The organism is Sphingomonas mangrovi (assembly GCF_047975845.1).
GTDB lineage: Bacteria > Pseudomonadota > Alphaproteobacteria > Sphingomonadales > Sphingomonadaceae > Sphingomonas.
On record NZ_JBIUCZ010000023.1, the window covers coordinates 1 to 56,614 of the forward strand.

The 56,614-nt window shown below is 63.6% G+C and carries 53 protein-coding genes and 5 pseudogenes (1 of these 58 cut by a window edge); 34 read left to right on the top strand and 24 right to left on the bottom strand.

The window, feature by feature from the left end; genetic code table 11:
- The 8 genes from ACBY01_RS11665 to ACBY01_RS11700 all read left to right on the top strand — a co-directional run.
- Positions 1-1,265, top strand: a 1,265-nt coding sequence (locus ACBY01_RS11665) for a hypothetical protein (RefSeq protein WP_416461031.1), incomplete at its 5' end; no start/stop codon positions are given.
- On the top strand, positions 1,262-2,512 hold the full coding sequence (locus ACBY01_RS11670) for a lipopolysaccharide biosynthesis protein (RefSeq protein ID WP_416461032.1): 1,251 nt from the start codon (positions 1,262-1,264) through the stop codon (positions 2,510-2,512). The genes ACBY01_RS11665 and ACBY01_RS11670, both read left to right, overlap by 4 nt.
- Complete coding sequence (locus ACBY01_RS11675; protein WP_416461033.1) at positions 2,509-3,171, top strand: acyltransferase; 663 nt, start codon at positions 2,509-2,511, stop codon at positions 3,169-3,171. Before ACBY01_RS11670 ends, ACBY01_RS11675 begins: the two co-directional genes overlap by 4 nt.
- Positions 3,158-4,285, top strand: coding sequence for an NAD-dependent epimerase/dehydratase family protein (locus ACBY01_RS11680; protein ID WP_416461035.1), 1,128 nt, complete (start codon positions 3,158-3,160; stop codon positions 4,283-4,285). Before ACBY01_RS11675 ends, ACBY01_RS11680 begins: the two co-directional genes overlap by 14 nt.
- On the top strand, positions 4,282-5,298 hold the full coding sequence (locus ACBY01_RS11685) for a WaaS/CpsH family glycosyltransferase (RefSeq protein WP_416461037.1): 1,017 nt from the start codon (positions 4,282-4,284) through the stop codon (positions 5,296-5,298). The genes ACBY01_RS11680 and ACBY01_RS11685 overlap by 4 nt, the downstream gene beginning before the upstream one ends.
- A gap of 108 nt (positions 5,299-5,406) precedes the next feature.
- Complete coding sequence (locus tag ACBY01_RS11690) at positions 5,407-6,588, top strand: hypothetical protein (RefSeq protein WP_416461038.1); 1,182 nt, start codon at positions 5,407-5,409, stop codon at positions 6,586-6,588.
- The gene (locus tag ACBY01_RS11695) at positions 6,585-7,490 is read left to right on the top strand and encodes a glycosyltransferase family 2 protein (RefSeq protein ID WP_416461039.1); all 906 of its coding nucleotides are present in this window, start codon (positions 6,585-6,587) and stop codon (positions 7,488-7,490) included. Before ACBY01_RS11690 ends, ACBY01_RS11695 begins: the two co-directional genes overlap by 4 nt.
- Positions 7,491-7,497: 7 nt before the next feature.
- Entirely contained in the window at positions 7,498-8,292 is a 795-nt protein-coding gene (locus ACBY01_RS11700) for a glycosyltransferase (protein ID WP_416461040.1), read from the top strand.
- A gap of 10 nt (positions 8,293-8,302) precedes the next feature.
- On the opposite strand, the gene ACBY01_RS11705 is transcribed toward ACBY01_RS11700, so the two are convergent.
- Positions 8,303-9,604: a sugar transferase gene (locus tag ACBY01_RS11705; protein ID WP_416461041.1), complete on the bottom strand. Its 1,302-nt coding sequence runs from the start codon at positions 9,602-9,604 to the stop codon at positions 8,303-8,305.
- 170 nt (positions 9,605-9,774) lie between these two features.
- Here ACBY01_RS11705 and ACBY01_RS11710 point away from each other — a divergent pair, with 170 nt between their 5' ends.
- The 5 genes from ACBY01_RS11710 (at position 9,775) to ACBY01_RS11730 (ending at position 15,762) form a co-directional block, all read left to right on the top strand.
- A complete protein-coding gene (locus tag ACBY01_RS11710; RefSeq protein ID WP_416461042.1) occupies positions 9,775-11,148 on the top strand; it encodes an O-antigen ligase family protein in 1,374 nt (457 codons plus the stop codon).
- Between the two features lie 61 nt (positions 11,149-11,209).
- Positions 11,210-11,926, top strand: coding sequence for a polysaccharide biosynthesis/export family protein (locus ACBY01_RS11715; RefSeq protein ID WP_416461043.1), 717 nt, complete (start codon positions 11,210-11,212; stop codon positions 11,924-11,926).
- 10 nt (positions 11,927-11,936) lie between these two features.
- Positions 11,937-14,156: a GumC family protein gene (locus ACBY01_RS11720; RefSeq protein WP_416461044.1), complete on the top strand. Its 2,220-nt coding sequence runs from the start codon at positions 11,937-11,939 to the stop codon at positions 14,154-14,156.
- Between the two features lie 52 nt (positions 14,157-14,208).
- Positions 14,209-15,390 carry a hypothetical protein gene (locus ACBY01_RS11725; protein WP_416461045.1) on the top strand — a complete coding sequence of 394 codons (1,182 nt, stop codon included), beginning with the start codon at positions 14,209-14,211 and terminating at the stop codon, positions 15,388-15,390.
- 51 nt (positions 15,391-15,441) lie between these two features.
- Entirely contained in the window at positions 15,442-15,762 is a 321-nt protein-coding gene (locus ACBY01_RS11730; protein ID WP_416461046.1) for a hypothetical protein, read from the top strand.
- Between the two features lie 57 nt (positions 15,763-15,819).
- On the opposite strand, the pseudogene ACBY01_RS11735 reads toward ACBY01_RS11730, so the two are convergent.
- Positions 15,820-16,430: pseudogene (locus ACBY01_RS11735) on the bottom strand (integrase core domain-containing protein); the annotation flags it as partial.
- Between the two features lie 49 nt (positions 16,431-16,479).
- Between ACBY01_RS11735 and ACBY01_RS11740 the strand changes: the two are divergent.
- Positions 16,480-16,635, top strand: a pseudogene (locus tag ACBY01_RS11740) (transposase); the annotation flags it as partial.
- 28 nt (positions 16,636-16,663) lie between these two features.
- On the opposite strand, the pseudogene ACBY01_RS11745 reads toward ACBY01_RS11740, so the two are convergent.
- Positions 16,664-17,785, bottom strand: a pseudogene (locus ACBY01_RS11745) (IS3 family transposase).
- A 62-nt stretch (positions 17,786-17,847) separates the two neighbouring features.
- Positions 17,848-18,471, bottom strand: a pseudogene (locus ACBY01_RS11750) (DUF4158 domain-containing protein); the annotation flags it as partial.
- A 129-nt stretch (positions 18,472-18,600) separates the two neighbouring features.
- Between ACBY01_RS11750 and ACBY01_RS11755 the strand changes: the two are divergent.
- Positions 18,601-19,233, top strand: a complete 633-nt coding sequence (locus ACBY01_RS11755) for a recombinase family protein (protein ID WP_416461047.1) — start codon at positions 18,601-18,603, stop codon at positions 19,231-19,233.
- A 5-nt stretch (positions 19,234-19,238) separates the two neighbouring features.
- Here ACBY01_RS11755 and ACBY01_RS11760 read toward each other — a convergent pair whose 3' ends face one another.
- The 7 genes from ACBY01_RS11760 to ACBY01_RS11790 form a co-directional block, all read right to left on the bottom strand.
- A complete protein-coding gene (locus tag ACBY01_RS11760; RefSeq protein WP_416461095.1) occupies positions 19,239-19,634 on the bottom strand; it encodes an alpha/beta hydrolase in 396 nt (131 codons plus the stop codon).
- Positions 19,580-20,338: an alpha/beta fold hydrolase gene (locus ACBY01_RS11765; protein ID WP_416461048.1), complete on the bottom strand. Its 759-nt coding sequence runs from the start codon at positions 20,336-20,338 to the stop codon at positions 19,580-19,582. The genes ACBY01_RS11760 and ACBY01_RS11765 overlap by 55 nt, the downstream gene beginning before the upstream one ends.
- A gap of 20 nt (positions 20,339-20,358) precedes the next feature.
- Positions 20,359-20,652, bottom strand: a complete 294-nt coding sequence (locus ACBY01_RS11770; RefSeq protein WP_416461050.1) for a ribbon-helix-helix domain-containing protein — start codon at positions 20,650-20,652, stop codon at positions 20,359-20,361.
- Positions 20,649-21,305 carry a ParA family partition ATPase gene (gene parA, locus ACBY01_RS11775; RefSeq protein ID WP_416461093.1) on the bottom strand — a complete coding sequence of 219 codons (657 nt, stop codon included), beginning with the start codon at positions 21,303-21,305 and terminating at the stop codon, positions 20,649-20,651. Before parA ends, ACBY01_RS11770 begins: the two co-directional genes overlap by 4 nt.
- Before the next feature lie 327 nt (positions 21,306-21,632).
- The gene (locus ACBY01_RS11780; RefSeq protein ID WP_416461051.1) at positions 21,633-22,454 is read right to left on the bottom strand and encodes a helix-turn-helix domain-containing protein; all 822 of its coding nucleotides are present in this window, start codon (positions 22,452-22,454) and stop codon (positions 21,633-21,635) included.
- A 393-nt stretch (positions 22,455-22,847) separates the two neighbouring features.
- Positions 22,848-23,798: a replication initiator protein A gene (locus ACBY01_RS11785; protein WP_416461052.1), complete on the bottom strand. Its 951-nt coding sequence runs from the start codon at positions 23,796-23,798 to the stop codon at positions 22,848-22,850.
- Between the two features lie 250 nt (positions 23,799-24,048).
- Complete coding sequence (locus ACBY01_RS11790) at positions 24,049-24,486, bottom strand: hypothetical protein (RefSeq protein WP_416461053.1); 438 nt, start codon at positions 24,484-24,486, stop codon at positions 24,049-24,051.
- A gap of 330 nt (positions 24,487-24,816) precedes the next feature.
- Here ACBY01_RS11790 and ACBY01_RS11795 point away from each other — a divergent pair, with 330 nt between their 5' ends.
- Complete coding sequence (locus tag ACBY01_RS11795; RefSeq protein WP_416461054.1) at positions 24,817-25,992, top strand: PQQ-dependent sugar dehydrogenase; 1,176 nt, start codon at positions 24,817-24,819, stop codon at positions 25,990-25,992.
- A 53-nt stretch (positions 25,993-26,045) separates the two neighbouring features.
- Here the strand turns inward: ACBY01_RS11795 and ACBY01_RS11800 are convergent, their stop codons facing one another.
- Both ACBY01_RS11800 and ACBY01_RS11805 read right to left on the bottom strand, forming a co-directional pair.
- Positions 26,046-26,528, bottom strand: a complete 483-nt coding sequence (locus ACBY01_RS11800; RefSeq protein ID WP_416461055.1) for a hypothetical protein — start codon at positions 26,526-26,528, stop codon at positions 26,046-26,048.
- A 115-nt stretch (positions 26,529-26,643) separates the two neighbouring features.
- On the bottom strand, positions 26,644-27,027 hold the full coding sequence (locus ACBY01_RS11805; protein ID WP_416461056.1) for a hypothetical protein: 384 nt from the start codon (positions 27,025-27,027) through the stop codon (positions 26,644-26,646).
- 514 nt (positions 27,028-27,541) lie between these two features.
- Here ACBY01_RS11805 and ACBY01_RS11810 point away from each other — a divergent pair.
- On the top strand, positions 27,542-27,931 hold the full coding sequence (locus tag ACBY01_RS11810) for a hypothetical protein (protein ID WP_416461058.1): 390 nt from the start codon (positions 27,542-27,544) through the stop codon (positions 27,929-27,931).
- Here the strand turns inward: ACBY01_RS11810 and ACBY01_RS11815 are convergent.
- Complete coding sequence (locus ACBY01_RS11815) at positions 27,928-28,293, bottom strand: hypothetical protein (RefSeq protein ID WP_416461059.1); 366 nt, start codon at positions 28,291-28,293, stop codon at positions 27,928-27,930. The genes ACBY01_RS11810 and ACBY01_RS11815 overlap by 4 nt on opposite strands.
- A 283-nt stretch (positions 28,294-28,576) precedes the next feature.
- Here ACBY01_RS11815 and ACBY01_RS11820 point away from each other — a divergent pair, with 283 nt between their 5' ends.
- From ACBY01_RS11820 to ACBY01_RS11835, 4 genes are all read left to right on the top strand, one after another.
- Positions 28,577-28,870 (top strand): helix-turn-helix domain-containing protein, encoded by a 294-nt coding sequence (locus ACBY01_RS11820; RefSeq protein ID WP_416461061.1) that lies wholly within the window; start codon positions 28,577-28,579, stop codon positions 28,868-28,870.
- 380 nt (positions 28,871-29,250) lie between these two features.
- Entirely contained in the window at positions 29,251-29,673 is a 423-nt protein-coding gene (locus ACBY01_RS11825) for a DcrB-related protein (RefSeq protein ID WP_416461062.1), read from the top strand.
- Positions 29,670-34,052, top strand: coding sequence for an RHS repeat-associated core domain-containing protein (locus ACBY01_RS11830; protein ID WP_416461063.1), 4,383 nt, complete (start codon positions 29,670-29,672; stop codon positions 34,050-34,052). The genes ACBY01_RS11825 and ACBY01_RS11830 overlap by 4 nt, the downstream gene beginning before the upstream one ends.
- Positions 34,053-34,646: a hypothetical protein gene (locus ACBY01_RS11835; protein ID WP_416461065.1), complete on the top strand. Its 594-nt coding sequence runs from the start codon at positions 34,053-34,055 to the stop codon at positions 34,644-34,646.
- Between the two features lie 20 nt (positions 34,647-34,666).
- Here the strand turns inward: ACBY01_RS11835 and ACBY01_RS11840 are convergent, their stop codons facing one another.
- Positions 34,667-36,292, bottom strand: coding sequence for an alpha-D-glucose phosphate-specific phosphoglucomutase (locus tag ACBY01_RS11840; RefSeq protein ID WP_416461067.1), 1,626 nt, complete (start codon positions 36,290-36,292; stop codon positions 34,667-34,669).
- A gap of 297 nt (positions 36,293-36,589) precedes the next feature.
- Here ACBY01_RS11840 and ACBY01_RS11845 point away from each other — a divergent pair, with 297 nt between their 5' ends.
- The 6 genes from ACBY01_RS11845 (at position 36,590) to ACBY01_RS11870 (ending at position 42,405) form a co-directional block, all read left to right on the top strand.
- Positions 36,590-36,871, top strand: a complete 282-nt coding sequence (locus ACBY01_RS11845; protein ID WP_416461068.1) for a WGR domain-containing protein — start codon at positions 36,590-36,592, stop codon at positions 36,869-36,871.
- Positions 36,872-37,132: 261 nt separating this feature from the next.
- Entirely contained in the window at positions 37,133-40,519 is a 3,387-nt protein-coding gene (locus ACBY01_RS11850; RefSeq protein WP_416461069.1) for a S8 family serine peptidase, read from the top strand.
- 104 nt (positions 40,520-40,623) lie between these two features.
- Complete coding sequence (locus ACBY01_RS11855) at positions 40,624-41,049, top strand: hypothetical protein (RefSeq protein WP_416461070.1); 426 nt, start codon at positions 40,624-40,626, stop codon at positions 41,047-41,049.
- 121 nt (positions 41,050-41,170) lie between these two features.
- On the top strand, positions 41,171-41,761 hold the full coding sequence (locus ACBY01_RS11860; protein WP_416461071.1) for a hypothetical protein: 591 nt from the start codon (positions 41,171-41,173) through the stop codon (positions 41,759-41,761).
- Positions 41,762-41,876: 115 nt separating this feature from the next.
- Positions 41,877-42,122: a type II toxin-antitoxin system ParD family antitoxin gene (locus ACBY01_RS11865; RefSeq protein WP_416461072.1), complete on the top strand. Its 246-nt coding sequence runs from the start codon at positions 41,877-41,879 to the stop codon at positions 42,120-42,122.
- Positions 42,115-42,405, top strand: a complete 291-nt coding sequence (locus ACBY01_RS11870) for a type II toxin-antitoxin system RelE/ParE family toxin (protein ID WP_416461073.1) — start codon at positions 42,115-42,117, stop codon at positions 42,403-42,405. The genes ACBY01_RS11865 and ACBY01_RS11870 overlap by 8 nt, the downstream gene beginning before the upstream one ends.
- Here ACBY01_RS11870 and ACBY01_RS11875 read toward each other — a convergent pair.
- From ACBY01_RS11875 to ACBY01_RS11915, 9 genes and pseudogenes are all read right to left on the bottom strand, one after another.
- On the bottom strand, positions 42,375-42,527 hold the full coding sequence (locus tag ACBY01_RS11875) for a PIN domain-containing protein (protein WP_416461075.1): 153 nt from the start codon (positions 42,525-42,527) through the stop codon (positions 42,375-42,377). The two genes, ACBY01_RS11870 and ACBY01_RS11875, sit on opposite strands and share 31 nt — an antisense overlap.
- The gene (locus ACBY01_RS11880; protein ID WP_416461076.1) at positions 42,524-42,733 is read right to left on the bottom strand and encodes an AbrB family transcriptional regulator; all 210 of its coding nucleotides are present in this window, start codon (positions 42,731-42,733) and stop codon (positions 42,524-42,526) included. The genes ACBY01_RS11875 and ACBY01_RS11880 overlap by 4 nt, the downstream gene beginning before the upstream one ends.
- Positions 42,734-43,182: 449 nt before the next feature.
- Positions 43,183-44,271 carry an ADP-ribosylglycohydrolase family protein gene (locus ACBY01_RS11885; protein WP_416461077.1) on the bottom strand — a complete coding sequence of 363 codons (1,089 nt, stop codon included), beginning with the start codon at positions 44,269-44,271 and terminating at the stop codon, positions 43,183-43,185.
- 152 nt (positions 44,272-44,423) lie between these two features.
- Positions 44,424-45,181 (bottom strand): annotated as a pseudogene (locus ACBY01_RS11890) (IS5 family transposase).
- Between the two features lie 70 nt (positions 45,182-45,251).
- Positions 45,252-46,121 carry a glucose-1-phosphate thymidylyltransferase RfbA gene (gene rfbA / locus ACBY01_RS11895; RefSeq protein ID WP_416461078.1) on the bottom strand — a complete coding sequence of 290 codons (870 nt, stop codon included), beginning with the start codon at positions 46,119-46,121 and terminating at the stop codon, positions 45,252-45,254.
- On the bottom strand, positions 46,118-47,014 hold the full coding sequence (rfbD, locus tag ACBY01_RS11900; protein ID WP_416461079.1) for a dTDP-4-dehydrorhamnose reductase: 897 nt from the start codon (positions 47,012-47,014) through the stop codon (positions 46,118-46,120). Before rfbD ends, rfbA begins: the two co-directional genes overlap by 4 nt.
- 54 nt (positions 47,015-47,068) lie before the next feature.
- Positions 47,069-48,121, bottom strand: a complete 1,053-nt coding sequence (rfbB, locus tag ACBY01_RS11905; RefSeq protein WP_416461080.1) for a dTDP-glucose 4,6-dehydratase — start codon at positions 48,119-48,121, stop codon at positions 47,069-47,071.
- A 10-nt stretch (positions 48,122-48,131) separates the two neighbouring features.
- Positions 48,132-48,695: a dTDP-4-dehydrorhamnose 3,5-epimerase gene (rfbC, locus tag ACBY01_RS11910; protein ID WP_416461081.1), complete on the bottom strand. Its 564-nt coding sequence runs from the start codon at positions 48,693-48,695 to the stop codon at positions 48,132-48,134.
- Positions 48,696-48,772: 77 nt separating this feature from the next.
- Positions 48,773-50,416, bottom strand: coding sequence for a glycosyl hydrolase family 28-related protein (locus tag ACBY01_RS11915; RefSeq protein ID WP_416461082.1), 1,644 nt, complete (start codon positions 50,414-50,416; stop codon positions 48,773-48,775).
- 175 nt (positions 50,417-50,591) lie between these two features.
- Here ACBY01_RS11915 and ACBY01_RS11920 point away from each other — a divergent pair, with 175 nt between their 5' ends.
- The 7 genes in view from ACBY01_RS11920 to ACBY01_RS11950 are tightly spaced (at most 10 nt apart) and all read left to right on the top strand, a layout consistent with a single transcriptional unit that may run on beyond the window.
- The gene (locus tag ACBY01_RS11920; RefSeq protein ID WP_416461083.1) at positions 50,592-51,602 is read left to right on the top strand and encodes an NAD-dependent 4,6-dehydratase LegB; all 1,011 of its coding nucleotides are present in this window, start codon (positions 50,592-50,594) and stop codon (positions 51,600-51,602) included.
- Positions 51,603-51,612: 10 nt separating this feature from the next.
- Positions 51,613-52,803 carry a LegC family aminotransferase gene (locus ACBY01_RS11925; RefSeq protein ID WP_416461084.1) on the top strand — a complete coding sequence of 397 codons (1,191 nt, stop codon included), beginning with the start codon at positions 51,613-51,615 and terminating at the stop codon, positions 52,801-52,803.
- A gap of 3 nt (positions 52,804-52,806) precedes the next feature.
- On the top strand, positions 52,807-53,472 hold the full coding sequence (locus ACBY01_RS11930) for an acylneuraminate cytidylyltransferase family protein (RefSeq protein WP_416461085.1): 666 nt from the start codon (positions 52,807-52,809) through the stop codon (positions 53,470-53,472).
- Positions 53,469-54,104, top strand: coding sequence for a PglD-related sugar-binding protein (locus ACBY01_RS11935; RefSeq protein ID WP_416461086.1), 636 nt, complete (start codon positions 53,469-53,471; stop codon positions 54,102-54,104). Before ACBY01_RS11930 ends, ACBY01_RS11935 begins: the two co-directional genes overlap by 4 nt.
- Positions 54,101-55,108 carry an N-acetylneuraminate synthase gene (neuB, locus tag ACBY01_RS11940; protein WP_416461087.1) on the top strand — a complete coding sequence of 336 codons (1,008 nt, stop codon included), beginning with the start codon at positions 54,101-54,103 and terminating at the stop codon, positions 55,106-55,108. The genes ACBY01_RS11935 and neuB overlap by 4 nt, the downstream gene beginning before the upstream one ends.
- Positions 55,105-56,280 carry a UDP-N-acetylglucosamine 2-epimerase gene (gene neuC, locus ACBY01_RS11945; RefSeq protein ID WP_416461088.1) on the top strand — a complete coding sequence of 392 codons (1,176 nt, stop codon included), beginning with the start codon at positions 55,105-55,107 and terminating at the stop codon, positions 56,278-56,280. The genes neuB and neuC overlap by 4 nt, the downstream gene beginning before the upstream one ends.
- On the top strand, positions 56,277-56,614 hold the 5' portion of the coding sequence (locus tag ACBY01_RS11950) for a nucleotidyltransferase family protein (RefSeq protein WP_416461089.1). The gene runs 715 nt beyond the window's last position; the window shows 338 of its 1,053 coding nt (coding positions 1-338); it begins with the start codon at positions 56,277-56,279; the stop codon falls past the right edge of the window. Before neuC ends, ACBY01_RS11950 begins: the two co-directional genes overlap by 4 nt.

A 56,614-nucleotide genomic window follows, 5' to 3' on the forward strand; every position in this document is an offset into this window, starting at 1 on the left:
GCGATCTGTGGTGGGACAGCATCCGCTTCGAAGTCTGCTATTGTCTTTACGATTGCCTGACGGGAGCGACCTATTCGCAGGCATTGCGGCCGGGTGGCCGATCACGCGCGATCGGTCGAGCCCGACGGGGGCTGGAACGTCTGGCTCTGTTCGCCGATGCAAGGTTGCGGCACCGCGACCTCATGGTCGTACGGGCCGCGCGATCCGTCGCCGCCGACAAACGGCGACACGATGTGGTTCTCGATCCGATCATCGATCTTCTACCCGATGCGCCGCTCGTGATCGATACGGTTCCGCGGCGCTACCACCTGCCCGATGTCGGGCATCTTCCGCCGGCAAATCTGGCAGCACGAATCGTACAGGTTCTCGACGCCTTGCTGGAAACGTTCGCGATTGACGAGCGGCATCGCCAGCCCCTGTTCGACCTGACGGCACAGGTACGTGCCGAATACACCTCGCAACTGGCGGGCTACCATAGGCTCTTCGCCGCCGCGCGACCGCGTGCGATCCTCATGGTTCAGAACGGCGTCGCCCGGTCGCTGTTCACCGCCGCCAATGTGCGTGGGATACCGACGGCGGAAGCGCAACATGGGCTGATCGGGTTTGGCCATCCGGGATATTCCTATCCGACGGGCGTCGATTACAGCCGACAGTCGGGTTTACCGAGCTTGTTTCTAACTTTCTCAAATTTCTGGAGCGAAGGAACCTACTATCCTGCCGGGCGGCATGTCGTTGTCGGCACGGATCATTTCGCTGCAGGCATGAAGTTTCCGCCGCAGGGGTTGGGCGTGATCATGGTCATCACTGCGGGCGTCTATCACGGCGAACTGATCGCGCTGACCCGCGACTTCGCGCGACAGCTACCTGCACGGCGGATCGTCTATAAGCTGCATCCGGGACAATGGCCTGACGAGTCAAGTATCCGAGCCGAGTTGGCCGATCTTCCCAATGTCGCGGTCGGATCGGCCAACATTCCCGCCGCCGCGATGATGGACGACGTAACCCATCTGGTGGCGATCCAGAGCACTGTCGTCTATGAGGCGCTCCAGACGGGCCGTCGGATTGTCATCGTGCCGCGCCAAAATTATCACTTGCACGCCGACATTTTCGATCGAAGCGAAGTTACGGTGGCTGAAAGTCCTGATGCAATGGCAAATGCGCTGGCCGTACCGGCGGACGGAGGGCCGGGGCCGCTATTCTTCGAACGCTTCGATCCGGTTCGGGTTCGAGCGCTGATCGAAACCGAATTACTGGGCCGACCGTGAAGCTGGGGCGCAATTTCGTCATTTATTTGGCGTCTAGCATTGCCGCAGGAGCACTGCCGCTGGTACTCATGCCTTTCCTGACCCACGCCTTGGCACCTGGCGAATATGGCGTGATGGTGACGGTCACGACAGTCGTTGCGCTGATCGGGCCGCTCGTGAACTGGGCGACGACCGCCTATATTGGCGTCCAGTATTTCAAGGTGCCGGCCGAGCTATTCCCATCGACACTTTCGTCGGTCTTGATACTGCCGATCGTTAATGTGGCGGTTCTGCTGGCCGTGTTTTTGCTTGCACGCGGGCCGATGTCGGCATGGCTGGACATCCCGCCAGCTTGGGTCGCGATCATTCCGGTGATGTCGCTGCTGCTGTTCCTGCCCCTGATGGCGCAGACGATCCTGGCAATGCGCGACCGTGCCATCGGTTTTGCCGCGATCGAAATATCGGGGGCGGCGATCAACTTCGTTATGACGATCGCGTTCGTGCTGTGGCTGGGATGGGGATGGGAAGGGCGGATCGTTGCCGCAATCGTAGCCAGCACCACGTTGACCGCAATCGCACTCATCTGGTTCGTGCGCCGCGGCTTCTTGAGGCGCCACTTCATGGACGATGTCTTTCGCGATGCGTTGCGATTTGGCGCCGGCGGCGTAGCGCATGACCTTGCCAATAATGCGCTACGCCTAGGCGACAGGCTATTGATCGTGACGCTGGTCGGCCAAGCGGCGGTGGGCACCTATGCCGTGGCGGTGCAATGGACGACAATCATGCTGACGGTGCTGACCGCGTTCAACCGCGCCTGGGTGCCGTTTCTATTCAGGTCACTTGCCGATGATACGCCTGCCGCTCGTCAGCGTATTGTGCGTTATACCTATCTTGTCTGGCTGGGGCTGCTGGCCTTCTGGCTGCTGTTCACGCTGGCCACGCCGATTGGTTATAATCTTTTAGTAGACCAGCGCTATCATGGATCTATAGGCGCTGCATTCTGGCTCAGCTTGGGCTTGTTCTTCAACGGTATCTATCTGACCGTCGTCAATTACCTGTTCTACCTCAAAAAAACACATATCCTGGCGTGCGTGACCGTCTGCAACCTAATCCTGAACATGAGTCTCGCCTATGGCCTGATCGGAATTTATGGTTCGGTGGGCGCGGCGCTGGCGTTTGCGGTTACCGCGTTCGTCGTGATGGTTCTGACGTTCGGGATCAGCCAGCGATTATACCCGATGCCCTGGCTGCGTGGACTGGCGCGATGAGAGCCACCCGTGTCCTGCGACGGCTGCTCGCCATGTCGCCATCGCGCCGTCGCCAATGGCTGACGCTCAAGCGCGATCGTTTCATAACTGCGGTGTTTCATGCGCGGCGACTGCGGCGGCTCGGGCAGGCGACGATCGTTCAAAATCCGTTGTTCTGGACCCCCGAGTTCGTCGAGCTTGGAAACCGCGTCCTGATTTGGCCAGGCTGCCGTATTGAGGGAGTTTCACAGTTCGCGAACCGTTTCTACCTGCCCGCCATCACTATCGGCGATAATGTCAATATACAACAGGGGTGCCATATCACATTCGCAGGTGAGTTGGTTATTGGCTCAGACAGTGCAATCCTGGCTGGAGCGCTGATAACAGACATCGACCATTCCTACCACGCTATTGATATTAACTTGAATGATCAACCTATAGTAGTTCAAACAACTAGAATTGGTCGTTTTTGCGTTGTGGGGGCAGGTGCTCGTATTTTGGCGGGGACGGTCATGGGTGATAATTGCGTAATCGGCGCCAATTCAGTCGTACGCGGCAAGTTTCCTGACCGATGCGTGATCGCTGGCGCTCCGGCACGAATCATCCGGCGCTTCGATCCTGAGGCCGCCGAGTGGCGAAAGACAGATGCGAAGGGCAAATTTCTCGATGGCAACAAATAACACCCTCATCACCGGCGGTGCCGGCTTCATCGGATCGCGCTTGGCCATCGCGCTCGTAGCGCAGGGCCACCAGGTTACTGTGCTCGACAACTTTTCGCCGCAGATTCACGGGGAAAATCCCGGCCGGGGCCTTCTGCCACCCGAAGTGCGGGTACTGCGGGGCGACGTGCGGTCGCGTGACGATCTCGCCGCGGCGCTTGAGGGGCAGACGGCGGTCGTTCACCTTGCCGCCGAAACCGGAACCGGCCAGTCGATGTATGAGATCGCGCGCTATAGCGAGGTCAATGTGGGCGGCACCGCCGAGTTGCTCGATCTGCTGACCAACACGCCGCATTCGGTCGAGCGGATCGTTATTGCGTCGTCGCGCGCGATCTATGGTGAGGGCAAGCATCAGTGCGCGGAACATGGTGTCGTCTATCCGCTCGCCCGCGCAGAAGCCGATATGGCGGCAGGCGACTTTGCCGCCAAGTGCCCGATCTGCGGCGTCGCGACCGAATGCGTGCCCACCGACGAGAATAGCCGCATCCACCCTACCTCGGTTTATGGGATCACCAAACAGGTACAGGAACAACTGGTCCTCACCGTGGGAGAGAGCCTGGGGCTGCATGCGGTCGCGCTGCGGTATCAGAACGTCTACGGTCCGGGCCAGTCGTTGAAAAATCCGTATACGGGTATCCTGTCGATCTTCTCGACGCAGTTGCGCAACGGCGGCGGGCTGACCGTGTTCGAGGACGGGCGTGAAAGCCGTGACTTCGTTTATGTCGACGATGTCGTGGCGGCGACGATGCGTGCGTTGGAAAGCCCGGCGGCGGCGGGGCTTGCGATCAACGTCGGCAGCGGCGTGCGCACCGATGTGTCGACCGTTGCGCACACGATCAAGGAACTACTCGATGCACCCGGTGCGATCGAGGTCACGGGCAATTTTCGCTTGGGCGACATTCGCGACAATTTCGCCGATATGACCCGTGCGCGTGAAGTGCTCGATTTTACGCCGACGGTCGATTTCGCGACTGGCATCGCCCGGTTCATCGGCTGGGTACAGGGTGAGGAATTGGCGGAAGACCGGTTCGCCCGGTCGATCGACGAGCTGAAGGCGAGGGGCCTCTATCGATGATGCCCGTTGCCGGGCAGCGCATCCTTCTGATCGGAATCGGCTTCTATGATTACGAGGCGGCGATCGCGGCCGAATTCCGGGCACTGGGTGCCGAGGTCAGGGTCGAGAACGAGCAACCGCCTGAATTGCGCGGGTGGCTGGCGCCGCTTCGCCGGCGTGTGAAGTCGGATGACGGCGCCGCGACGTCACGGCACCTGCACGCCATGCGCGAACGCGCGCGGACGATCGGAAAGCTGGACCATGTCGTCGTCATCAAGGGCACACGATTGGACGAGGCGTTCCTGCGGGGGTTGCGGGCGGACAATCCGGGCGTTCGGCTGACCGCCTATCACTGGGATTCGATGGCACGTTTTCCCGAATTGTTGCGACGTCAGGCATTGTTCGATCGCGTGTTGACGTTCGACCATGCCGACGCAGCCGCCAATCCAGATTTCGTTCTACGTCCGTTGTTTTTTCGGCCCGAGCTTGCCGTGCCCGCCTCGGCGACAACGATCGACATTTCCTTTGTCGGATGGCTTCATCACGATCGGCTGCGTCAGGTCGAGCAGGTGCGTGCGCAGGCGGACACGCTCAGATTGACCAGTGACTTCTACCTGTCGACCGGTGGCTGGACCGCGACGAAGCTGAGGCTAAAGCGACGTGGGCAAGGCGTGCATTCACGCGCGCAGCCTTTCGATCGCTATGTGGCAACCAGTCTGGCATCGCGCGGGATACTCGACCTGCCGCATCCGCAACAGACGGGGCTGACAATGCGTGCGATCGAGGCGATCGGGGCTGGGCGCAAGCTTATCACGACGGGGGTGGATATCCGGCGTTACGACTTCTATCAGCCGGAGAACATTGCCATTATCGACCCGGTGGTGCCGCAACTCGATCCGGCATTTCTGGGTGCTCCCATGGCTCTGGTCGATCCGGCGATCATCGAGCGTTACAGCCTGCGTGGCTGGGCACTCGACGTGCTGGGGGTCACCGAGCCGACGAGCTTCATGCGAGATCCCTTGCCGACCACCTGAATTCGACCGCGTGTCGGTGCGGCCTTTCCGCGTTGGCAAAGACGCCTTACGGACCTTGCAATCTCCAGGCTGTCGTCGGCCCCAAAGGGACCATGCATGATTCGATTAATGTCGTTCGTGGCGATTGCGTTGATCGTCGACATCGTATTCCTGGGCCCGCTTGGCGTGCGGATCTATGGCATACCTGTTCGTCATGTCCTGATCGCGTCCCTCGTCGTCATCTCGATCGTCCCGACGATCGGACAGCGGATGAAGATGACGTGGCAGGTATTGCTGTTTCTGGGCATCGGGCTGTTTCTCGTCATATGGGGTGGGATCGTCCCACAGACCACGGGCGTCCAGCTAAAGATGACGCTGGCCGAAGTACAGCCGATTGCCGCGATTTTCCTGATCCTGCCATTCTATCATCTGCTCCGTTACAACGGCGCGGAATTCTATCTCAAGATAGCCAGACGATGCATATTCGTAATGGCAGTTATAGTCATAATCGTATGGTTCGCGTCGAACGTGTTTGGAAATGTCGGTGTCGGCATGGCAATGCGTAAATTCTATATTTCTATGAACGATACCGAACTTGGCGTTTATATAGGCCCCCTAGGCGACGGATCGTTCCGCGTCATGCTGATCAATTTTATCATGTTCCCATTGATTCTATGCTATTATAATTGGGAAGATACAGACCTTGGGTGGTCGGCATTTTATGCGCTCGCCATTTTTGCAACCGGGACGCGCGCTTTCCTTGGCGTGTGGGCACTGATCGTTGGCATATCTTTGCTGCGCCGGCGACCTGCCTTGGCGGTGCCGCTGCTGGTTGTGGTGACCGGCGTTGCCTTTGCCTATATGGGAAGCATGCAGCGGCTTCGTGTGTTCGAGGTGGGCAGCGAACTTGGCGCTACGTCTGTGCGCTATCTGCAATATTTCTCGCTGATGCAGCTTTTCTGGCAATATCCGATGTTCGGCGCCGGACTTGGCGCCAATGCGATTTTGATCCGATCGGTAGATGCGCCTTATAGTTATGAACTGACCTATGTGGCGCTGCTTGCCAAGCTGGGGATCGTCGGCAGTGGTGTGGTGGTCTCAACCCTTGTGATGTGGACATCCTACCTGATGAAGCGAACGCAGAACTGGACGAGCATTCTGAGCTTGGCGGCTGCGATCTTCCTCATGACCTCGACCAATCCCTACCTCATTAACTTGGTCGGCATGACGATTATGGCCTTTGTCATCGCACTGGGCGCACAGGGCGATCACCGCCGGACTGCGCTGCTGCCGGGAAGGCCACAACCATGATGCCGAATGCCAATGCCGGCCGGGGCAAGGTGCTGATCCTGCTATCCACCTGGAACGGCACCCGCTACCTGACAGCCCAGATCGATTCACTGCTGGCACAGGACGTGGATGGCGGCATCCACATCCTCGTTCGCGACGACGGATCATCCGACGGCACGATCGACGATATCCGAAATCTGGGCGACCCTCGGATCGAGCTTGTCGAGGGCGAAAATCTTGGTGCGCGGGGAAGCTTCTTCTCATTACTGCGAATGGCGCAGGCGCGGGACGCCGAATTCGTGGCGCTTTGCGATCAGGACGACGTCTGGCGTGTCGATAAGCTGGCCCGTGCGATAGCGATGGTGGGAAGCGAACAACCCGCGCTCTATGCCTCCAGTCTCGACCTGGTCGACGACAACCTCGCGTCACTGGGAAAATATACGCATCCCGGCGACCGGTCGTTCACGGCGACGCTGTTCGTCAATTTCGTGACCGGATGCACATGCGTGATGAACCGGACATTCCTCCAGCGTCTCGTTTTCCCGCAGGACGATGCGGCGGTGCTGATGCATGACTGGTGGCTGGCAAGCATCGCGACGCTGGGCGCGCGTATCGTCTACGATCCGGTTTCGGGGATTCAATATCGTCAGCACGCTGCCAACCATGTCGGCATTCGGATGGGGGTGGGCAAGATCGTCGAGAAAGGGCGAAGTTTGATGCGGCGCAAATCGGGGCCCACACGCTTCGACCATGCTGGTCAGTTCCTCAGGGCGGCTGAAAACCGAATGTCCGACGATCAGCAGCTCATCGTGCGGGATTTCCTGCGTACCGAACATTCGCGCGTCCGCAGAATGCGGTTCGTGCGGACGCACCGCCTGGAAATCGATCTCCCCCGCAAGCTCCTGTTCGTGCTCTTTGGTTGACCTCTCCATGAACCCGCTCCCGCCCCATCCAGTGTCCGCGTCGTCGACGGACGGCCCGACGATCTCGCTGTCGGTGGTCAGCCATAGCCAGGGACGGCTGATCGCCAGCCTGCTCGACGATCTTGCCAAATCGGACTGGCATGGGGGATCGCCGTTCGAAGTCATCGTGACGATCAATATCCCGGAAGACGAAGCATGGTTGCCGTCGTCGCCGCCATTTCCCCTCAAAGTGCTTCGCAACGCCCGGCCAAAGGGGTTCGGCGCCAATCACAATGCTGCGTTCCGGGCAGCGCGCGGCGCATTCTTCGCCGTCGTAAATCCCGACATTCGGTTGGCCGATTTCCGTGTGGCGGACCTGCTGGCAGCCCTCGAACTACCGGATGCCGGGGTCTGCGGGCCAGTGGTACTGGCGCCCGGTGGAAAGCTGGAGGACAGTGCCCGCCGCTTTCCGACGATCGCCGGACTGGCGCGTCGCCGGTTGCGGCGACGTCAGCCCGAAGCGGCGGGGTCGGATTATTCGCCGCCTGCCGGTGTTCTGCCGGTCGACTGGCTGGCGGGTATGTTCCTGCTGTTTCCGGCGCCTGTCTATCGAGCGATCGGCGGGTTCGACGAACGCTTTTTCATGTACCTCGAGGATGTCGAAATCTCGAGGTTTCTGCGTCGTCGCGGACTGCGCACCCTGTGGGTCGGGACCACCGCCGTCGTTCACGACGCATCGCGTGCCAGCCATCGCAGCCTTCGCCACATGCGCTATCACCTGGTGAGCGCGGCGCGCTACTTCCTGCTCAATCCCTGCCGGTAGACAGTCGCGGCTAGCGTGAGCCGAAGCCGGTCAGCATGGTTCTGATCGTGCGCATCACGACGATGAAATCGATCCAGAGAGAAAAGTTCTTGATATAATAGAAATCGAAATTGAGCTTTTCGCGGACCTGCGCGACGTCGGCAACATGCCCCTGATGGACCTGCGCCCAACCCGTGATGCCGGGACGCACGATGTGCCGGTAATGGTAGAACGGGATTTCACTTTCGTACCAGCGCGACAGGATCTCTGCCTCGGGACGCGGCCCGATCCAGCTCATTTCCCCGCGCAATACGTTGATCAATTGGGGTAATTCATCGACGCGGCTATGACGCAAGAACCGGCCGATGCCGGTAATCCGCTGATCGTTGTCCTTGGTCATTGCAGCGTCGCGCACCGCCGACTGATCGACATGCCGCGCGACCGTCATGGTGCGCAGCTTGTAGACCTTGAACGGCCTTCCCCGATAGCCGATCCGGGTCTGTCTGAAGATCACCGGTCCCGATGAATCCAGTCGTATGACTATGCCGACGACGATCAACAGCGGCAGCAACGCGACGAGCGCGACGAGCGCCGCTATCCAGTCGAACGCATGTTTCGCCGTCATATAGGCATAAAGCGGGCTGAGCGTGCCGAAGTTGTTTTCCGAAATCCGTTCAATTTCGACCCTTCCGGTCAATGACTCGCGTAGATGCTTCGAATGATAGACCGGGATCCCCTGCAGGGCGAGCGATGCCAGCTTTCGTTCCCATTCGTCGGACAGATCGCTCCAAAGATCGACGCTGACCGAATTCAGACCTTCGAGTGGGGCGTCGGGCGTATCGAGCAGTCGCCATTCGACGCCCGGCGTTTCGATAAGACGGGCATATTCTCCTTCCTTTACGACGCCGATGCGAAGCAATATCCGGCGACGAAGCAGAGTATGAATGACGAATGAAACCAGGATGCTCGCTGCAAACGCGCTCGTCAGGAGCAGCCGGCTGTAAGGTATCCGGAACAGGATAAGCATTACGAGCAAGATGCCATAGGCGACGCAGAAGGCCGGCACGGCGTAGAAAGATTCCTCTACGCCGGGATAATTCCTTATCCCGCGAAGAATATATATCCCAATAGACGATGCGATCGAGCAGCTTGCGGCACTATAAAGCAATGTCGTCGGGCTATCGCGCATCGACGGAAATACAATCGGCAAAAACATCGACAGGAACACGATGATGGCGATCAGCAACAAAACTTGAAAGCGAAGCAGGAATGCGAGCGAACGCCCGCTAATGCGCCTTTTGCGCAGCGCATCTTGATACATGAAAGGTTTCATCGTCTTACGCCGTCAAAAATAATAACTGTTTATCTTGACGAAGGATGGAAGTTCTATCATCAACCGCACACATGATGAAGGCGTATCTCCGCGCGCACTGGGCATACCTGTGCATGGACGTTTCGGCCAGCGCGATTGCGATTTCGCATTGCCACGCCTAGGAGGCAGGCATGTCGACGCGCCATCGTTCCGTTCGCCGCGCACGCCCTAGCCTTTCGTTTGGCCTTTTGTCGACCTTGTTGGTCGTGCTGTGCCTTGCCGGGGGAGCGTCACGCCCTGACGTGCTGGGCCAGTCAGTGGTCCGGGCGATATCGGCGCTGGCGATCATCGCGACAATTGTCTTTGCGCAGCGGACGCAGGAAGATACGCCGCGCGCATTATTCTATCTGCTAGCGGGGATCGTGGCGTTGCCCTTGCTGCAACTCGTGCCGCTACCGCCAGAGCTTTGGCAGGCGCTTCCCGGTCGTGGCGTCTTCAGCGCCGCCGTGACGGGCGCGCAGCCCTGGCGACCGATGGCGATCGAGCCGGCGGCGGCCCTGAATGCGGCGGGTTCCCTGATCGTACCCTCTGCCATCGTCATCGTCGCGGCGGGGGTGGCGCGAAGCGAATGGGAACGGATACTTGCGGTCATTCTAATAATCGCAGGCGTCTCGGCACTGGTGGCGCTTCTTCAGGTGTCCGGCAACCCTGTTGGCAATCCGCTCGTCAATTTTACATCGGGGGCGGTAAGCGGCCTGTTTGCCAATCGTAACCATTTCGCCCTGTTCCTGGCGCTGGGCTGTCTCGTCGCGCCGGTATGGGCCGTACAGAACGGCGATCAGGCTTCATGGCGAATGCCGTTTGCCGCGGGCGTGATGCTATTCTTCTTCCTGGTTATTCTGGCCAGCGGCTCGCGCGCGGGAATCCTGACCGGTTTCCTGGGATCGGTAATCGGGGTGGCCCTGATCCGTCGCGAGATACGGCACGCGCTTCGATGGATGCCAAGGTGGGGCGTCATGGGGGTGGGTGTGGGCGTGGTTGCGTTCATCGCAGTGTTGGTCTGGCTCAGTATCGCGTCTGATCGTGCGGCGTCCGTCAATCGCGTTATCGCGATGACCTCGAGCGAGGATATGCGTACGCGGGCCTTTCCGGTCGTCATGCAGATGATCGGCACCTATCTGCCGATCGGTTCGGGCATGGGCAGCTTCGACGCGCTGTTCCGTCTGCATGAACCGTTCTCGCTTCTGAAGCCGACCTATTTCAACCACGCGCACAATGATTTCGTGGAAGTGGTGCTTGATGGCGGCATTCCTGCGATCGCGCTGCTTCTGGCGGCGCTCGGTTGGTGGGTGGCCGCCAGCCTACGCGTTTGGCGCGCCCGGCCGTCGTCGGTATCGAACCCCGGTCGATTGGGATCCTCTTCGTTGCTGTTGATCTTGATCGCCAGCCTCTTCGACTATCCTGCGCGGACGCCGATGATCATGGCGATGACCGCACTGGCTGCTGTCTGGCTGGGCAAGAGTGCCTATGCAGTGGCGCTAAAGAGCCGTTCCGAGGCGGCATAGGCTGCTTTACCGCGCGAAGGGCAGCATCTATAGCGCCCATGTTTTACAGCCCAGGATCACTATGCGCGCCCGCGAGATTTGTATTGCCCTGTGTGTTGCGCTCGCGACAAGCGGATGCGCGCAGCGTGCGCCTCTGCGCTCGACCGAGACTTTGACTGTTGTTCCCGATACATCGGCGCTGCCCGAGCCAACCAGAGCGGACCTGATTGCGGCCGATCGCCCGGCGTTGATCGGACCGCTCGACACGATCGAAGTCGAGGTCATCAACATTCCGGAATCCAGTCGCGAGATACAGGTCGATGCAAGCGGGCGCATCGCGATGCCCCTGGCGGGCACGATCTATGCCGGCGCCAAGACTGCGGAAGAGCTTGCGCGCACGATCGAGGACGGGCTGCGTCGTCGTTATGTCCGGGATCCGCAGGTCGTCGTGAACATCAAAAGTTCGGTCAGCCAGGTCGTAACGATCAACGGTCAGGTTCAGGAGCCGGGGCTGTATCCGGTGACCAACCAGATGACGTTGATCCGTGCGATCGCGTCCGCCAAGGGCCTCAGCGAGTTCGCGCGACAGGAAGATGTGGTCATCCTACGGACCGTGAATGGTCGTCGTATGGCCGGCCTGTATAACATCAATGCGATCGAGCAGGGCCTCTATACCGATCCGCCGGTTTACGCCAACGACCTGATCGTCGTCGGTGACTCGCCGCAACGTCGCCTATTCCGTGATCTCGTTGCGCTCTCGCCGCTGCTTGCCGCGCCGCTGATCACGATCTTGAATTAAGGTTCGTCCCGTGAACGTGACCCCCACAAACATCAAGACCGACGCTTCGCCGATGGCGTTCCCCCAGCCCGACGCTGCGGCCATCTCGGAAGGCGAAGGGATTCCGCTGGCGCGCTACTATCTGCGGATCGCACTGCGCTGGCGTTACGTTATTCTCGGCGCGACGGTCGTTTGCGGCTTTCTTGGCCTTATCGTCACGCTGTTGCTGACCCCGCAATACACGGCATCGACGACGATCGAGATTTCACGGGAATCCGACCGCGTTACCAATTTCCAGAACGTCAATCCTGAAACGAGCATCGCCGATCAGGAATTTTACCAGACGCAATATGGCCTTTTAAAATCGCGCTCGCTGTCCGAGCGCGTCGCGGCTCAGCTGCGGCTTGCGGACAATGCCAATTTCTTCGAAATGTTCGGGACCGATAGCGACAGCCAAGCTTTCGAGCAGGTTTCGGGCCGATACAACGCCAAAGGTCGACTGACCCGTCTTCGGGTCGCTGGCGAGCTGTTGCGCGCGCATCTGCGCATCGATCCGGCACAGCTTTCACGGTTGGTCGATATCCGTTTCACCAGCCCCAATCCCGGCTTGTCGGCGCGGATCGCGAACGCATATGCTGAGAATTTCATCAAAATCAATCTGGAGCGCAAGGTTCAGGCGACCTCCTATGGGCGCGAACTGCTGCAGCGTCAGATCGCGCAGGCCAAGGTGCGTCTCGACGAATCCCAGCGCCAGCTGGTCGGCTATGCCACGGCCCAGCGGATCATCAACCTGCCCGGACAGTCGAGCGGATCTGGTGCGACGTCGGAGCGATCAATCGTCGCCGACGAACTGCAGGCATTGAACACCGCGCTGTCTCAGGCAATCGCCGACCGCGTGCAGGCCGAGGCGAGCTATCGCGAACGAGGCCGGGGGGGAGCGTCCAGCGACGCGTTGCGTAACCCGGCGATCAACGCACTGCGCCAGCGGCGTGCCGAACTTGCTGCCGATTACCAGCGGATGATGGTGCAGTTCGAACCCGAATATCCGCCGGCGCGTGCCATTCAGGCGCAGTTGGACCAGCTCGATCGGAGCATCACGCGAGAAGAGACCCGCGTTTCCGGATCGTCGGAAGCGGATTATCGCGCTGCACAGGCTCGCGAAGAACAACTGCGGGCGCGTGTCGAACGGCTGAAGTCGAGCTATCTCGATCTGCGGACGCGCAGCATCCAATACAATATTTATCAGCAGGAAGTGGATACCAACCGCGCCCTCTACGATGCCCTACTGCAACGCTTCAAGGAGATCGGCGTAGCTGGCGGCGTCGGCGTCAACAACATCGCCATCGTCGACAATGCCGACGTGCCCGAAGCGCCTTCGAGCCCGCGGATCATGCTCAATCTGGCATTGGCTATCTTTGCCGGCTTGGGTCTCGGCTCGCTCCTGGCCTTTATTCTCGAGCAGCTCGACGATGCGATCGCGGATCCCGAAGAAGTCGAACAGCGGCTTGGATTGCCGTTGCTCGGCACCGTTCCGAAGGTCGAGGGACTTGCGCCGCGCGATGCGCTGCTCGATCGGAAGTCGGAACTGGTCGAAGCCTATCTGGCGATCCATACCAGCCTTGCCTTTGCGACCGAGCATGGCGTGCCACGATCGCTAGCGGTGACGTCGACGCGTCCGGCGGAAGGCAAGTCGACGACTGCGCTGGCGCTGACGACGATGCTGGCACGCGCGCACAAGTCGGTGATTCTGATCGACGGCGATATGCGGTCGCCATCGGTCCATGCGCTGGCTGGCATCGATCACGAGATCGGGCTGTCCAACTTCCTGGCCGGCCAGGAGGCGCTGGAGCCGATGATCTTCAAGATGGAGGATCTGGGCTTCTCGATCATGACTGCGGGCCCATTGCCGCCCAACGCCGCCGAACTGCTGACCGGAAATCGTTTGACGATCCTGATCGAACGGCTGCTTCAGACCTTCGATCATGTGGTGATCGACTCTCCGCCGATCATGGGATTAGCTGACGCACCGCTAATCGCAAGCCGTGTCGAGGGTGTCGTCTATGCGGTGGAATCGCACCATATCCGGTCGACCGTAGTGAAGACCGCACTCGCTCGCCTGCGCGGCGCGCATGCACGCATTTTCGGCGCGGTTCTGACCAAGTTCGAGACGAAGAAGGCGTCGTACGGCTACGGCTATGAATATGGCTATGGCTATGGTCGCGACGACAGCGGACGGACAAAGGCATCCTGACGATATGGCGCGGCGCGAGCCCATCTTGCCCCGGCGATCCGCCAAGGAGTGGATGGCCCGCGGCGCCCTGGCGCTGCTGGTGGCGACGACCGGATATGTAACCGTCGCCCAGAGCTTTGCGGAAACCGTCGCACGACGCAATCCGGCGCTCGGTTATGCAATGGCGCCCGCTAAGGGACAGCTCGCAGCGGAACTGGCGGAAAAGCAGTTCAAGGCGATGCCGACGGGTGACGCGGGGTCCAGTGCGGCCCGGTTATCCCTGGAAGCGCTTCGGCATGATCCCACGGCGGTGAAAGCGGTCGCGGTACTGGGCCTTCAGGCCCAGTTGCGTGGCGATGTCGCAGCGGCGCGACGTGAATTCGCTTATTCGCAGCTGCTGTCACGGCGCGACTTCGCAACCCAGCTATGGGCGGTTGAAGACGCGGTCGCACGTGGTGATATTCCCGGTGCGCTGCGTCATTACGACATCGCGCTTCGTACGACGCGGGCGGCCGCCGATGTCATGTTCCCGGTACTTGCCGGAGCGATCAGCGATCCACGGATCCGAGCGAACCTTGTCGCAACCATGGCGCGCAAGCCGGTCTGGTCGAAAGCCTTTATCGACTATCTTGTCGATCACGGTTCCGATGTCCGGGCCACGGGCGCGCTTTATGCCGATCTGCGGCGCGTCGATGTGCCGATTTCCACTGAGGCAGACGCCGCCGTGGTCAAGGGTTTCCTTGCTGACGATGCCGCAAGCGCATGGCGCTATTACGCATCGATCCGCCGCGAGGTGGATCCCAGACGATTGCGTGATCCGGGTTTTACCGCGAATCTGACAACACCGACACCGTTCGACTGGACGGCGACCACAGATCCCAATCTTGCGGCATCATTCCAACGCCATGGCGATGGCGGCGTCTTCGATTTCGCAACGGTAGCGGGAGCGGCGGGATTGTTGTTGCATCAGATACAGATGCTGCCAGCAGGGCAATATCGCCTGGATGGGCATAGCATCGGGATCGATCAGCCCGATGCTATGCGACCCTATTGGACATTGACCTGTCGGGGCGGCAGTGAAATTGGTCGCGTCCCGGTGCCGAACTCCAGTCTGGCCAACGGCCAGTTCTCTGGCACGTTCACGGTGCCGGCAGGATGCCCGGTGCAGGTACTGGCGCTTCTGGCCAGCCCCACCGATCAGATTTCCGGGGTTTCTGGTCAGTTCGACCGGGTCCGATTGGCACCTGCGCGATAAGGTGGCACTGTGGCTGGACACGACTTCAAGATGCGGCCTATCCATTATCAGATGAAGCCATTCGTTCTTGTCCCGGCGATTGCCATGACTTTGGCAAGTTCAATGCCGGCGGTTGCCCAGCAAGCGACCAATACGCGCGATACCCAGCGGGCCTATGGCAGCCGGCTTGATCGGCAAGCCGTACCCGAGGTCAGTAGCGGTGTGGTGCAACGGCAGAATTCGCGGATCGAGAGCCGCATCAACAACCGCCTGAACACCAGAATCGAACGCTACGCGGTCGCAGTTGATCCCGCCGCGTCGCTGCGAACGCGTGCCGACGACGGAACGCGGCGCTCCACGATCGTTCAGGCGCCGTTGCCACCTCCCGAATAATGATATGAAGGACGGGATTTGCGTGTTCTGGATAAACGCTGATCGGGGAAACGAAGCTTAGGTGTTTGATCCCGGACTTTTATGGTGCGGATTTAACGTGAACCGCGCCGGCTCGTTTTGCCATGCCTTGCAGATGGCCTCGTAGGGGGTGAGCCCTTTGAGGGTCTTGAGCCTGCGGCCGAAGTTATAGGCGACGACAAAATCGCCGAGGTGCTGCCGCAGCTGGTTGTGGCTGTCGTAATGGTAGCGCTTGACAGTGGCTTCTTTAATCGTCCGGTTCATCCGCTCGACCCGCCCGTTGGTCCACGGATGTTCACCTTGGTCAGGCGGTTGTCGATGGCGTTCTCGTCGCAGACGCGGTCGAAGATGTGGTGGAAGGCATATTTGTCGCAGGCGCGATTGGTGAACTGTATGCCGTTGTCCGTCAGCACGGTGTGGATGGTGTAGGGGACGGCCTCGACCAGGTTGCGTAGGAACTGCGCGGCGATCATCTTGCCGGCTTGCTCGTGCAACTCGACAAACGCGAACTTGCTCCTCCGGTCGATCGCGACGAACAGGCGGAGTTTGCCCTCGGCGGTCTGGACCTCGGCAATGTCGATATGGAAGTAACCGATCGGGTAGGTCTTGGACTTGCGCTTCGGCTCCTTGTCGCCGGTCACTTTGAGTAGCCCCTAGATTTCTGGGCACCTTCGATCCTAATTTTGAGGACAGGAGGCGATGATGGGGAAGGCCAATTTCAGCGATGAGTTCAAGCGTGAAGCGGTGGCCCAGACCACCGATCGCGGATATCCGGTAGCCGAGGTTTCGCAGCGGGTCGGAGTCGGCCAGCACTCGCTGTATGCTTGGAAGCGGCAGCTGGGCAGGCCGGCCATTCGCGTATCCAGTGACCTGCTCCCCGTTTTCAGGCCGCTGATAAGTTAGCTTCGGTGTGCTCATGCCCTTGGCGGGGGCGGTTGGTGAACTCGGCGGGTGCCATGCCGCCGAGGCATGCTGTGCGGACGCACGGTGTTGTAGTCCGTCCGCCATGCCTCGATGATCCGTCTCGCCGCAGCCAGCGAGGGGAACAGGTGCTCGTTCAGGCACTCGTCGCGCAAGCGACCATTGAACGATTCAACAAAGCCGTTCTGCTGCGGCTTGCCCGGGGCGATGTAATGCCACTCGACGCCGGTGTCCTGGCACCAGGCGAGGACGGCGTGACTGGTCAGTTCGGTCCCGTTGTCGCTGACCACCATGCACGGCAGCCCGCGACGCTCGGCGATGACGGTGAGCTCGCGGACGACATGCCGGCCTGACAACGAGGTGTCGACGATGCACGCCAGGCATTCCCGGCTGTAGTCGTCGATGACGTTGAGCATGCGGAACCGCCGGCCGCAGGCCAATGCATCCGACACGAAGTCGAGCGACCAGCGCTGATTGAGTTCCTGCGGGATCGCCATTGGCGCCCGCGTGCCCAACGCACGTTTCCGGCCGCCACGCTTGCGCACCGTCAGCCGCTCCTCGCGATACAGACGGTACACCTTCTTCAGGTTCATGCCCTTGCCCTCCCGCCCGAGCAGGATCGCCAGCCGGCGATAGCCGAACCGACGACGCTGATTGGCGATCTCGCGCATCCGCTCGCGGACAGCATCGTCCCTTCCGCGAAGCGGCTCATATTGCCACGCCGACCGGTTGACCCCGATCAGCCTGCAGGCGCGACGCTCGGAGAAGCCGTGGTCGGCCATCAGCTTCTCCACCGCAGCGTAGCGATCCACAGACCGGGTCAGTTTTTTCCCAGCAGATCCTTCAGCGCCGACACGTCCAGCATCGACTCCGCCAGCAGCTTCTTCAGCCGCCGGTTCTCGTCCTCAAGCGTCCGCAGCCGCGCCGCCTCCGACACCGTCATCCCGCCGTACTTCGCCTTCCAGTTGTAGAACGTCGCGTCGCTGATCCCGTGCTTCCGGCACAGCTCCGCCGTCTTCATGCCAGCCTCGTGCTCACGCAGCACGCCTATGATCTGATCCTCGGTAAAACGGCCTCGCCGCATCGCTCGTCTCCATCTGACGAGCCAACCTACAAATCGCCTGATTTCCGGGGAGCAGGTCAACAGCCAAGCCGAGTGCGACCGTGATCGTCAGAGGCGATCAGGTGTTCGAGCGCGGCTTCCTGCTCGGCCGGACAGTCGCGGATCAGGTTGGAATGGGCCGCCTTGCGCGCCCGTGTCCGCACGATGAGCGCAAGCCGTTCCAATGTCGATGCCGCCGGCAGCACGATCCGATCTGCCCGCAGCCGATCGACCATACCCGCGACGATCGTCTCGCCTCTATCGGTCGAAGCGGCGATCTCCGATCCCAGCGCCAGCATCGCCCGTAAATCCGCCCGCGCGAAGGCGCGCAGACCGAGCAGGGCTTCGATCTCGGCTCGGTGTTCGCGCAATGTCGTTAGGCGCGTGGCATAGCCGGTGAAGTCTTCGGCCACGCAACCGATCTGATCGGCGAGCAGCGCGAGCATGGCGCCGGGCACGTTCTCGCCCGTCAGCAGCCCGCGCCCGGGATGGCGTAGGTAGCAGAGCTACACCGCATAGCCAATCCGGTTGGCCCCGCGCCGACGTCGCGCCACCTGCGCCAGATCGTCGGGACCGAGCGTATAGAGCCGTTCGATCGTCGCGTGGTCGGCAGTCGGGTCGAAGATCGCGGTACGCTGTGCGGGCGACAGGATGGTCTTGGTCGGCATCGGCTTCCTGTGCGTCACGAAACAGGAACGCGGACCTGTTCATGGAGCATAGACCAGAAGACGGATTATGTGACAGGATCAGGATTATTGGAGGAGCGATCCCGCTCCGTCACGCGAACGGACGTATATGTGACAACCCAAATCGGTTACGCCCGGGTGTCCAAGGCAGACGGTAGCCAGGTCCATGACCTCCAGCGCGACGCGCTGATTACGGCCGGCGTCGATCCCGACCATATCTACGAGGATGCCGCCTCTGGTCGACGCGACACGCGGCCCGGTCTCGACGCGTGCCTCAAGGCGCTACGCTGCGGGGACACGCTGGTCGTGTGGAAGCTGGATCGGTTAGGGCGCGACCTGCGCCATCTCGTCAATCTCGTGGGGGAGCTGACGAAGCGGCAGATCGGCCTCAAGGTGCTGGCGGGCGAAGGCGCGTCGATCGACACCACCACCGCCAATGGCCGGCTGATCTTCGCGATCTTCGCCGGCCTCGCCGAGTTCGAGCGTGAGCTGATTGTCGAGCGTACCCGTGCTGGCCTCGCATCCGCTCGCGCGCGTGGCCGGCACGGCGGGCGCCCGTACAAGATGACGCCGGCCAAGCTACGCCTCGCCCAGGCGGCCATGGGCAAGCCCGAGACGAAGGTCGCGGAGCTGTGCGCCGAACTCGGCATCACCCGCCAGACACTCTACCGGCATGTCACGCCCAAAGGCGAGATCAGGCCGGACGGCGAAAAGCTTCTTGCCCGGAAGACCCGCTCCGCCTGACCACATCATTTGCTCCGAAACAGGGCAGCAATCGCATCTGGCTGTTCGGTCGGGACGTGATGTGCGGCACCGTCAATGACGACATGACGGCCATGTTCAACTGACATGGCAATCTCCTGCCCCAGTTCGGGGGGCGTCGCATCGTCCAGCGCGCCGGAAAGCACCTCGACCGGCACCTTGATGCGGGAGAGCAGCGACCGAATATCGCCACGCTCGAAAACTGCGGCATCGAGCGCCAAGGCAAGAGAAGCCGGATCATGTGAAGCCATGACCTCGCGTTCGCTGGCCGCCTCGGCAGGGTGCACCTCTACCCACCCCGGCGCGGTCGTCAGGTGCTGATTTTCGCTCAGCCCCCAACTCGCCCACCCTCGTCCAGCAAGGCCGCGCGACGGTTTCGCCATGCCCCAACCCGTTCGGGGTACTCGGCACGCGCACTGCTATTCACCACTACAAGGCGTTCAACAACATGCGGATGCCGGATAGCGAGCCGCAGCGCGATCATGCCTCCTTGGCTGTGGCCGACGATCGTCGCCAGCGTCGCTCCATTCTCTGCAATCCACAGTGCCAGATCATCGGCAATGCCGTCCAGATCGACACCATCGCGCCAGCCACTGACGCCATGGCCCGGCATGTCAAAGGTGACCAACCGCTTGCCGGTTCCCACCCGGTCGGTCAGCGGGGTCCAGAACTGGCGGTTCAGGAACAGGCCGTGCAAAAAGAGAACGGGATGTCCGCTGCCGCAGTCGTCCCAACCGTAGAGCACGCCATTGATCCGCGCCTGTCGCGATGGCGCTGCGCTGTGCCGTGCCATCGCAATCAGCAGCGAATCCTCGAATATCTGATATCGCGCGATGAGGCCGTCACGGATCGTGAACCGGATAGCGTAATCGCTGTCCACGATGGCATCGGCGGGTTGAACGCGGTGTCGGAACCGCCCGAGCGCGATGACGTCCCCGCCGTCTCCGATCACGCGCTCGACCGAAAAGGCCAACGGGCGAAAGCCGGTGGGAAAGCGTTCGAGCCAGCGGCGCACCCCATCGCGCCCTTGTATAATCCCAACCGTGACGACCGCCGGGTCGCCGTCGACGTGCCAGATCGCCTCCATTAAACCGTGGGACCAAACACCTAATCCCCCAGCGGGCTCTCGCCGTGCTTTCTCAGCACGTCGTTGAACGCCTCGGCCATCAGCGCCTGAAGGCTGCGGTTCTGGCGGCGAGCGAGCATGTGCATCGCCAGCGACATCTCGGGGCTGAAGAAGCCGGCGATCTGCTTGCGGCCTTCGCGGCTCGCCGGACGTGACGTGCCCCCCCTTCCCTGCCCGGCGTCGACCGGTGTTGCCTGGGGTGTGGCCGCGGCTTGCGGCGGCGGGACGGGTGCGGTTTGGCCGCGCAGGTTGGCGAAGCTGGGTTTGCGGCTCATGCGGCGGCCTTTCTCTTGAAGCGCGGGGTCGGCATGTCGAGTTGTCGACATGTCCACCTGTAGATTTCGCGAACCTCGTCGGCGGCCTTGCCGTCGGGCTCGAACTCCATGACGGTGCGCCCTTCGGCGCTGGCGTGGCGATAGGCGGCGCGATCGGGAAGGACGAGCGGACACGGCGGAGTGCCAAAGCTTTCGACGAGTTCGCCGGCCTCCTGGTAGACGCGCGGAGCGTTGGGAGCGCCGGCGGTGAACACCACGAACGCTGGCTTGCGCAGCAGCTGGACGAGCTTGGCGGTGGTCTGGATCGCCGAAAGGTCGAAGGCGCTCGGCCGGCACGGGATCAGCACCAGGTCGGCGACCTCGACGGCGGCGCGGGCGGCGCTGTCGGCGTGCGGCGGCGTGTCGATGACGATCACCTGGGCCCCCTGCCCTTGCGCCTGGGCGACCTTGGCGGCGAGCCGCGGCGGCGGGCTGTCGATCACCTCGGGCGGTGCATCCTGGCGCCACGCCGCCCATTGGCTGGCGGTCGCCTGCGGATCGGTGTCGATGATGAGCGAGACGCGGCCCGCATCCTGGGCGGCGGCGGCCAGGTGCAGCGACAGGGTGGTCTTCCCCGCCCCGCCCTTCTGGCTGATGATGGCGATCGTCGGCATGTCGGTTCCCATACATGTCTACATAGCGACAGTGCAACATGTATGCGCAGAGTCGAGATATTCGGACGGCGAAATTGGTCGTCGCCCAACGAAAGATGGCCGGCCGGTAGGCCCCTTCCTCAAGCCCATTTGCCTTGTCAGAAACGGGCCCGGCGCGCTCAGGACCTCAACCGTTCCGCGTCGCGCAGAAGCCAAGATGATGCCGCGCCCTTTCCGCTTGCGCCCGTCGGGGAGCATTGCGGCGGCGTAGCCGACGCTCCTGGGGTTGCCGGTTGGGTCGGGTTTGCGGTTTTGTGGTTTGGTTTTCCAGTCTTCGACCGTCAGGCTTCATGCCGGCGACCGGCTAGGTCGTCGTCCTTCGATTCTTAAATAGGAATTCAGTAGCGGTTCCGGATGGTTTTGAGACTCGCACTGATCGATGCGACTGCCGAGCTTGGCAAGCACCTTCCCCAACGCTCCGCCGACCGTCACCTCGGCAAGCTCGCGGCACGTCAGCTGCGCACGCATCGCCGCCTGCTCTTCGACACGGACGGCGGCGTGGTGGACGACATCGTCGGGTAGTGGTGGTGTCGGGCGCAACCAGCGCGGCAGGTGACCGAGCAGCCGCTGGGGCAGGGTAGGGCGGTAGGCATTGGAGGTCTGCGCATAGCGCGGCCCGGGGCCCTCGCCGTCGACACGCTGGAAGCGGCGCTGGCGGACCAGGAAACCGGCCGCCTCGAGTATGTGCAGCGCGCGCGCGACGGTGGCGCGGCCGAGCGCGGTGGCGGCGGCGAGATGGTCGTAGCTCGGATAGACGCGGCCGCGGTTGAGCCGGGCGAGCGTCAGCAGCTCCTCGTAGACGCGTACCGCGCCCGCGGTCATCGCGGCGATCGCGCGTTCGGCGGCCGACAAAGTACGCCCCTCGGCACGCACCGCGCGCTTGAGCCGGCGGCCGGCGTCGAGCGCGGCGCGCGCCATGCGCAGCAGCCGGTCGGTCTCGCCCTTGGCCGGCACTGCGAAGAACTGTTCCTCGAAGCTCCCCGCTTCGACGCTGTCGCGCAGTACGGGCATGCCGGTGCGGTGCGGCGCGCCCGAGCGCGCGGGCTTGCGGCGAGCGCCGAACCCGCCGAGCGCGAGTGCGGTCGCTTCCCCCAGGGTGAACGCCGTCATCTTCCATCCCCTCGATGGGGCTGGGACCGAGACAAAAAGAGGGCGTGGCGCGAAACGCGCATCCTTGAACCGACGTGCGATCAGGCGTATCTAGAGGAGGTTAGTCAGACCTCGGGTCGACGTTTGGCGACGTCGCTCCATCAATCCTGGGATGCCCGGCCTTCGTGCCGGGCGTTTCTTTATGTGGTCACAGCCGCGTCCTGATCCGTGCGCCGGCCCCCACGACCGGTGCGGCGGCAGTTTCGCAGCTAAAATCCAACATCGGAAGCGCTTGCGGTTCGTGCTTTCGAGTAGGAAATGCCGAAAAAGTTCGTGCTTTCGAGTATCAAAAGCCCGGCGGATTCGTGCTTTCGAGTAGGAATTGGGCTGCCGGTTCGTGCTTTCGAGTAGGAATTACTCGGCGCGCTCGGGCTCGGCCGTCGCCGATTCGGCGCCTGATTCGTCCGCAGGCTCCGGCAGCTCGGCCACGCGCGGGGTGAGGACGACGCGCACCGGGTTGGACTTGCGTCCGCGCCGCGCCGGCTCCGCCTCGCCGACGGTTTCGACCAGCTCGAGCCGGTAATCGGGGATCGCGTCGGCGCCGGCGATCTGCTTGAGCGCGGTGCGGAAGTTCGCCAGCGGGTTCTGATAGCCGATCTGGAGGCGGAAGGTGGCGAGGTCGACTTCCATCCGCTCGCTGTCCGACGTCGACCGCGCGACTTCGTAGATCCGCCGCTCGATCGGCCCGAGCTGGAAATAGGCGGTGGCATAGTTGAGCACCTGCCGATCGCGCAGGATCGCGCGATACAGCCAGTCGCACAGCCGCACCTTGACCGCCTTCAGCCGGCGCTCGCCGCTGCGCGTCTTGGAGTAGTGGAGCTTGGCCTCGGACAGCCACGAGAAGAAGCCTTCCTCGCCTTCGCCGCCGGCTTCGATGTTGGTCTTGATCTGGGTGCCCTGCAGCCGCTCGAGCGCCTCGGACAGCCGGGCATAGGATCGCGCCGAATGGTTGCTGCCGGTGACGCTGAACAGGTCGTGCGCGGTGAAGACGAAATCCTGCGCGACGTCTTCGCCCGCTTCGATCTTCGCCGCCATCAGACTGGCGATGTAGAGCACGATCTCCTTGTCATAGATCGTCGCCACACCGCTAGCACTGGGCCGCACCTCGATCGAAACGCTGTCGGTATTGTAGGCGAGCGGCTTCATCCACGCGTTCTTGGCGAGCGCGAAGAAGGGGAATGCCATCAGCGACCGCTCGCCGCGGATCTCGCCGTGCAGCGGGCTGTCGAGCAGGAACAGCTCGCCCTGCGGCACGGCCTTGGTCTTGCCGCTCTTGGCGCGCGGGGGAGGGGGCGATTGGGTCATGGGCTATTTCTACTCGAAAGCACGAATCTGCATACCCCATCGGCACCTTCGCAGAGGGGCACGAGCCGATCCGAGGCGCTCCATTCGTGCTTTCGAGTATGAATTCGGATGCAAGGGTATGGGATCTGCGATGCAGCTCAACTGGAGATCGAACACTTCTCTGTCGGATTGTCGACACGTATAGGGTTGTACATTCATGCTCAAGCATGCACGCCTGCATGCGCCATCGCCAGGAGCTGCCGCGCGGCGATCATGCGCGACTGTACCGAAGTCCGTTGCTCGCCATCCCGCCCTTGGCGTCGAAGCAGCTCCAAACCTCTCCCCAGTCGGTTGGACCGACAGTAATGCCCATGTCCCGACCCAAGGTGGCATGGACGAACGCCAACTCGGCGTCGATGGCGGCACGTCCCAGCCAGTCCGGTTTCACCCCTGAAAGCCGAACGCTCCACGACGCTTGTTCGAGGCGATCCTCGTGAAAGCAGAGCGCGAGCGATGCCGGTTGGCCGCCGAAGGTCAGATCGCCCAGATCGAGCCACGCATATCCGTTGCCATGATCCCGGAATCCGGTTAGCCAGTCCGTCATTCCCGGTTCGATCGCCGATCTGCGTTGCCCTGCTTCCAAAGCCGCGACGGTACCGATGCGGATGATGCCGGTGCCCCGGTCGATGGTGAACGTCGTGGCCATCATGGCTCCCTCCATCGTCGCGCGGGAGGTGGCAACGACCGCTTCATCAGGTGGCGCTTCAACGCCGGCGGGCCGAGAATGCGACCCTGCCGAAGCGTATGCGATAGGTGCGTCATGGAACAGTCCGTGGGCGACCACGCCGGCAATGCGCTGAGGTGGCGACGCACCTACATGTCGACATATCTACACTGCGACCTGTTTGCGTGTAGCATCGAACACACCGTTCCTCGCGAGAACAGTCGCCGCCTCAACCCTCTTCTTCCTGCATCCTCCCGGCTCCGGGAGCGTTCAACGCGAAACCGTACAGCATCGCGGGCCTGAGGAATAAGCGTCATGCGGACACACCCCTTTCTGCCGATCCTTCTTGCGCTGAGCGTCGCCGGCTGCGGTGGAGACGATGGCGACGGCACCATCAGCCCGCCGCCGGTTGTCACCCCGACGCCTACGCCGACACCTACCGCCATGCCGACGCCAGCGCCCGCCGTAACGGCGGTGAACCAACGCGTCGTCGTCGGCCTCGACAACCCCTGGGCGATGGTCTTCCTGCCCGACGGGCGCCTGCTTGTCACCGAGAAGTCCGGCCAGCTGCAGCTCGTGACGCAAACCGGTGGCAAGACTGCGGTGGCCAACGTGCCGCGCGTCACCTTCTCGGGCCAACTCGGACTGCAGGACGTCGTGCTCGACCCCGAGTTCGCGACCAACCGCCGCATCTGGATCAGCTATGCCGAGCCGGCGAGCGGCGGCCAGCGGCTCGCCGTCGCGCGGGCGACGCTCGACCTGGCGGCAACGCCCCGGCTCGACGACCTCACGGTGATCTGGCGCGCGACGCCGGCGACGACCGGCGGTCAGCTCGGGGCGCGCCTGGCCTTCGCACCTGATGGCCGCACGCTCCTCGTCACTTCCGGCGAGCGCCAGCAGGGGACTCCGGCGCAGGACATGTCGGGCACGCTCGGCAAGATCGTGCGCATTAGCCTCGACGGTACCGCCGCCCCAGGCAACCCGTTCGCCGCCACGCCGAATGCCAAGGCGGAGATCTGGTCGCTCGGCCACCGCAACCCCTATGGCTTGGTTTTCGCCAGCGACGGGCGGCTGTTCGAATCCGAAATGGGCCCGGCCGGCGGCGACGAGTTCAACCTGATCGAGCCGGGCCGCAACTATGGCTGGCCACGCGTGTCCGAGGGCGACAATTACGACGGCAGCTCGATCCCGCGCCACGCCAGCGACCCGTCCTACACCGCGCCGCTGGTCAGCTGGACGCCGGTGATCGCGCCGGGCGGGATGATCCAGTATCGCGGCACCGCCTTTTCCGGATGGAGCGGCGACTTCCTCCTTGCGGGACTGGTGCAGCAGGGGATCGTTCGCGTCCGGGTCTCGGGCAACCAGGCGAGCGAGGTCGCACGCATCGGTCTGGGCGCCCGCATCCGCGAAATCGAGGAGGGACCGAACGGCTCGCTATGGGTGCTGCGCGACGGCAGCGACGGCGCGCTGGTAGAGCTGACGCCGCGCTGAGTTTGGCGCGGGCGGCGGCGCTTGCGGCTAAAGCCAGGACCGCCGGGCGGGCGCTATTGCGAGGAGAAGCGGATCAGGACGCGATGGTCCGGCAACATCAGCGCAAAGCCCGTCGCGTACAGGTCGGACGCGAACGGCCTGCCGACGGAGACGGATTTCTCGATCACATAGTCCGATCCGTGCCGGAACCGGGTCAGGTCCACGTCCGCCAACAACCAGGCGGGCGGCGCGCCCATCGTTACCGGACGCGACGCCGCATCCGCTTGCAACGCGCGGGAGACCGCCGCGACATCGGCGTCGGAATAGCGCACCACCGCCCACAACATCGTATCGGTCGTACCGAAGCGCTCGTCCTTGCCGATCGTGGTGACGGACCATTTCGCCCAGACCGGCACGAGTCGCAGCGTCACGAACTTGCCCAAGGTGGCAACGTCGGTCTGAACCCCGGCGAACGTGTCGGCCTCATTCCTTGAACAGCCGGGCGCACCCATCATGACCGACGCGCCGATGGCGCGAACGCGCGCGATCCGTTTCACAGCCGGTTTTCGACACGCGCCGACCGTCGGCGGGCTGCCGTTGACGCAACCACGGGGCCCTGGACGCGGTGAAGTCCCGAAACGAATAATTGCAGTTGCCGCACAACCACCAAGCCTAACGTACGCTACCCCGCCACGGCTCCACCCCTTGCCGATCGAGTTCCGCCGTCACCATCCGCAGATTCTGCGGCGATACCATCGCTCGCAACAGCAACAGCGTTTCGATCTGCACAGCATTGGGCGGCGATGCTCGCTCTTCGGCCTCCGTAGGGGACGCCGGCGCTCGATCAGCGCATTGGGTGCGCAGGTCCTGAACCGCGTCGTCTATGTCGTACAGGGTCGCGCGGATAAGTTCGAGCGTCTCCTGCCTGACATCCGCCTTCGCCAAGTGATCTCGGAGATAGGTGCTGATCGGAACGCCGGCCACCTCGGCCCGCGTAGCGTAAATCAGCATCTGGCTCTCACTCAGACGGACCCGCACCCAATTATCGAGCTTCATACAACCTCCGGCACGCGATGTGACCAATTTCGACGTTACAAGTAACTGTTTTATTTATTTTTTTTTAGACAACGTGGCGATTTGTGGAACAATTTTTTGAAGCCTTTTTGGAATTGTCGTTTTATTTCAGTTATTTAGCAGCGCCGATAGGTGCGTATGGTGTACGACCCGATTTTAGGATGTTTAAGGGTGGAATTGGAGCTCCAAAAGCGTCCCAGAGGCATCCGGAGCTTAAAAGGGGGTCAAAACTACCCCGATGGGCAGAGCCCAGCGGGCTACGGCAGCGCAGTGATGCAATTGTAGTGCGGAAATGATGCAGAAGTGATGCAAAACAATTGCACCTTGAGAGCAATGGATTGCTATTGGGTGGCAAATTTGATGCAACTCGGGGCGGAAATGCCCTATCAGCAACGCTGAGCAACGCCAGACGGGGCTGCAACGAGCGATGAATGAATTGGCAGAGAAGCTGCGGAGGCTGTCCGGCCGGACAAAGGCGGCAAGGATCCGTACGCTCATGCCGGTGATCGAAGAGCGCTTGGCTGCTGGTGTAGCGCAGCGGGATATCGTCGCCGTGCTTCAGGAAGGCGGCATCGCGGTGAGGCTGGCAACCTTCAAAAGCTACCTACACCGGGACCGAGCTCGGCAGAGAAAAGAACCTTCCGGTCCGCGGCAGGTCGATCCCGACCCGCCGCGATCCGAACAGGGGCACTTTGGCAAGGTCTGCGGCCCCAATCCTGCGCCCACTTCTGCTGTCGCTACGGATGCAGAAACAGCCGATCGCACCAACGAGCCGATCGGCGCACGGATGACGCTGGCGGAATGGATCGATCCTCGAAACCGCGACATCCTTACGGACAAGTATATGACCCAAAAGCCGTCGCTGATCGGACGTCGCCGCGACTAGGAACGCCTTCGCCTGTTGGACCGGGTAGCGGCGTCCTCCTCCTCCTGCTCCCCAAATGCCTCCTCCCAAGGAGCTGGCGCCGGCCCGTCACCGAGTTCCTCATTGTTGGCGACATAGGCGATGGCTGCTTCCTCGGTCACATCCTTGATCGTGTTGCCCGGATAGCCGGGGCCGTACCGACTTCCGGACCAGGTGCCGTCGTCATGCGGTGTCACCGTGCCGAGCGGTTCGCCCGATGCGGCATACACAAGCTGCGCCCGGATCGGATTTTCCCAAATGTCGCGGAGAACGGCTTCGCGTTTGGCAAGGCGCCTCGCCCGGCGTTCGCGGGCAAGGGGGGTGTCTTTGGGGATATAGGCCATGATGCGCCTCCGCTTGGGGTGAGAGGCGCTAGCCCGGCCGCAAAGCCGGGCGTTGGAAACCCTGCACGTGGACAAGGCGCTGCCACCTTTAGGTAAGCCTTGGACATGCGTGACAGCCGCCCGGCCGAGAAACTCGACCGGACCACGTGATTATGAGGTTTCCACGCCCCACGGCCGGGATTTACCGCACCGCGAGGTCATCGTCGCAAAAGGCGCTGCTTTGGACAAGGGGTGCAACGGCACCTGTGCTGGTGTCTGCCGGCAAGCATGCTAGGATCGCGGAATGCAGGTCCAAAGCTTCGCCTGTGTATGGGATGCGCTCACCGACACGCCGGATGAGGCGGCAGACCTGCGGCTGCGCTCCGACCTGCTCGCCGCCTGCCTCCGTCAGATCGACCGATGGCGCATCGATCGCGCCTTGGCAGCGGATCGCCTCAAGCTGTCCGCGCGCCGGTTCGCGGACCTCCGTGCAGGCAGGATACACCGCTTCACAAGTGCGGAACTGGCCGAGCTTGCGGACCGCGCACTGACGGCATCGCAGGAAATGCATGCAGCGTCATGGGCCGATCGCCACTGATTTACCGCTCACTCCTCGCCCGAACGAGGATTGGATCAGACAAGCCGTCGAACACTGCAGTTCTGCGCGCGTAGGCTCGCTGCCATGGGCGCCTTTACTTTCGAGCCCGAGTTGGTTGTCGTCGGGGTCGGTACAGGCGAATAATGGGCATCTCGACGACAGGAGGCATCGATCTCCTTCCGGCCAAGCATCGACGCACCAGGATGCCATCCCCGCCCTTTGCCACGAAACAGACACGCGCACGTGTCTACACCTATGCGTACAAGCGCCTGACCCATTTCAATAGCCGATCACATCAACAGGCAGACCGATGGGGCTTGGCGGACTATCTCCTCCGGGCTACCAAACTGATCCGATCGCATCGTAAATAGGGACGCAGGATGGTGTACCGGATTGCCGAGGGATCGCTGGCGCTGGCCTCGGAGTGGCAAGACCAGAGCATCAACGTGTTGTTGCCCCGCGATGCTCGGGTACAGGGCACCAACTTGGTGATCGCGCGGGACAGTTTGCCGCTTGGCATGACGTTCCAGGAGTATGTGATCCAGCAGCGCCAGAATTTCGCCGCTCAGCTCGCCGATTTCGAGCTGGCCGCCGATACCCCCGGCACGATCGACGGGCGCGAGGCACGGTTCCTGGAGATGCGGTGGAAAAGTGACGGCAAGCCGATCCATCAGGTTATGGCGATGGTGTTGCGCGAGGGAAATGCGGTTCTCAACTTCACCGGTTCGATTCCCGGCGGCCCGGATGAGGAAACGCGTAGCGCGCTGATCTCGGCGATCACCTCGTTCACTTTCGCGGCGTGACCGACACCCGTACCGCCGACGAGAGACTGCGCGACCTCGGCGAGCGTACTGCCGCATCCAGCAATGCCGGCACCGTCTCGGCAATCGCCGCCACCGGCCATGTCGCCTCTGCCGGCATTTTCGCTGCCGGCGCCTATGCAGCCCATAGCTCGGGCGGGATGGCCGCGCTCAAATGCTTCGGCGGCCGCGTCGCCGCGCCGCTTGCTGGGGCGATGGCCGGTGCCTGGGTGGCGGAAAAGGTCCATGCCGATGAGGCCGTGCTGTGGGTCGCCAAAAAATTCGGCGCGAAACCGCTCGCCGGCCCGGGCAGGAACGCTGCGCATCTCACCCACCAGATCGCGCACAGCAATGCGTTCGTCGGTATCCTCGCCGGCATTGCGGTTGGCGCTGCAATCGCGATCGGCGCCGCGCTGATCATCGGCTCGGCGGGAATGGCCTCGCCGCTGGTGGGGGCGGCGGTATTCTTCGGCGCCGGGTTCGTCGGCACCGCCATCGCCGGTGCCGGTGCCAAGACGGCCACGCTGACGGGCCCGATCAGCAGCGGGTCGCCGAACGTGTTCTTCGAAGGCAAGCCCGCCGCGCGGGTTACCGATACCGCCAATTGTTCGAAACATCCCGGCACACCGCCCTCCCAGATCATTGAGGGCAGCGAGACGATCCTGATCAACGGTCTGCCCATGGCGCGGATCGGCCACAGGCTGTCGTGCAACGCGGTGGTGCAAGAGGGCTGCGATACCATATTCGGCGACGATACGACGGCCAGCTATGGCACGCCCGACGCCGATCTTTCGGTAACGGAGCAGTTGGTGCTGTCGGTCGCCGAAGTGGGGGGTATGCGCTCGGCGGTACGCCAGGGCGGACTGCTCGACGGGCTGCTGCGCAGACTGTTCGGCGAACCGGTCGATATCGTCACCGGCGACTATGCCGACCAACGCGTCGATTTCGAATACCCCGGCCTGCTGCCGCTTCGCCTCGAGCGCACCTATCCGGGACGGATGCGGGTGGAAGGGGCGCTCGGGCCGCGCTGGATCTGCAACTGGTCACAGCGTCTGCTCCTCGATACGGAAGCAGGCACCGCGTTACTCGAAGATGCCGGGGGGCAGCGGCTGCTGTTCGCGACCGGCGACGGACCACAGGTCGACGCGCGCCATCTCAAGGCCCCTTATTACTGGCTGAGCGGCCCACGCGAGCGACCACGCCTGTTCGACAGCCGCAGCCAACAGTTCATGCTGTTCGCAGCCGTCGGCGATCCGAACGTGCTGGAGCTGGTGGGTATCGAGGATCGCAACGGCAATCGCATCGCCTTCGATCGCGATGCACGCGGCCATTTGCGCCGGGTACGCCATGCCGATGGCACGGAGTTCCGGATCGAGACCACGCAGCAAGGCTGGTTGCGCACACTGTGGATGGACGGCGAGGCGGATCCGCTGGTTCGCTACGACTATGACGCGGGCGGTCATCTGCTCCACGTCCAGGGCACCTTCACCGGCGAATTCCACTATGGCTACACCGCCGAAGGCTGGCTGAGCGGATGGCGCGACAGCGGCCACACCGCAGTCGAGATCGCCTATGACTCCGCCGGACGCGTGATCGGCACGCGTACCGGCGACGGCATGTTCAACGACCGATTCCTCTATTTCCCCGAGGAGCGGCGCTCGCGCTATGTCGACGCGACCGGCGCGGTCACCAGCTTCCGCTACGACGCCAACAATCTGGTCGTTGAGGAAGTCGATCCCTTGGGTGCGACGACGCTCAGCGAATGGGATTCGCTCGAACGGCTGCAGCGACGCATCGATCCGGCAGGGCGCGAGACCCGCTATGCCCATGACGGTGACGGACGGCGGATCTCGCAGACCGACTGGGCCGGTCGCACAGTCCGCTGGAGCTATGACCGCTGGGGCGAAATCACCGCCTTCGCCGATGCCGACGGCACGTCCAGCTTCACGCGCGACACGCGCGGTAATCTCGTCGCGTGGAAGGCGGCTGACGGCACATCCGGTACGGCCGAATACGACGAACGTGGCATGCTGGTCCGCGAGCAGATCGCGGGTTCGGGGCCGACCTTGTGGGAGACGGACACGACCGGTCGCCCAGTCGCGCGGCACGATCCCGGCGATCGGGTGACGCGCTACCAGTGGGATCGCATGGGCCGCCTGCTAGCATGCACCGATCCGGCGGGACGGATGAGCAGCTGGGATTATCGCCGCTCACCCGACAATCCACGCGGTTCAGTGTCGTTGGCGCGGACGCCCGATAGTGGCGAGCTCCGCTTCGCTTATGATGGGGAGGGGCTGCTGGCCGCGCGCATACGAGGCGACGGGCAGACGGTGCGCTTCGTCCACGGCGCGTTCGACACGCTGCGGCAAGTGATCGATCCGCTCGGCGCCACCACATGCTTCGCGTACGATGGCGCGGGCCGGCTTGCCGTCATCACCGATGCCACGGGTCAGGAGTGGCAGTTCCGCTACGATGCGGCAGGTCGCCTCGCCGCCCAACTAGATTGGGCGGGACGCGAGACACTCTATCATCGCGACCTGCTCGGCCGCATCCTCGCCAAGCGTCTTCCCGATGGCAAAGAACAGCATTTCGAATGGGATGCGCGAGACCGCATCGCCCGCGTCACTGCCGGCGAAGATGCCATCTCCTATCGCTACGACGATCAGGACCGGCTGACCGGCGCCAGCACCTGGCTGCTGGTCGATGGCGAGCAGCGCGTGATCGCCGATGTCAGCCTCGGCTACGATGCCAAGGGCAGACTCGTCCGCGAGGAGCAGAACGGCGTCGCCGTCACCTATCGCTATGACGAGGCGGGTCGCTGCATCGGTCGCACCAGCCCGAGCGGCGAGACCGCGCTTTCCTTCGACGACGCAGGGCTGCTCACGCGCTACGAGAGCAACGGCCATGCCCTCCGCTTCACGCATGATGCGAGTGGTCTGGAGACATTGCGCGAGCTGACCGCGATCGGCACGCCCACCGCCTTCCAGCTGCGCCAGCGCTACGACCCGGCGGGTCGCCTGGCCGAGCAGCGCGCCGGCCCCGTGCCCGTCTTCGCCGCGGGCCGGCAACCGCCCGATACGGTGGCCCGCCGCTACGAATGGGACCGTATTGGTTGCCTCGCCGGCATTGCCGAGGCGGGTACGGGCGAAACCCGCTTCCGCTACGACCTGCGCGATCAGGCCGTCGGGGTCGAGCGCCCCGGCACCCGCGAGACCTATCGCTACGACGCGTTGATGAACCTTGCCGAGGGTCTCTCCGGCGAGCACCGCTATTGGCGCGACTGCGTGGTCGAAGCCGGCCCCAATCGCTTTCGCTACGATGCCTGCGGGCGAATGGTGGAGCGCGTGCTGGTGCAGGATGGCTTCCGCCCCCGGCGCTGGCGCTATCGCTGGGATGGGTTCGACCGGCTTGTCGGGCTCGAAACGCCCGACGGCGCGCGCTGGCGCTACAGCTATGACGCGTTCGGCCGCCGCGTCGGCAAGACGCTGCTCGACGGGCCCGATCGCCGCTCGGTCGACTATGTCTGGCAGGGCATGTCGCTGGCCGAAGCCTGGCATCGCCATGGCGAGGAGGGGGGCGGCAGCCAGCTTCGGATCGAGCGCTGGCATTTCGAGCCTGACGGCATCCGTCCCCTCGCCAAGGAACTGGTGCGCGCCGATCCGTCGGGTGAACCCGTACTCGGCGAAGCGGAATGGCTGCCGATCGTCGCCGACCAAGTCGGCGCCCCGCACGCGCTGTTCGACGCCGGGGGCGAATGCCGCTGGCGCGCCGAGCCCGAGCTATGGGGCCGCACCCGCACCGCCCGCGCCCTGCTGCGCGAACGCCGTGACGACGAAGCCGAAGCGGCAGAGGACACCCCTTGCGCGCTGCGCTTCCCCGGCCAGTGGGAGGATGCCGAGAGCGGCCTGCACTACAACCTCAACCGCTATTACGACCCGGAGACGGGGCAGTATCTCTCCCCCGATCCGATCGGGGTGGACGGCGGGCTGCGAACTCACGCCTATGTGCACGACCCGCTGCGGTGGATGGATCCGGAAGGACTCGCGGCATGCGTCCGCTTCCAACGTTGGCGAGTGGGTGATGCGATCGACAAACCGATGCCCGACGGTCGTCCGCCAAACTGGAATACTGTTCGGTCTCGTTACTGGAAAAATCGAGCGGATGCTTCGGTCCGAGAGGGCACCGGAGAGTTCGACGCCGCGACCTTGGCCCGAATGCGCCGGGGCAATGCGCCTCTAGACGCCAACGGCAATCCGATGGAATTGCACCATCACTTGCCGCAACGTCAGCCAGGACCGCATACGAACAATCCAAGAAACTTGCGGGAGGTCACGCGCGAGCAGCACGCCGCCCTCGATCCCTACAGAAATTTAGGTGATTAAATGGATCCTATTAAAAAGATAAATTCTTATCTCTCTGGAGAAGTTTCTCTTAAGACCTTTTATGACGATCTTATGGTAGATCACAGTCTACAAGATTACCTTGAACAAGATGTCTCTATACCGCCCTACACCAAAAACGGAAATTTATTCCTGTATATCGCAGATCAGGATTCAAGCAATGCTGCCTCTGATCTTAACGTCAAGGATGCACTTTCTCAGTTTCTAACTGCCAAGGGAGTTGAGCACAGCGTCGACAAAACGGCCTCGCGCAATTACGGTTTAGTGCTTGACGCCTCCCCTTCATGGGTTTCTTTATCTGACGAATATATAAGCAGCCTTATTGAAAGTTTGCCCAATAACATTAGCCGAACAGCACAAGTTAAAATGGTAAATGAGAAGATTTTAAGCGACTATAGATACTTAAAAAAAGCGCCGAAATGGCTCCAGTCTCCGGAATGGCCGTTATCACATGGAAAGCCGTTGTTATTTATAGGGCAGATGGACTTGGGAAATATCATGCATGATGACGCACAAGTATATTTGTTTTTTGACGAAAACGAGAATAGCTTTGAAACGCTGACGCAAGTCGCATAAATTCGGGGTGCGTCAGTGGCTTACGTAACCACGTCCGCCGCCTCACGGCCCGTGTGGGCGCGGATCGCGAGGATCGTCTCGGCCGCGGCGACCAGCGGCGCCAGCGCGTCCTCGGTAGCGAAATCGAGCTGCCCCTCCGTCGGCTCGGAGCGCTCCAGATAGACGCGCAACGTCGCGCCCTCGGTACCGGTGCCCGACAGCCGCACCACGATGCGCGACCCGCCTTTGAAGCGGATGCGCACGCCCTGGCGGCTGCTGACGCTGCCGTCGGTCGGGTCCGTGTAGGCAAACTCGTCCGCCGCCTCGACGGTGAGGCCGGCGACCATCTCGCCGGGCAGGGTGGCGAGCCGCGCGCGCAGGTCCGCCATCAGCGCGTCGGCGCCTTCGGTGGCGATCGCCTCGTAATCGTGGCGCGCGTAATAGGTGCGGCCGTAGGTCCGCCAATGCTCGGCCATCAGCTCGGCGACCGGCAGCTTGCGCACCGCCAGAATGTTGAGCCACAGCAGCACCGCCCACAGCCCGTCCTTCTCGCGGACGTGGTCGGAGCCAGTGCCGGCGCTTTCCTCGCCACAGATCGTCGCCATGCCGGCGTCGAGCAGGTTGCCGAAGAACTTCCATCCCGTCGGCGTCTCGTGGAGCGGCACGCCTAGCGTCGCGGCGACGCGGTCGGCCGCCTGGCTGGTCGGCATCGAGCGGGCGATCCCCTTGAGCCCGGCGGCGTAGCCCGGCGCGCAGGTCGCGTTGGCGGCGAGCGCCGCAAGTGAGTCCGACGGGGTCACGAACATGCCGCGCCCGATGATGAGGTTGCGGTCGCCGTCACCGTCCGACGCCGCGCCGAAATCGGGCGCGTCGGCGGCCATCATCCGCTCGTAAAGTTCGCGGGCGTGGACCAGGTTGGGGTCGGGATGGTGGCCGCCGAAATCCTCGAGCGGCGTGCCGTTGACCACGCTGCCGGCGGGCGCACCCAGACGGTTCTCCAGGATCTCGTGCGCATAGGGGCCGGTGACGGCGTGCATTGCATCGAAGCTCAGCCGGAAACCGCCGGCGATCATCGCGCGGATCGCGTCGAAGTCGAACAGCTGCTCCATCAGCGCGGCATAATCGGCGACCGGGTCGACCACCTCGATGACGAGGTCGCCGACGCGCTGCTCGCCCAAGCTACCCAAGTCGACGTCACCCGCCTCGGCGATGCGGTAGCGGTCGATCTCGCAGGCGCACGCGAAGATCGCGTCGGTGATCTTTTCGGGCGCGGGGCCGCCATTGGCGACGTTGTACTTGATGCCGAAGTCGCCATCCGGCCCGCCGGGATTGTGGCTGGCCGACAGGATCAGTCCGCCGAACGCCCGGCGCTTGCGGATCAGGTGGGAGGCGGCCGGCGTCGACAGGATGCCGTCCCGGCCCACCACCACCCGACCGAAGCCGTTGGCCGCGGCCATGCGGATCGCGACCTGGATCACCGTGCGGTTGTGGAAGCGCCCGTCGCCGCCCACCACCAGTGTGGCGCCCGCCGGCGCATCGACGACGTCGAACACCGACTGTACGAAGTTCTCCGCATAGTGCGGCTGCCGGAACACGCCCACCTTCTTGCGCAGCCCGGAGGTGCCCGGCTTCTGGTCGGGGAAGGGGGTGGTGGCGATCTCGGGCATGCGGGGTCTCCTGGGTGCGAAGGGCTGTTTGAGGCGGTGGAAGGGCACTCGCAAGGGCGGGTCGCGTGGATATCTTGGCCCGAACGGATGGAAACAGCCGGAGTTCGCGCCAACTGGGCGCGCAACGTGCACCCGCGCTGTCGGGGCCGCTCGGGATCGTGTTGCAGACATAGGCCCCGGGTCCCGGGACGAGCCCGTCGCTACACGCGCCACTGATTCACCGCCTCGCTCACCGCAGGCGCAGTGATTCAGACAAGTCGTCGGACACTGCTGCCCTGCGCGCATAGACTCGCCGCCATGGACGTTCTTCCTTTCGAGCCCGTCGAGCTGGTCGCCGTCGATCCCGCCCGCAACCTCCACCGGCGCTGGCGGGTGGCCGCCTCTCGCGACCTGTTCGGCATGCTGCTGATCGAGACCGACTGGGGTCGGACCGGCACCGTCGGGCAGCGGCGCACGCGCAGCTTCGCCGAGGAAGCGCAGGCGCTGCGCTACGTCCGTACGCTGCTTGCCCGACGGGGCAGGGCGCGCCAGCGGATCGGCGTAGCCTATGTGCCGGCTACGGTGACGCCGGCGGCATAGCGTTCCTTCGAAAGCCGGCGCTGTCGCGAAGGCGCACGTGTCGATTGGTCGATATGTCTACACGTCCACAACCTCAAAGCGACCATCGTCTTCCGGACATGTTGCAGAAAAGGCGCAACTTTCTACCGCATTCCCTTCGCGCCGCTTGGTCGTGGACAAGGATCGCGACGAGACCATAGGTTGCGTCTTCCGGCGCGTCGCCCGCGCCTTCGAGGGGGTATTTGAATGGCCGTTGAGACTCGTCGTACGTCCCGGATCGCCTTGTCCGTCCTCGCCTTGTGCACCACGTGCCTGATCGGGTTGCCCGCCGTCGCGCAGACCGTCGCGCCGGCTCCGACGCCGCCCACCGGCGGCTATTACATGGCCGACGGCACGCGCACTGCCGATTACGACGCGGCGCTCGAAAGCTGGCGCCAGGACGCGCAGTTCTCGGCCGACTACAGCAAGGGCTATCTGGGGCTGGAGTACGCCTATGTGCTGGGCGTCACCGGCGCGGGGCAGACGATCGGCATCAACGACGCCGGCGTGCTGTTCGAGCATCCGCTGTTCGCCGGCGAGGGCAAGATCAGCGGCATCGATACCGGGGTGCCGGACGAATATGGCAATAACGGGCGCGTCAATCCGCGCCGCCCGTGGGAGATCCACGGCACCCATGTCGCCGGCACCGCCGCAGGCGGGCGCGTCGCGGGCGAGCTGACCTTCGGCAACGCCTATGGCGCCAACATCCTGGCGGCGACCACCAACTTCGCCGCGGGCGACTTCCTGTGGTGGAAGGACCAGTTCCTCGACGGCGACAACGTCGCCACCGCGCAGCAGAACATCGTCGACCTGGCGAACACCGGCAAGGTCCGCATCATCAACAACAGCTGGGGCTCGGGCACCTCGCTGCCGTTCGACGCGTCGCTCGCCGACGTGCGCGCCGAGTTCGCCGAGGACTTGGGTGATTACTACAAGCCCGTGCTCGACAACGACGTCCTCGTCGTCTTCTCGGCGGGCAACGGCTACGGCGTCCACGCCAGCATCGACGCGGTGACGCCGCTCAACGATCCGCGGCTGCGCGGCAACTGGCTGTCGGTCGCCAACTATCTGGCGGACGGCACGGCGGCGGCCAGCACCAGCCTGTGCGGGCAGACCGCGACCTGGTGCGTCGCAGGACCCGGCAGCGCCATCCTCTCCAGCGTCAACACCTTCACCGTCGACACCGACGCGATCCGCGCGACCTACACGCCCGCCGCCTATCCCGGCATCTATGCCGCGCGCACCGTGGCCCAGCTCGACAATGCCGCCACCAACGCGTGGATCGACGTGCTCAACGGCTATCTCGACCGCCAGTACGAGGCGCAGCTCGAAGGCCGCGCGTTCGACGAGGAAGCCGAGCGGACCTATGTCGCACAGCAGGCGGTGGGGATCTCGCTCGCCTATGGCGCGCGCTTCGTCGGCGGCGACCCGGACGGCTATACGTCCACGCTGGCCAACATCCTGGTTTCGAACATCGAGTTCTTCACGCAGGATTTCGCGGCTTCGGTGCTGACCCAGGCGGACGCGCTGATCACCGCCGAGCTCGGCCGGTTCATCACTTTCAACGGTCCGGGCTATGAGGCGCTGACCGGCACGTCGATGGCCGCGCCGAACATGTCGGGCTTCGCCGCGCTGCTGATGCAGGCGTTTCCGGAATACAACACCGCGCTGATCTCCGACATTCTGGTGTCGAGCGCGCTCGATCTCGACACGCCGGGGGTCGACCTGACCTCGGGCTGGGGTGCCCCGCAGATGGGCACCGCGCTGCGCGGACCGACCGCGCTGCGCGCGACCCGCCAGGTCGACGTCGCCGCCGGCACGGTCGATCGCTGGTCGAACGACATCGACGACGCGCGCGACCGCTATTCGGACGAAGTGCTGGAGGGCTTCTCGGGCGACATCGGCGGGCTCGTGAAGCGCGGCGACGGCGAGCTGATCCTGGCGGGCACCAACCGCTACAGCGGCGCGACCCGGGCGGAGCAGGGACTGCTGACCGTCGACGGCCGCCTGACGCGATCGGCGCTCACCGTGGCGAACGGCGGCACCGTCGGCGGCAACGGCACGCTCGCCTCGCTGGTCGCCGAGGCCGGCGGCACCGTCGCGCCGGGCAGCGCGGGCGCGATCGGCACGCTGTCGGTCGCCGGCACCGCGACGCTCGACGCCGGCAGCACGCTGCAGATCGACATCGGCGAGAGCGGCACGTCGGACCGGCTTGCCACCGATCGGGCGCAGCTGGGCGGCACGCTGACGCTGCGCGCGGCGGGTGCGCTGCCGCGCTACGGCAACAGCTATACGGTGGTGACCGCGACGAACGGCATCACCGGCACTTTCGACGCGGCGAGTTCGCTCAGCGCGATCCTCTACCCCGAACTCCGCTACGGCGCCGACCAGGTGCGCGCGACCATCGCTGCACGTCCCTATGCCGGCGTGGTCGCGAACACGCCGGTACAGACCGCCTATGCGCGGCTGCTCGACGGCAACCGCTCGGCCTATGCCGCGCTCGCCGACACCTATGGCGTGCTCGATCTGCAGAACGCGGCCACGATCCGCGCGTCGCTCGAGGAACTGGCCCCGACCACCGAGACCACGCGTCGGGCGATCGGCACGGTCGCGCTCGACAATATGGCGCGCTTCTACCGCGCACGGACGGCGGCGATGCGCCCGGGCAGTTTCGTGGGCGGCCAGGTGGCGATGATCGGCAAGCCGCTCGAATTCGCCGCCAACGCGATCGCGATGCCCGGCCAAGCCGAGACGGTCAGCGACACGCCCACCGCCTATGTCCGCGAGGGGATGCTGCCCAGCACCGTCTCCGCCTATCTGGCGGGCGGCTATCTGGAAGGGTCGAGCCGGGCGATGCCGAACTCGGTTCTCGGCGGCACGCGCGATCCGTTCGACGGCTTCTACATCGCCGGCGGCATCGAGGCGCAGCTGAGCGACACCGGCGTGCTCGGCTTCGGCCTGTCCTACTCGGACATCGACGGCGAGCGCCGCGCCGGCCGCCTGACCGACGGCACGCTGATCCAGGGCACGCTCTACGGCCGGCTCGGCGGGGACCTGGGCCCGGCGCTGGACACCCAGTTCAGCGCGGGCGTGTTCCAGTCGACGACGCGCCGTTCGGGCAGCTTCGCCGGCACCGCCTACGACCTGCGGGGCGAGGACAATTCGCTCGCGCTGTCGAGCGAGGTGGGCGCCAGCTACGCCTTCGGCAGCACGGCGCTGCGCCTCGCGCCGCGCGCGGCGATCCGCGTCAGCCGAATCGACTTCACCCCGCTGGTCGAGACCGGCACCGGCCCCGCGCTGCGGATCGAGGAGGACAAGTTCCTCAGCATCCAGGGCCGGGCGGGGCTGCAGCTCGACAGCGACCGCGCCGGTCTGCGCCCGCTCGCCTCGGCCTATTTCGTCCACGATTTCGAGGACCGGCCCGGCGTGTTCCAGGCGGGGCTGGCTGGCGGCACGGGCATCCGCGCGCCGTTCCAGCTGGCCGGCCAGGACCAGAATTGGGGCGAGCTGTCGGCGGGCCTCGCCTACGGCACCGAGCGCGTCGAATTCTCGATCGCGGCGGACGCGACCGTCGGCCGCGAAGACGTGCGCAACCGCTCCTACCGCGCCGGGGTGAAGGTGCGGTTCTGAGGGCCGGGGGCGGCGGGCACGCCGCCCCGATCCTCGGATGAGGACATGGGCAGGGCGTCGGCGCGCATGCCGGTGCCCCGTCCCGTTCGTAAGGAGGTACCCCCGTGCCGTTGCTGTCCCTCGCACTCCCTCTGATCGCCGCCACACACGCGCTGCTGCCGGACCGCTTCTACAACCGGCCGGGCGCGACGCAGGGAATGCTGACCGCAGAGCTGCGTCGCTGTCGTGCGATCACCACCGGCACGATGGGAGGTACGGCAGAGGGGAGGGCGCTCACCCTGCCGATCCCGGCACCGGACACGGATGCGCCGCCGCCCGACGCATCCCCCACGCCACGCCCCACGATCGACGACTGCATGGTCGCGCGCGGGTGGCGGCTCTACGCGCTGGAGGCGAAGGACCGCGCGACGCTGGAGACGCTCGCGCCCGCACCGCTAGCATCCGCGCTGGGGCGCCTGGTGGGAGCGACCTACCCGGCCTACGGCAAGCTCCTCCGCCACGCCCCGCGCGTGCGGCTCCACCAGCGATAGCAAACGGCTGTCGTCAGGCCGACATGTAGACATGTCGGCAAGGCGGGCCGTACTTCCCGATCCAGGCCGGGGATGTCGAAGGCGCTACGCGAAGGAATCCCGCCGCTGGCAGAGGATGGCCATGACTTGGACTGCCTTCATCGTGCAATATGATGCGCAGGGTCGCGAGAAGGCCGAAGGCTATTTCGCTTTCCACTTTGCGGGGATGGATACCGAAGAAATAGCGCGAGCACGTGCGATGATGCAGGCCCGCGGCGTGGCCGGCGACACCACCGACCTCGATGGCCTGCGACTGATCGGCGACGCCGGAAGCATAGTCGCGTTGGAGGCAGCGCAGCCGCAGGACAAGGCGAAGGGTATCGCGTTCGAGGCCGCCCGCCGGGAAACGTTGTTCGCGCTGACACAGGATCCGCGCCACCTCGTCCCGCTGATCGACCGGTTGGACGTGCGCGAGGATCGCGACGCCGCCCTGGCCGCTCAGGCGATCGCTCGCCACCCGTTGCCTTCATTCCTGACGCCGGCGCTCGCGGCGCGGATTACGGATGGCCGCCACGAAGCCGCCTTGTCGTGGATCGTGAAAGCATGGCTTTCGGCACGAGGCGAGGCAATCTGGCAGGTGCCGGTGTTCGACGCGAACCTTCCCTTCATTCGCAGCGTCCTGAGCGCACGCCCGGCCGCTCGCGCTGCGCTGCTGGCGGATTGGCAGGCATGAGATCCCCGCGCAGGCCCAGCAGCGAGAACAGGAGCTTTGGCGGAAGGCGGAGCCTTCGCTTGTTCCACATCATGTGCTAAACAGCACCAATAGTATGGGCAACAGGGAGGCCGCTATGGCGACCGTGCGTAAGACCATTACCCTGACCGAGCAGCAGAATGCGTGGATCGCCGCGCAGGTCGACGCCGGCAGCTACACCAATGACAGCGAGGCGATCCGCGACCTCATCCGGCGCGAGCAGGAACGGAGTTTCGAGATCGAGAGCATCCGCCAGGCGCTGGTCGAAGGCGAACAGAGCGGCGAGCCGGAGCCGTTCGACTTTGCCGCATTCAAGCGACGCAAAGCCGAGCAGCATGGCTGAATACCGGCTTAGCCCAAGGGCGCAGCGCGACCTAGAGGCGATATTCGACTACACGGTGGCACACTGGGATTTGTCCCAGGCAATGCGCTACACCGACCTTATCGAAGCCGCCTGTGCCGATCTGGCTGAAGCGCCGCAGCAGGCGCAGGGCTGCGCCAATATTCGGCCAGGGTATCGACGGCGTGGCGTCGAGCAGCACGTCATCTACTGTCGGCCAACCAGTTACGGCATCGCCGTCATCCGAATCCTGCATCAGCGCATGGATGCGGCCCTGCACCTGTAGCAGCAGCGCAGAGCGGCGACGCTGCGGATCGGCGCGCCGGCGCTGTCGTCCGCGACCTTGGCGGAGCCTCGCTCTCCCTTGATCATCGCGATCAGCGCGGAGGCATCGAGCATCACGGTCATTCGCTGCTTTCCTCCCCGCACCGGGCGAGAAAGGCGTCGATCGAAGCATCGGGATTGCCGTCGGTAAACCGCTTCGCCAGCGCCTGCGCACGAGCCACGACCCGACTTGCCGTTCGCTGCACGACCCCATCCTCGGATTCGTCGAGATAGACGGCGCCCCCGCCGCCGAGACCCTGACGCTTCCGCACGTCGGCCGGCAGGCGCATGCGACCGTTCGGCGTTATGTTTCGCTGAAGCGTCGGCTCTTCTGGTAGGCGATCTATCCGGCGTGGCGGCGGATGGCGATGGCGGCGACGGCGCGTCTGGTGAAGCGTTCGTCGATGTCGTCGGGGTTGTAAGAGCCGCCATACCGGTCGCGCAGTCGGTCGTGCTCCTCGTGGGCGGGGTCCCGCCGCGCGCAACGCAGCTAGTCGAGTGCGCACCACCTCCCAACAAGCCCGGGCCGATCACTTCAACCTTCGCGGTGAGCATCCTCCGGATGGGTCGATCGGCACTAACAGCTATGCCAATGCAAGGCTGAGTTCGCGCCGAACTCAATCGGCTAAAATTCAACACATCCCCGCAGACCATTACTACATCCTCCCGTCGTCCTTGCCTGGCGGAAAGAGGGCGGGTCGGAGATTCAACAGGGCACCGGCTGGAGAGACGCTATCCCTCACCCCCGAAGATTGAGCGCCAGCAGCCGCCCGGCGCGGGCTTCGATCGCCTCGCCGAACGCGACACGCCCCACCCAGCGACGCGGAATTCCGTCCAGGCCGTGAACCGCACCGGCCAGCTGCCCAGCCACGGCCGCCACGCTATCGGCATCGTCGCCTAGGTTGGCGGCGAGCAGCACCGCCTCTTCGAACGTTTCGCCGTGCCAAACGGCCCAGAGGGCTGCCTCCAGCGTGTCGACGACATAGCCGGACGATCGGATCTGGTCGCGCGTCTTACCCTTGTACTCGCCGGCGTTGATGATCTGGATACGTGGGCTCAGCGACGCGATATGCGGGGCGAGCACCGCCTCTCGGCCTGCGCCGCGCAACGCGTGATGCAGAAGCATCCCGAGTAGTTGGCATGCGGAGATCGCTTCAAGCGCTGCGTGAGTGGCTCGGCTCTGCCCGCCCGACAGGCGCCAAGTGACGTCCAGCGCACCGCGCGCCGCGATCGCAATCGGAGCGACACGAACCAGCGATCCGTTGCCGGCGGTGTCGTAGCTCGCGTTGCCCTGCCATCGACCGTCCTGGGCCTCGTGCCCTTCGATCGCGGTGCGGGTCGCGTTGCCGATGTCGAAACAGCGGCCGTTGGACGCGTTGTATCCCTCGCGGTACCAGCGGACGAGCAGGCGCGCGAACGTCCGCGGCTGATATCCGTGGTCCGCCAGGAGCGCGTCGGCCAGGCAGAGCGCCATGCTGGTATCATCGGTCCACTGCCCGGCCTCCAGCGCGAACGGTCCGCCACCGACCATGTCGTCAACGCGGGCAGTGTCGCGGGGGCGAAATTCCAGCGTTGTTCCGACCGCATCACCGATCGCCAGCCCTAAAAGCGCGCCCGCCGCCCGGTCGCGCGCCTCGTCTGGCGGACCCAAGTCGGATGACGTGCCGAGCCAGGTCTCCACGCATTTCCCATCGGCGAGCGGGCCGCGGGTGGACGCGTCGCCGTCCATCCGGCCGCGCAGTCCGGGTGAGGGCGGCGGAGAAAGGTGTTTATACCGGGCAAACACGTACTCGGCCACAGCCGCGTCAGAGGCATGAAGGTCGATCAATTGCTAATTTCCCTAATGACGGCAGTTACAGACCCGTCTGGGTGGTCAACGCGTTGCAAAACCTCAAAAGAAGTGCCTGTCTTGAAAAGCACCTCCGCCTCATCGAATTGCGAGAACGGAGAAATGTCGCGCCCACTAGGCTGCGTCTGCATTTAGCGCAGCCAGATCATGGCGCATGCGAGATGAACGAAGCCCATGAAGGAGGTGATGGTTTTCTCGCAGCGCAGGGCGATGCGGCGGAAGCGCTTGAGCTTGTTGAAGAAGCATTCGACCTGATGGCGTTCCTTGTAGAGGCGCCAATCGATGGGAGGTTTGGCGGTTCGGCTTGGATTGGCCTTGATCTGCGCGGTGGCGCCAAGGTCGTCGGCGATGAAGGTGCGCAGGGGATCGGCGTCATAAGCGGCATCGGCGATGACGTGGCCGACGCCCTTCAAGCCAGCCAGCAGCGTCTCGGCCTGGGGACGATCGGCCCGCTGGCCGGGCGTCGGATGAATACGGATCGGCAGGCCGATGGCATCTACGGCTGCATGCAGCTTGGTCGTCAGGCCACCCCGAGACCGCCCGATCGCGGCAGCTTCATCCCCCCTTTTGCGCCTGCCGCATCGGCATGGACTTTCGAGATGGTGCTGTCGATCAGGACGTACTCGAAGTCCGGCGTATCGGCCAGGCTATGGAAAAGTCGTTCCCATACACCGGCATGCGACCAGCGTCGGAACCGGGCATGCACCCCTGTCCACTTGCCGAATACCTCTGGCAGGTCGCGCTAGCGCGCCGCATTGCCAGCCATCCACAGGATCGCGTCCACGAACAGCCGGTTGTCCACGCCGCTGCGGCCGCGTGTCCCTTCCCGGCCAGGAAGATATCCAGCGATCCGCTCCCATTGCTCATCCGTCAGCGTGCGTCTGCTCAAGGCTCAGCTCCTTCGCCAGCCTTGAATCAGAACTCACCGCAAATGGGAATCCTCCAAATGCAGACAGCACCTAGTGCCCCGCCACCGCGTTCAAAATCGCCCGCCCATAAGCGGTCTTCTTGAACCGCTCGCCCGCCACGCGGGCCTGATCGGCCGAAATGAAGCCCTGCTCGAACGCTATTTCTTCCAGACACGCCACTTGCACGCCTTGTCGGTGCTGAAGCGTCCGCACGAATTCACCGGCCTCCAGCAATGAATCATGCGTGCCGGTGTCGAGCCACGCATAGCCGCGACCCATTTGTTCGACGTACAGGTCGCCCGCTTCCATATAGAGGCGGTTAAGGTCGGTGATTTCCAGTTCGCCGCGCTCCGACGGCTTCAGGTTACGGGCATATTCGACGACCCGATTGTCGTAGAAATAAAGCCCCGTCACCGCATGGTTGGATTTCGGCTGTGCCGGCTTTTCCTCGAGACTGACCGCGCGCCCGCCTTCGCCGAATTTGACGACGCCGTACCGCTCCGGGTCCTCGACATGGTAGCTGAACACCGTCGCGCCTGATGTGCGCGCCACTGCGCTTTCCAGCAGGTCGGTCAGGTGCGCGCCGAAGAAGATGTTATCGCCCAAGACCAGCGCGACATGATCGTCGCCGATGAAGTCCGCGCCGATCGTGAACGCTTGTGCGAGGCCATCGGGGTTGGGCTGTTCGGCATAGCTGATGTTCAGCCCGAACGCCGACCCATCCTCGAACAAGCGCCGGTAATTGTCGATGAACTCGGGCGACGAGATAATGAGGATGTCGCGAATCCCCGCCAGCATCAGCACGCTCAGCGGATAATAGATCATCGGCTTGTCATAGACGGGCAGCAGCTGCTTGTTCACCGCCAGCGTCGCTGGGTAAAGCCGCGTGCCGGACCCGCCGGCGAGGATGATGCCCTTCATTTACGTGCTCCGATGAGTTCGTTCAGGATGTCGCCCAGCGCCTGGCCCCACGGACGCGGCTCGATGCCATAGGCGGCGCGGATCGCTTGGGTGCTGAGCAGCGAATTGGCGGGGCGCCGCGCCGGCGTGGGGTATTCGGCGGTGGTGATGGGCGCGACCCTTGCGGTCGGGCCGCCCCGCTCGCCCGACTGGCGAAAGATTTCCGCCGCGAACCCGGCCCAGGTGACGGCGCCTTCGTTGCTGAAGTGGAATGTGCCCGTGGGGGCGTCCGCATCCTCGACCAAACGCACCGCGATCGTCATCAGCGCGTACGCCAGATCGGCGGCGCCGGTCGGCGATCCATGCTGGTCGTCGACGACGTTCAGCGTGTCGCGGTCGGCGCCCACGCGCAGCATCGTCTTGACGAAATTGCTGCCATGCGCCGACACGACCCATGCCGTGCGGACGATCGCATGCCGCGCGCCCGAGGTGCGCACCGCCAGCTCGCCGCCCAGCTTGGACGCACCATAGACGCCAAGCGGGGCCACCGGATCGTCGACTTCCCATGCGCCCGATTTGTCGCCGGCGAACACATAGTCGGTCGACACTTGGACCAGCGGGATGCCGGCCTTAGCACATGCCGCGCCGAACGCCGCCGGCGCGAGCGCATTGACCGCCCAGACGGTGACGACGTCGCCCTCCGCCTTGTCGACGGCGGTATAGGCCGCGCCGTTGATGACGGCGGCCCATGGGCGCTCGGCCATTTTGGCGGCGATCGCGGCGGGGTCGCTCAGGTTCAGCTGGTCGCGGCCGACGGCGACCACCTCCCATGCCTCGGGCCAGGCAAGCCGCTGTAATTCGGTGCCCAGCTGGCCGCCGGCGCCAGTGATGAGGATCGCGCGAAGCGTCGTCACGTCATGCTTCCTGTGGAATTGCCTGTTGGACTAATTGTCGATCTGTCGACATTCCTACGCGGCGACACCGCGACGTTCCGACGCCTTGTCCGCCACCAGCGGGCGCCACCAAGCCTCGTTCGCGAGATACCATTCGACGGTCTTCCGGATGCCGGTCTCGAACGTTTCGGCGGGCATCCAGCCCAGCTCGTCGCCGATGCGGCTCGCATCGATCGCATAGCGTTTGTCGTGGCCGGGGCGGTCGGCAACCTCGCTCATCTGCTCGGCATAGCCGCGCCCGTCGGGACGGGGGCGCAGCTCGTCCAGGATCGCGCACAGGGTGCGGACGACCTCAATATTCTGCCGCTCGTTATGGCCGCCGACATTATAGGTGCGGCCGGGTTCGCCCCGCTCGAACACCGCCTGCAACGCGCGGACATGATCCTCTACATAGAGCCAGTCGCGGATCTGATCGCCCTTGCCGTAGATCGGCAGCTTCTCGCCATCGAGCGCTTTGGCGATCATCAGCGGAATAAGCTTCTCGGGGAAGTGATACGGCCCGTAATTGTTCGAGCAGTTGGTGATGAGCACCGGCAGGCCGAAGGTATGACCCCATGCGCTGACCAGATGATCGCTGCCCGCCTTGGACGCCGAATAGGGCGAGCGGGGGTCGTATGGCGTGTCTTCGGTAAACAGGCCGGTGTCGCCCAGCGTGCCGTACACTTCGTCGGTCGAGATATGGTGGAAGCGGAATGCGTCCTTCGCAGCGCCGTCCAGCCCCTGCCAATAGGCCCGCGCCTCCGCCAGCATGACATAGGTGCCAACGACATTGGTCTGGATGAACGCGCCCGGCCCGTCGATCGAGCGGTCGACATGGCTTTCGGCGGCGAGATGCGTGATCACGTCGGGCCGGAACTCGGCGATCGCGGCGCGTACCGCGGCGGCGTCGCAGATGTCACCCTGGACGAAGCGATAGCGGTTCGACCGGGCGACGCCATCGACCGTTGACAAGGTGCCGGCATAGGTCAGATTGTCGAAATTGAGCACTTCATGCTCGGTATTGTCGATCAGGTGCCGGACCAGCGCCGAACCGATAAAGCCGGCCCCGCCGGTGACGAAGATGCGCATGCGTGTTCCTTCAGGCGAGCGGTGCCAGCGGGCGGCCGTCATAGGGGAAGGGGCTGTCAAATTCGGCAAGCGTCGGCAACAGCTTATCCTTGCCGCTCAACTCGAGCGCGGTGCCGGTGGGCATCGGCCAGTCGATCCCGGCGCTGTCCCAGCGGATGCCGCCGTCATTGGCCGGGGAATAGAGGTTCGAGCATTTATAGACGACCTCGCAATCCGGCTCGAGCGTCAGGAATCCGTGCGCGAAGCCGATCGGGATGAACAGCTGATGCCCGTTCTTCGCGCTCAGCTCGGCCCCGACCCACTCGCCATAAGTGGGCGAATCCTTCCGTACATCGACCGCGACGTCATAGATACGCCCCCGGATGCAGCGCACCAGCTTGTCCTGCCCATGCGGCGGCGTCTGCCAGTGCAACCCGCGCAACGTCCATTGCGGCGCCGACAGCGAGTGGTTGTCCTGCACGAAGCTGCATTCGATCCCAAGCGCGGCAAAGGTGTCGCGGTTATAGGTCTCGGTGAACCAGCCACGAGTGTCGCCGTGGCGACTGGGCCGGATGAGCTGGACGGAAGCGTTCATGGCGGCGTCCTATAGCGCTGCTGTCCGAGAAACAATCGGTGCTTGTCAAAACCGAAAGATACCGGAAAGACGATTGCTCAAGCCACGCCGCCAAAACCCGACCATCCCTTTTGCGTCCTGACGATGCAGATCGGTTTACCCGGCCGGGGCACGAGGAAATAGAACTTGTCGCCGGGTTGAAAGGCCATGGTCCCGGCATTCGTCGGCACCGCGTTGCACGCCATGTCAGTAAAGGTGCCGATACGGTGCGGACGCGCCCAAGCGCCGGCGTTCAGGAAGGCCGACCGGTCGCCCAGAATGCTGGCAGCGCTGATGAAGCTCTTGGCGCTGGTGTCGGCGATGTCGCGAATATGAAGGCGTAAGCCCTCGATTTTTCGGGATTCCAGTTCGGCATTGATGCCTTCGCCACCGCCCAGGAAATGTCCGCCTTCGAATGTGCATGGCATGTTGCCGTAATTCCCTGCCGCGAACAGGAAATGACGTCCATTGCCACCCGCGACCGTTCGATTGTTCCTGATCGACAATCCCCCAGTCCCGGGCAATATCGTAATCATTGCCGACAGGTCGCCAGCGTCGGTGCCGTCGATGACATTGTCGTGGAACGTCCCGCCCGATGCAGCAATCAATACCAGCCTTGAGTTGGAATTGCCCGTCGGGCAACCCGACACCTGATTGTCATGCATGATCCAGCCCACATAGCTGTTCGTGATACTGAGCAGCCCTGCCGGATTTCGGCCGCCGGGCAGCTTCTGGTCGAAGCGCCGGGCATTGATGACGTTGTTCGCGATTACACCGCCACGTACCGGCGAGGCGTCGAGGACATTGGTACAGACGATCCCGCCGCCATTGACGCCAAGCAGGGTGTTCCCCGTAATCGTCCAGCCACTTGCCCCTTCCTCGACGGCGATCATCGACGGGATCATCGCCATTTTTTCATTGGTAATCGCATTGTTCGCGATGACCGATCCGACGCACGATACTCCGTTGACCGCAATCGCCGCGTCGGTGGCATTGACGATGACGTTGTCGCTGACAAGCGTGTTGCGGCCCTTGGCGAAGACCGCGCCACTACATTCGATAAACTGGCATCCGATCACGCTGAGATAGGGGGCATTGCCCAAACTCCAGATACAGGTGCCCTTGGGATTGCCCAGAAATCGGCAACCACGAATCGTCGTCGAGGGTGCAGTGGTCCAGATCAGGCCGTTTTCGACCGCGCTACCCAATGGGGCGTCCAAGGCATCGAAGACAATGTCGGTGATGCTGATGTCGGCGGCAGTAACGAACAGGACCCGCATATGCGACCCGTTGCCGTCGCTGTCGGCGTCGGTCCTGAAATTGCGCGCAACCTTGATCCTGCCGCCCCCCGACAGCGAAACGCCCCTTTTCGAAAGCGTGAGCGATCCGGTGACCAGATAGGATTTCCCCGGCGCAAGGTGGATGCTGGCGCCCGTGTCGAAGGCCGCCTGAAGCGCGGTGGTGTCGTCCGTCCTTCCATTGCCGGCCGCGCCGTAATCTTCGGGCGAAACCGCCGACCCGACGTTTTTCGGCCGGAACGGAGCGGGATCGACGCGCTGTGGCAAACCCGATGACGAGGTGCTGGACAGAACGCACAGCCCCGCAGCGGCGCCCAGCGCAAGGCGACGCGAAACATTGGTTCCCATGTTACCGACACTCGCCCGGTCGTCGTCGGAGGGAGGATTGCTGCTCGTCGTCGACATGTGTTTTCGAACTCCTGAACGGACGATGGCTCGTCCGACTTTTTTTCGCGATCGATCTGGAGGGGAGGATCGGGGGCGACTATAGGAGCCGCCATCCGGACGGAAGGGCGCTGGTCCGCAAAGGTGCGCTGGCCCGGTGCACGGTCGCGATCGCAGATGGACACATGGATATTACATGAACTTACGGGAAAAGAAGGTACTGGTTACCGGTGCCGACGGTTTCATCGGATCGCACCTTGTCGAATATCTGGTCGAGCAGGGACATGATGTCCGCGCGTTCGTCTATTACAACAGCTTCAACAGCTGGGGCTGGCTCGATCAATCGTCGGCGAATGTCCGCAAGTCGATCGATGTCTTCAGCGGCGATATCCGCGATCCGCACGGGGTGCGACAGGCCATGTGCGGCTGCGACGTGGTCCTGCATCTCGCCGCGCTGATTGCGATCCCTTATTCTTATCACTCGCCCGACACGTACGTGGATACGAACGTGAAGGGGACGCTGAACGTGGTCCAGGCGGCGCGCGAACTCGGTATCGAGCGGGTCGTCCATACCTCTACGAGCGAAGTCTACGGCACCGCACGTTTCGTACCGATTACGGAAGCGCATCCGCTGCAGGGTCAGTCGCCCTATTCGGCTAGTAAGATCGGCGCCGACCAGATGGCGCTCAGCTTCCATTCGTCGTTCGAGACGCCGGTCGCGGTCATCCGGCCGTTCAATACCTATGGTCCGCGTCAGTCGGCGCGTGCCGTGATCCCGACCATTATCACTCAGATCGCGGCCGGCGCCGAAGAGATTCGGTTGGGTGCGCTGCATCCCACCCGTGACTTCAACTTCGTGCGAGACACCGTCCGCGGCTTTGTCGCGGTTGCGGAAGCGGACGCCGCGATCGGGCAGGTCGTCAATATCGGTAGCGATTATGAAATCTCGATCGCGGATACCGCCGCGCTGATCGCCGAGCGGATGGGTCGCGATGTGCGCATCACCTGCGAGAACGAACGGTTGCGACCCGACGGCAGCGAGGTCGAGCGGTTGTGGGCGTCGAATGCGCTGGCGCGAGAACTGACGGGCTGGGCGCCGGAATATGCCGAGCGCGATGGGTTCGGGCGTGGGCTGGACGAGACGATCGCCTGGTTCACCGACCCGGTCAACCTCGCCCAATATAAGACCGACATTTACAACATCTGAAGGGGTGGCGATGGCCAGCGTTTCCGACATCGGCACAACCGCCATCGAGCAGGGCGTCCTAGCCGCCGTCCGATCGGTACTGGGTCCGGCGGAATCGATGATCCCGCTGCACGAACCCGAATTAACGGGCAACGAAGCGGCGTACGTTAAGGATTGCATTGATACGGGTTGGGTGTCGTCGGTTGGCGCCTATGTCGACCGGATCGAGCACGATCTGGCCGCGTTTGCCGGTGTTGGCCATGCAGTGGCGACCGCCAATGGCACCGCAGCGCTCCACATCTGCGCGATCCTCGCTGGTGTCGAGCCGGGTGACGAGGTGCTGATGCCGACGCTCACCTTCGTTGCGACGGCGAATGCGGTGTCCTATGCTGGCGCCGTACCGCACTTCGTCGATTCCGAGGAAGCGACACTCGGCGTCGACGCATCGGCGATCGAGAACCATCTGCGTGGCACAGCCGAAATTCAGGGCGGGGTGTGCGTCAATCGGGGCACAGGTGCGAGGATCCGTGCGCTCATCGTCATGCATGCTTTCGGCCATCCCGCCGATCTGGACGCGCTGGCGGCGGTTTGCGAGCGCTGGAATCTGATCCTGATCGAGGATGCCGCCGAATCCCTCGGTTCATCCTATCACGGCCGCCATACCGGCAATGTCGGCAAGGTTTCGGCGCTCAGTTTCAATGGCAACAAGGTGATGACGACCGGCGGCGGCGGCGCGATCCTGACCAACGACCCTGTATTGGCGCGTCGTGCGAAGCATCTGACGACCACCGCGCGCGTGCCACACCGGTGGAACTTCGTTCATGACGAGATCGGCTACAATTATCGCCTGCCCAATCTCAATGCCGCTCTGGGGTGCGCGCAGATCGAGCGGCTGCCGGATATGTTGGCCCGCAAGCGCCGCCTGGCCGAGCGCTATGATGCGGCATTCGCCGACGTGCCGGATGTACGTTTCCTTGTCGAACCCGCAGGAAGCCGCAGCAACTACTGGCTGAACACGGTCGTCCTCGATGCCGCGCAGGCGGACCAGCATGACGTCGTACTGGCTGCGCTCAACGACGCAAATTACATGTCGCGTCCGGTCTGGACGCTGATGCACCGCCTGCCCATGTACGCCAACTGCCCGCGCGGAGACTTGCGGACGGCTGAAAGCCTGGCGTCGCGTGTCATCAATATTCCCAGCAGTCCCAAGCTTGCGGACTGACGCGTGTCGATCCTCGGCCTTATTCCGGCGCGCGGCGGGTCCAAGGGCATTCCGCGCAAGAACGTTCTGCCGATGGCGGGCAAGCCCCTTATCGCCTGGACGATTGAGGCGGCGCTGGCGGCCGGGAATATCGATCGGGTCGTCGTGACGACCGACGATGCCGAGATCGCCGAGGTGGCTTCGCAGCACGGCGCCGATGTGCCGTTCCTGCGCCCTGCCGACCTGGCCCGAGACGAGACGCCGGGGATTGATCCTGTCCTTCACGCGATCGACGCGCTGCCAGGCTATGATATCGTCGTGTTATTGCAGCCGACATCGCCATTGCGCACCGCAGCCGACATCGATGCCGCAGCCGCAATGGCCCGGACCGGGACGGGTGTGGTGAGCGTCACCGAGGCGCCACATGCCGGTTGGATATTTGAAATGAACGCCGGGGGTGCCCTCGACATCGGGGCCGCACCGCCGCCCACCCGGCGACAGGATATGCCGACGCGCTATGCGCTCAATGGTGCGATCTATGTCGCGGACACAAAAGAGCTACGCGAAAGCCGCAGCTTCCTGCTGCCCGGCGCCATCGGCTACGTCATGCCGGCCGAGCGATCGGTGGACATCGACGGGCCGCTCGACTGGCGTCTGGCCGAACTGCTTCTTGCGGATCGCGGCGGATGAACGATCCGGTCTTCATTTTCGGCACAGGCGGCCATGCCCGTGATGTGGCCGAGGTCGTGCGGGCAATCGGACGTGTTCCAGTCTTCGTGACGCATGACATTGCCGAAATTGAGCGATGGTCGGGCAAAGACACGATCTGTCTGGAAACCGATGCAGTCGCGACACCGACCGCCGAGTTCGCCATCGGGATCGGCGACGGTAATGTTCGAGCGCGTGTCGCTGCGACGTATCCGCAGTTGCGTTTTCCTGCGCTCATCCACCCCGATACGAGCTTCGCGGAGGGTCAGCGTGCTCTGGCCGAAGCTGCCACCGGCACCGTCGTTTTCGCCGGCGTACGGATCATGGCCGGGGTCGGAATCGGTCGCTTCTGCACGCTGAACCTGAACGCCACCGTGTCGCACGACTGCGAGATCGATGATTTCGCTAACCTGTCGCCGGGCGCCAATGTCGCGGGCAACGTGCGGATCGGCCGTGGCGCTTGGATCGGCATCGGCGCGATCGTCAACCAAGGGGCCGATGCGAAGAAGCTCGAGATCGGTGCCAACACGGTCGTGGGTTCGGGTGCGGTCGTGTTGCGCGACTGTGAGCCTGATTCGATCTACGTGGGCAACCCCGCTAGGAAGATTCGATGAGCGTATTGATTATCGCCGAGGCAGGCGTGAACCATAATGGCGACCTGGATCGGGCGTGTGCGCTGGTGTGGGCGGCGGCCGCTGCCGGGGCGGATATGGTCAAGTTCCAGACCTTTTCCGCCAGCAAGATCGCTGCGGGCCATGCACCCAAGGCGAGCTATCAGCAGGCATCGACCGATGCAGCTGAAAGCCAGCGCGACATGATCGCCAAACTGGAATTATCGCCTGCCGACCATGCCGCACTGGTCGCCGAAAGCCAGCGTGCGGGCATCCGCTTCTTCTCGACCGGCTTCGATGAGAAAAGTCTGGACATGCTGGTCGACGAGATCGGTATCGACCGGATCAAGATGCCGTCGGGCGAAATCACAAACCTACCGTTGCTGCGCCATGCCGCGAGCAAGTCGCTGCCGGTGATCCTGTCCACGGGCATGGCGACGCTCGGCGAGATCGAGGATGCGATCGGCGTGCTGGAGGCGGGCGGCATCGTGCGTCGCGACATCACTGTCCTGCATTGCAATACCGAATATCCGACGCCGCCCGCCGATGTGAATCTGCGGGCGATGAACGCGATCGGCAATGCGTTCGGCGTGGCGATCGGCTATTCGGACCATACGCTTGGCACCGAGATTTCGGTCGCGGCGACCGCGCTCGGCGCGACGGTGATCGAGAAACATTTCACGCTGGACCGCACGTTGCCGGGTCCCGATCACGCGGCCAGCCTCGAACCCGATGAGCTGAAGGCAATGGTGCGTGCGATCCGAAATGTCGAAGCGGCGATGGCCGGCGACGGCATCAAGCGCCCAAGCGCCAGCGAGATCGGAAATCGCCCGATCGCCCGCAAGTCCATCATCGCCGCGCGCGACATTGCGGCGGGCGAGATATTGTCGGCTGAAAATCTGACGGCCAAGCGGCCGGGAACCGGCTTGTCACCAATGTTGTGGGACAGTGTGATCGGACGACCCGCGTCGCGTGCCTTTGCCACCGACGAGATGATCGAGCCGTGACACGAAAGATCGCGATCGTCACCGGCAGCCGTGCCGAATACGGGCTGCTGTGTCCAGTCATCGCCGGTGTACAGACCGACCCGGCACTCGAGCTGCAACTCGTCGTCACGGGTATGCACCTTTCGCCTGAATTCGGTTCGACCTGGCGCGAGATCGAGGCGGATGGCGTGTCGATCGCGGCGAATGTCGAGATGCTCCTGGGATCTGATACGGCCGTCGGCGTGACGAAGTCGACCGGGCTGGGGATGATCGGGTTTGCCGATGCTTTCGCTGCGCTGCGGCCCGACATCGTCGTCGTGCTCGGCGACCGTTTCGAAATCCTCGCGGCGGCAACCGCGGCGATGCTGGCGGCGATCCCGGTCGCGCATCTACACGGCGGCGAAACAACCGAGGGCGCCTTCGACGAGGCGATTCGACATGCGGTGACCAAGATGGCCCAACTCCATTTCGTTGCCGCCGCCCCTTATCGCGACCGGGTTGTGCAGCTTGGCGAGCAACCGGATCGTGTTTTCGATGTCGGCGGACTGGGCGTCGACGCGATCGGCCGGGTCGAGCGGCTATCGCGAGAAGCGCTCGAAAGTGACCTCGGTATCGACCTGGGGCGTCGCAGTGTACTCGTCACCTTTCATCCCATCACGCTCGATCCTGGGGCGGGGGTGACGCAATTTTCTGCGCTGCTCGACGCGCTCGACCGGTGTGAACCGGATTCCACCCTGATCTTCACGATGCCGAACGCCGACACCGGTGGCCGCGAACTCATGCGCCTTGTCGAAACCCATGTGGCGTCGCGGCCGCACGCCCACGCCTTCACATCGCTAGGACAGCGACGTTATCTCTCGCTGCTGGCACAGGTGGACGCCGTCGTCGGGAATTCGTCGAGCGGGTTGCTTGAGGCGCCCAGTTTTCACGTCGGCACGCTCGACATCGGCGATCGTCAGGCAGGGCGGCTCAAGGCCGGAAGCGTGATTTCGTGCGAGCCGACTGCTAGTTCGATCGCAGCGGGTTTGCGCGCGCTTCGTGATCCCGCGTTCGTCGCCGCGCTTCCGGCGACCGTGAATCCATATGGTCGAGGCGGTGCGGGGGAAGCGATCGTCGATGTTCTACGCTCAGTTGCGTTGGAGGGATTGGTGAAGAAGCGTTTCCACGATTTGCCTCTCGGGCGGCCGGCATGAATCCTCCCAATAAACCATGGCGCGACGCACTACTCGGCGAGACCGCAAGCGTACGCGACGCGATAGGCTCGCTCAACGAAAGCGGGCTTCAGATCGTTCTCGTGGTCGACACAAACGAGGCGCTGACCGGGACCATTACCGATGGCGATGTCCGGCGCGGTATCCTACGCGGCGTCGGTATGGACGATCCGGTAAGCGAGATACTGCATCGCGAGCCGATGGTGCTGCCGCCCGACATGGATCGCCAGACGGCATTGCAGGTGATGCGCAGCAATGGGCTCCACCAGTTGCCGGTGGTCGACGAGCAGCGCCGCGTTATCGGTCTTCACCTGTG

What these genes read in the sequence shown, in the direction of transcription:
- ACBY01_RS11675 (WP_416461033.1), top strand. Translation starts at nt 2,509, where the DNA reads ATGAGAGCCACCCGTGTCCTGCGACGGCTGCTCGCCATGTCGCCATCG.
- ACBY01_RS11680 (WP_416461035.1), top strand. Translation starts at nt 3,158, where the DNA reads ATGGCAACAAATAACACCCTCATCACCGGCGGTGCCGGCTTCATCGGA.
- ACBY01_RS11685 (WP_416461037.1), top strand. Translation starts at nt 4,282, where the DNA reads ATGATGCCCGTTGCCGGGCAGCGCATCCTTCTGATCGGAATCGGCTTC.
- ACBY01_RS11690 (WP_416461038.1), top strand. Translation starts at nt 5,407, where the DNA reads ATGTCGTTCGTGGCGATTGCGTTGATCGTCGACATCGTATTCCTGGGC.
- ACBY01_RS11695 (WP_416461039.1), top strand. Translation starts at nt 6,585, where the DNA reads ATGATGCCGAATGCCAATGCCGGCCGGGGCAAGGTGCTGATCCTGCTA.
- ACBY01_RS11700 (WP_416461040.1), top strand. Translation starts at nt 7,498, where the DNA reads ATGAACCCGCTCCCGCCCCATCCAGTGTCCGCGTCGTCGACGGACGGC.
- ACBY01_RS11705 (WP_416461041.1), bottom strand. Translation starts at nt 9,604, where the DNA reads ATGAAACCTTTCATGTATCAAGATGCGCTGCGCAAAAGGCGCATTAGC.
- ACBY01_RS11710 (WP_416461042.1), top strand. Translation starts at nt 9,775, where the DNA reads ATGTCGACGCGCCATCGTTCCGTTCGCCGCGCACGCCCTAGCCTTTCG.
- ACBY01_RS11715 (WP_416461043.1), top strand. Translation starts at nt 11,210, where the DNA reads ATGCGCGCCCGCGAGATTTGTATTGCCCTGTGTGTTGCGCTCGCGACA.
- ACBY01_RS11725 (WP_416461045.1), top strand. Translation starts at nt 14,209, where the DNA reads ATGGCCCGCGGCGCCCTGGCGCTGCTGGTGGCGACGACCGGATATGTA.
- ACBY01_RS11730 (WP_416461046.1), top strand. Translation starts at nt 15,442, where the DNA reads ATGAAGCCATTCGTTCTTGTCCCGGCGATTGCCATGACTTTGGCAAGT.
- ACBY01_RS11760 (WP_416461095.1), bottom strand. Translation starts at nt 19,634, where the DNA reads ATGGCGAAACCGTCGCGCGGCCTTGCTGGACGAGGGTGGGCGAGTTGG.
- ACBY01_RS11765 (WP_416461048.1), bottom strand. Translation starts at nt 20,338, where the DNA reads ATGGAGGCGATCTGGCACGTCGACGGCGACCCGGCGGTCGTCACGGTT.
- ACBY01_RS11770 (WP_416461050.1), bottom strand. Translation starts at nt 20,652, where the DNA reads ATGAGCCGCAAACCCAGCTTCGCCAACCTGCGCGGCCAAACCGCACCC.
- parA (WP_416461093.1), bottom strand. Translation starts at nt 21,305, where the DNA reads ATGCCGACGATCGCCATCATCAGCCAGAAGGGCGGGGCGGGGAAGACC.
- ACBY01_RS11780 (WP_416461051.1), bottom strand. Translation starts at nt 22,454, where the DNA reads ATGACGGCGTTCACCCTGGGGGAAGCGACCGCACTCGCGCTCGGCGGG.
- ACBY01_RS11785 (WP_416461052.1), bottom strand. Translation starts at nt 23,798, where the DNA reads ATGACCCAATCGCCCCCTCCCCCGCGCGCCAAGAGCGGCAAGACCAAG.
- ACBY01_RS11790 (WP_416461053.1), bottom strand. Translation starts at nt 24,486, where the DNA reads ATGATGGCCACGACGTTCACCATCGACCGGGGCACCGGCATCATCCGC.
- ACBY01_RS11795 (WP_416461054.1), top strand. Translation starts at nt 24,817, where the DNA reads ATGCGGACACACCCCTTTCTGCCGATCCTTCTTGCGCTGAGCGTCGCC.
- ACBY01_RS11805 (WP_416461056.1), bottom strand. Translation starts at nt 27,027, where the DNA reads ATGAAGCTCGATAATTGGGTGCGGGTCCGTCTGAGTGAGAGCCAGATG.
- ACBY01_RS11810 (WP_416461058.1), top strand. Translation starts at nt 27,542, where the DNA reads ATGCCGGTGATCGAAGAGCGCTTGGCTGCTGGTGTAGCGCAGCGGGAT.
- ACBY01_RS11815 (WP_416461059.1), bottom strand. Translation starts at nt 28,293, where the DNA reads ATGGCCTATATCCCCAAAGACACCCCCCTTGCCCGCGAACGCCGGGCG.
- ACBY01_RS11820 (WP_416461061.1), top strand. Translation starts at nt 28,577, where the DNA reads ATGCAGGTCCAAAGCTTCGCCTGTGTATGGGATGCGCTCACCGACACG.
- ACBY01_RS11825 (WP_416461062.1), top strand. Translation starts at nt 29,251, where the DNA reads ATGGTGTACCGGATTGCCGAGGGATCGCTGGCGCTGGCCTCGGAGTGG.
- ACBY01_RS11835 (WP_416461065.1), top strand. Translation starts at nt 34,053, where the DNA reads ATGGATCCTATTAAAAAGATAAATTCTTATCTCTCTGGAGAAGTTTCT.
- ACBY01_RS11840 (WP_416461067.1), bottom strand. Translation starts at nt 36,292, where the DNA reads ATGCCCGAGATCGCCACCACCCCCTTCCCCGACCAGAAGCCGGGCACC.
- ACBY01_RS11845 (WP_416461068.1), top strand. Translation starts at nt 36,590, where the DNA reads ATGGACGTTCTTCCTTTCGAGCCCGTCGAGCTGGTCGCCGTCGATCCC.
- ACBY01_RS11860 (WP_416461071.1), top strand. Translation starts at nt 41,171, where the DNA reads ATGACTTGGACTGCCTTCATCGTGCAATATGATGCGCAGGGTCGCGAG.
- ACBY01_RS11865 (WP_416461072.1), top strand. Translation starts at nt 41,877, where the DNA reads ATGGCGACCGTGCGTAAGACCATTACCCTGACCGAGCAGCAGAATGCG.
- ACBY01_RS11870 (WP_416461073.1), top strand. Translation starts at nt 42,115, where the DNA reads ATGGCTGAATACCGGCTTAGCCCAAGGGCGCAGCGCGACCTAGAGGCG.
- ACBY01_RS11875 (WP_416461075.1), bottom strand. Translation starts at nt 42,527, where the DNA reads ATGACCGTGATGCTCGATGCCTCCGCGCTGATCGCGATGATCAAGGGA.
- ACBY01_RS11880 (WP_416461076.1), bottom strand. Translation starts at nt 42,733, where the DNA reads ATGCGCCTGCCGGCCGACGTGCGGAAGCGTCAGGGTCTCGGCGGCGGG.
- rfbA (WP_416461078.1), bottom strand. Translation starts at nt 46,121, where the DNA reads ATGAAGGGCATCATCCTCGCCGGCGGGTCCGGCACGCGGCTTTACCCA.
- rfbB (WP_416461080.1), bottom strand. Translation starts at nt 48,121, where the DNA reads ATGCGCATCTTCGTCACCGGCGGGGCCGGCTTTATCGGTTCGGCGCTG.
- rfbC (WP_416461081.1), bottom strand. Translation starts at nt 48,695, where the DNA reads ATGAACGCTTCCGTCCAGCTCATCCGGCCCAGTCGCCACGGCGACACT.
- ACBY01_RS11915 (WP_416461082.1), bottom strand. Translation starts at nt 50,416, where the DNA reads ATGTCGACGACGAGCAGCAATCCTCCCTCCGACGACGACCGGGCGAGT.
- ACBY01_RS11920 (WP_416461083.1), top strand. Translation starts at nt 50,592, where the DNA reads ATGAACTTACGGGAAAAGAAGGTACTGGTTACCGGTGCCGACGGTTTC.
- ACBY01_RS11925 (WP_416461084.1), top strand. Translation starts at nt 51,613, where the DNA reads ATGGCCAGCGTTTCCGACATCGGCACAACCGCCATCGAGCAGGGCGTC.
- ACBY01_RS11935 (WP_416461086.1), top strand. Translation starts at nt 53,469, where the DNA reads ATGAACGATCCGGTCTTCATTTTCGGCACAGGCGGCCATGCCCGTGAT.
- neuB (WP_416461087.1), top strand. Translation starts at nt 54,101, where the DNA reads ATGAGCGTATTGATTATCGCCGAGGCAGGCGTGAACCATAATGGCGAC.